This is a genomic window from Microbacterium sp. Beta (assembly GCF_005502545.1).
GTDB lineage: Bacteria > Actinomycetota > Actinomycetes > Actinomycetales > Microbacteriaceae > Microbacterium > Microbacterium oxydans.
In genome coordinates this window covers 1-55916 of sequence record NZ_SCOG01000012.1, presented here as the reverse complement: position 1 = coordinate 55916, position 55916 = coordinate 1, and the positions used below count along the sequence as shown (strand labels likewise).

At 68.0% G+C, this 55916-nt stretch carries 57 protein-coding genes and 1 tRNA gene (1 of these 58 running past the window's edge); 23 read left to right on the top strand and 35 right to left on the bottom strand.

The window, feature by feature from the left end; genetic code table 11:
* From FFS56_RS12800 to FFS56_RS12775, 6 genes are all read right to left on the bottom strand, one after another.
* Positions 1-20: the beginning of a PQQ-dependent sugar dehydrogenase gene (locus FFS56_RS12800; RefSeq protein ID WP_249352982.1), read on the bottom strand. The gene continues 4099 nt to the left of window position 1, outside the view; the window shows 20 of its 4119 coding nt (coding positions 1-20); the start codon lies at positions 18-20; the stop codon falls past the left edge of the window.
* Positions 21-281: 261 nt separating this feature from the next.
* Positions 282-1034, bottom strand: coding sequence for an ABC transporter ATP-binding protein (locus FFS56_RS12795; protein WP_046747639.1), 753 nt, complete (start codon positions 1032-1034; stop codon positions 282-284).
* The gene (locus FFS56_RS12790) at positions 1024-1803 is read right to left on the bottom strand and encodes an ABC transporter ATP-binding protein (RefSeq protein WP_046747638.1); all 780 of its coding nucleotides are present in this window, start codon (positions 1801-1803) and stop codon (positions 1024-1026) included. Before FFS56_RS12790 ends, FFS56_RS12795 begins: the two co-directional genes overlap by 11 nt.
* The gene (locus FFS56_RS12785; RefSeq protein WP_231589676.1) at positions 1800-2915 is read right to left on the bottom strand and encodes a branched-chain amino acid ABC transporter permease; all 1116 of its coding nucleotides are present in this window, start codon (positions 2913-2915) and stop codon (positions 1800-1802) included. Before FFS56_RS12785 ends, FFS56_RS12790 begins: the two co-directional genes overlap by 4 nt.
* Positions 2899-3783: a branched-chain amino acid ABC transporter permease gene (locus tag FFS56_RS12780; protein WP_046747637.1), complete on the bottom strand. Its 885-nt coding sequence runs from the start codon at positions 3781-3783 to the stop codon at positions 2899-2901. Before FFS56_RS12780 ends, FFS56_RS12785 begins: the two co-directional genes overlap by 17 nt.
* A gap of 7 nt (positions 3784-3790) precedes the next feature.
* The gene (locus tag FFS56_RS12775; RefSeq protein ID WP_058630709.1) at positions 3791-5026 is read right to left on the bottom strand and encodes an amino acid ABC transporter substrate-binding protein; all 1236 of its coding nucleotides are present in this window, start codon (positions 5024-5026) and stop codon (positions 3791-3793) included.
* 127 nt (positions 5027-5153) lie between these two features.
* On the opposite strand from FFS56_RS12775, the gene FFS56_RS12770 reads away from it, so the two are divergent.
* Positions 5154-6221, top strand: coding sequence for a LacI family DNA-binding transcriptional regulator (locus FFS56_RS12770; protein WP_127012671.1), 1068 nt, complete (start codon positions 5154-5156; stop codon positions 6219-6221).
* Here the strand turns inward: FFS56_RS12770 and FFS56_RS12765 are convergent.
* Both FFS56_RS12765 and FFS56_RS12760 read right to left on the bottom strand, forming a co-directional pair.
* A complete protein-coding gene (locus tag FFS56_RS12765) occupies positions 6172-7674 on the bottom strand; it encodes an arylsulfatase (RefSeq protein WP_137772121.1) in 1503 nt (500 codons plus the stop codon). The genes FFS56_RS12770 and FFS56_RS12765 overlap by 50 nt on opposite strands.
* A gap of 87 nt (positions 7675-7761) precedes the next feature.
* Positions 7762-8655: a formylglycine-generating enzyme family protein gene (locus FFS56_RS12760; protein ID WP_127013010.1), complete on the bottom strand. Its 894-nt coding sequence runs from the start codon at positions 8653-8655 to the stop codon at positions 7762-7764.
* Between the two features lie 77 nt (positions 8656-8732).
* Here FFS56_RS12760 and FFS56_RS12755 point away from each other — a divergent pair, with 77 nt between their 5' ends.
* On the top strand, positions 8733-9044 hold the full coding sequence (locus FFS56_RS12755; RefSeq protein WP_046747632.1) for an NIPSNAP family protein: 312 nt from the start codon (positions 8733-8735) through the stop codon (positions 9042-9044).
* A gap of 2 nt (positions 9045-9046) precedes the next feature.
* Positions 9047-9619 carry a GNAT family protein gene (locus FFS56_RS12750; protein ID WP_046747631.1) on the top strand — a complete coding sequence of 191 codons (573 nt, stop codon included), beginning with the start codon at positions 9047-9049 and terminating at the stop codon, positions 9617-9619.
* A gap of 49 nt (positions 9620-9668) precedes the next feature.
* Here the strand turns inward: FFS56_RS12750 and FFS56_RS12745 are convergent, their stop codons facing one another.
* Positions 9669-10169 (bottom strand): MarR family transcriptional regulator, encoded by a 501-nt coding sequence (locus tag FFS56_RS12745; protein WP_046747630.1) that lies wholly within the window; start codon positions 10167-10169, stop codon positions 9669-9671.
* A gap of 96 nt (positions 10170-10265) precedes the next feature.
* Between FFS56_RS12745 and FFS56_RS12740 the strand changes: the two genes are divergently transcribed.
* Both FFS56_RS12740 and FFS56_RS12735 read left to right on the top strand, forming a co-directional pair.
* A complete protein-coding gene (locus tag FFS56_RS12740; protein ID WP_082108608.1) occupies positions 10266-11366 on the top strand; it encodes an LLM class flavin-dependent oxidoreductase in 1101 nt (366 codons plus the stop codon).
* A gap of 11 nt (positions 11367-11377) precedes the next feature.
* Positions 11378-12031 carry an NAD(P)-binding domain-containing protein gene (locus FFS56_RS12735; RefSeq protein WP_046747629.1) on the top strand — a complete coding sequence of 218 codons (654 nt, stop codon included), beginning with the start codon at positions 11378-11380 and terminating at the stop codon, positions 12029-12031.
* Here FFS56_RS12735 and FFS56_RS12730 read toward each other — a convergent pair whose 3' ends face one another.
* Positions 12032-12859, bottom strand: coding sequence for an SDR family NAD(P)-dependent oxidoreductase (locus tag FFS56_RS12730; protein WP_137772120.1), 828 nt, complete (start codon positions 12857-12859; stop codon positions 12032-12034). It abuts the gene before it with no gap.
* Between the two features lie 122 nt (positions 12860-12981).
* Between FFS56_RS12730 and FFS56_RS12725 the strand changes: the two genes are divergently transcribed.
* The 4 genes from FFS56_RS12725 to FFS56_RS12710 all read left to right on the top strand — a co-directional run bounded on the left by FFS56_RS12725 (position 12982) and on the right by FFS56_RS12710 (position 19393).
* Positions 12982-13536 (top strand): hypothetical protein, encoded by a 555-nt coding sequence (locus tag FFS56_RS12725; RefSeq protein WP_046747627.1) that lies wholly within the window; start codon positions 12982-12984, stop codon positions 13534-13536.
* A 66-nt stretch (positions 13537-13602) separates the two neighbouring features.
* Complete coding sequence (locus FFS56_RS12720) at positions 13603-16569, top strand: YhgE/Pip domain-containing protein (protein WP_233437333.1); 2967 nt, start codon at positions 13603-13605, stop codon at positions 16567-16569.
* Entirely contained in the window at positions 16566-18746 is a 2181-nt protein-coding gene (locus FFS56_RS12715; protein ID WP_127012673.1) for a YhgE/Pip domain-containing protein, read from the top strand. Before FFS56_RS12720 ends, FFS56_RS12715 begins: the two co-directional genes overlap by 4 nt.
* On the top strand, positions 18743-19393 hold the full coding sequence (locus FFS56_RS12710; RefSeq protein WP_046747624.1) for a TetR/AcrR family transcriptional regulator: 651 nt from the start codon (positions 18743-18745) through the stop codon (positions 19391-19393). Before FFS56_RS12715 ends, FFS56_RS12710 begins: the two co-directional genes overlap by 4 nt.
* Positions 19394-19411: 18 nt before the next feature.
* Here the strand turns inward: FFS56_RS12710 and FFS56_RS12705 are convergent, their stop codons facing one another.
* The 3 genes from FFS56_RS12705 to FFS56_RS12695 form a co-directional block, all read right to left on the bottom strand.
* Positions 19412-19855: a BLUF domain-containing protein gene (locus FFS56_RS12705; RefSeq protein WP_231589675.1), complete on the bottom strand. Its 444-nt coding sequence runs from the start codon at positions 19853-19855 to the stop codon at positions 19412-19414.
* The gene (locus FFS56_RS12700; protein WP_046747623.1) at positions 19852-20106 is read right to left on the bottom strand and encodes a hypothetical protein; all 255 of its coding nucleotides are present in this window, start codon (positions 20104-20106) and stop codon (positions 19852-19854) included. Before FFS56_RS12700 ends, FFS56_RS12705 begins: the two co-directional genes overlap by 4 nt.
* A 63-nt stretch (positions 20107-20169) precedes the next feature.
* The gene (locus FFS56_RS12695; RefSeq protein WP_046747622.1) at positions 20170-20520 is read right to left on the bottom strand and encodes a hypothetical protein; all 351 of its coding nucleotides are present in this window, start codon (positions 20518-20520) and stop codon (positions 20170-20172) included.
* Between the two features lie 361 nt (positions 20521-20881).
* Here FFS56_RS12695 and FFS56_RS12690 point away from each other — a divergent pair, with 361 nt between their 5' ends.
* From FFS56_RS12690 to FFS56_RS20555, 3 genes are all read left to right on the top strand, one after another.
* On the top strand, positions 20882-22282 hold the full coding sequence (locus tag FFS56_RS12690) for a threonine/serine exporter family protein (protein ID WP_046747621.1): 1401 nt from the start codon (positions 20882-20884) through the stop codon (positions 22280-22282).
* Positions 22283-22417: 135 nt separating this feature from the next.
* Positions 22418-22561, top strand: coding sequence for a hypothetical protein (locus FFS56_RS20560; RefSeq protein WP_156172625.1), 144 nt, complete (start codon positions 22418-22420; stop codon positions 22559-22561).
* 46 nt (positions 22562-22607) lie between these two features.
* Positions 22608-22778: a hypothetical protein gene (locus FFS56_RS20555; protein WP_156172624.1), complete on the top strand. Its 171-nt coding sequence runs from the start codon at positions 22608-22610 to the stop codon at positions 22776-22778.
* A 50-nt stretch (positions 22779-22828) separates the two neighbouring features.
* Here FFS56_RS20555 and FFS56_RS12685 read toward each other — a convergent pair whose 3' ends face one another.
* The 3 genes from FFS56_RS12685 to FFS56_RS12675 form a co-directional block, all read right to left on the bottom strand.
* Positions 22829-23401, bottom strand: a complete 573-nt coding sequence (locus FFS56_RS12685) for a hypothetical protein (protein ID WP_046747620.1) — start codon at positions 23399-23401, stop codon at positions 22829-22831.
* 36 nt (positions 23402-23437) lie between these two features.
* Entirely contained in the window at positions 23438-23734 is a 297-nt protein-coding gene (locus FFS56_RS12680; protein ID WP_046747619.1) for a hypothetical protein, read from the bottom strand.
* A gap of 65 nt (positions 23735-23799) precedes the next feature.
* A complete protein-coding gene (locus FFS56_RS12675) occupies positions 23800-24330 on the bottom strand; it encodes a hypothetical protein (protein WP_046747618.1) in 531 nt (176 codons plus the stop codon).
* A gap of 103 nt (positions 24331-24433) precedes the next feature.
* On the opposite strand from FFS56_RS12675, the gene FFS56_RS20550 reads away from it, so the two are divergent.
* Entirely contained in the window at positions 24434-24583 is a 150-nt protein-coding gene (locus FFS56_RS20550) for a hypothetical protein (protein WP_164734118.1), read from the top strand.
* 68 nt (positions 24584-24651) lie between these two features.
* Here the strand turns inward: FFS56_RS20550 and FFS56_RS12670 are convergent, their stop codons facing one another.
* Entirely contained in the window at positions 24652-24990 is a 339-nt protein-coding gene (locus FFS56_RS12670) for a hypothetical protein (RefSeq protein WP_046747616.1), read from the bottom strand.
* A 216-nt stretch (positions 24991-25206) separates the two neighbouring features.
* Between FFS56_RS12670 and FFS56_RS12665 the strand changes: the two genes are divergently transcribed.
* The gene (locus FFS56_RS12665; RefSeq protein ID WP_127012674.1) at positions 25207-25641 is read left to right on the top strand and encodes a hypothetical protein; all 435 of its coding nucleotides are present in this window, start codon (positions 25207-25209) and stop codon (positions 25639-25641) included.
* 14 nt (positions 25642-25655) lie between these two features.
* On the opposite strand, the gene FFS56_RS20935 is transcribed toward FFS56_RS12665, so the two are convergent.
* The 5 genes from FFS56_RS20935 to FFS56_RS12640 all read right to left on the bottom strand — a co-directional run bounded on the left by FFS56_RS20935 (position 25656) and on the right by FFS56_RS12640 (position 33689).
* Entirely contained in the window at positions 25656-27086 is a 1431-nt protein-coding gene (locus FFS56_RS20935; RefSeq protein WP_127012675.1) for a serine/threonine-protein kinase, read from the bottom strand.
* A 122-nt stretch (positions 27087-27208) separates the two neighbouring features.
* Entirely contained in the window at positions 27209-30349 is a 3141-nt protein-coding gene (locus FFS56_RS12655) for a DUF11 domain-containing protein (protein ID WP_171011016.1), read from the bottom strand.
* Positions 30350-30738: 389 nt separating this feature from the next.
* Positions 30739-31488: an alpha/beta hydrolase gene (locus FFS56_RS12650; RefSeq protein WP_127012677.1), complete on the bottom strand. Its 750-nt coding sequence runs from the start codon at positions 31486-31488 to the stop codon at positions 30739-30741.
* A gap of 141 nt (positions 31489-31629) precedes the next feature.
* Complete coding sequence (locus FFS56_RS12645; protein ID WP_127012678.1) at positions 31630-32664, bottom strand: methionine synthase; 1035 nt, start codon at positions 32662-32664, stop codon at positions 31630-31632.
* 20 nt (positions 32665-32684) lie between these two features.
* Positions 32685-33689: a DUF1852 domain-containing protein gene (locus FFS56_RS12640; RefSeq protein WP_127013011.1), complete on the bottom strand. Its 1005-nt coding sequence runs from the start codon at positions 33687-33689 to the stop codon at positions 32685-32687.
* A gap of 121 nt (positions 33690-33810) precedes the next feature.
* Here FFS56_RS12640 and FFS56_RS12635 point away from each other — a divergent pair, with 121 nt between their 5' ends.
* Complete coding sequence (locus FFS56_RS12635) at positions 33811-34752, top strand: LysR family transcriptional regulator (RefSeq protein ID WP_127012679.1); 942 nt, start codon at positions 33811-33813, stop codon at positions 34750-34752.
* Positions 34753-34883: 131 nt separating this feature from the next.
* Here the strand turns inward: FFS56_RS12635 and FFS56_RS12630 are convergent, their stop codons facing one another.
* Positions 34884-35528 carry a hypothetical protein gene (locus FFS56_RS12630; protein WP_127012680.1) on the bottom strand — a complete coding sequence of 215 codons (645 nt, stop codon included), beginning with the start codon at positions 35526-35528 and terminating at the stop codon, positions 34884-34886.
* 87 nt (positions 35529-35615) lie between these two features.
* On the opposite strand from FFS56_RS12630, the gene FFS56_RS12625 reads away from it, so the two are divergent.
* Positions 35616-36227, top strand: a complete 612-nt coding sequence (locus FFS56_RS12625) for a TetR family transcriptional regulator (RefSeq protein WP_046747610.1) — start codon at positions 35616-35618, stop codon at positions 36225-36227.
* 292 nt (positions 36228-36519) lie between these two features.
* The gene (locus FFS56_RS12620) at positions 36520-36813 is read left to right on the top strand and encodes a hypothetical protein (protein WP_127012681.1); all 294 of its coding nucleotides are present in this window, start codon (positions 36520-36522) and stop codon (positions 36811-36813) included.
* Positions 36814-37188: 375 nt separating this feature from the next.
* On the opposite strand, the gene FFS56_RS12615 is transcribed toward FFS56_RS12620, so the two are convergent.
* The 3 genes from FFS56_RS12615 to FFS56_RS12605 all read right to left on the bottom strand — a co-directional run bounded on the left by FFS56_RS12615 (position 37189) and on the right by FFS56_RS12605 (position 38820).
* Complete coding sequence (locus tag FFS56_RS12615; RefSeq protein WP_127012682.1) at positions 37189-37527, bottom strand: HNH endonuclease; 339 nt, start codon at positions 37525-37527, stop codon at positions 37189-37191.
* 104 nt (positions 37528-37631) lie between these two features.
* Positions 37632-37722: transfer RNA gene (locus FFS56_RS12610), tRNA-Ser, on the bottom strand.
* Positions 37723-37773: 51 nt separating this feature from the next.
* Positions 37774-38820, bottom strand: a complete 1047-nt coding sequence (locus FFS56_RS12605) for a hypothetical protein (protein WP_127012683.1) — start codon at positions 38818-38820, stop codon at positions 37774-37776.
* A gap of 128 nt (positions 38821-38948) precedes the next feature.
* On the opposite strand from FFS56_RS12605, the gene FFS56_RS12600 reads away from it, so the two are divergent.
* Positions 38949-39725: a hypothetical protein gene (locus FFS56_RS12600; RefSeq protein ID WP_046747607.1), complete on the top strand. Its 777-nt coding sequence runs from the start codon at positions 38949-38951 to the stop codon at positions 39723-39725.
* A 40-nt stretch (positions 39726-39765) separates the two neighbouring features.
* Here the strand turns inward: FFS56_RS12600 and cydC are convergent, their stop codons facing one another.
* From cydC to FFS56_RS12575, 5 genes are read right to left on the bottom strand one after another with little or no spacing between them, the layout of a single operon-like run.
* The gene (gene cydC, locus FFS56_RS12595) at positions 39766-41454 is read right to left on the bottom strand and encodes a thiol reductant ABC exporter subunit CydC (protein ID WP_127012684.1); all 1689 of its coding nucleotides are present in this window, start codon (positions 41452-41454) and stop codon (positions 39766-39768) included.
* Complete coding sequence (gene cydD, locus FFS56_RS12590; protein WP_127012685.1) at positions 41451-43121, bottom strand: thiol reductant ABC exporter subunit CydD; 1671 nt, start codon at positions 43119-43121, stop codon at positions 41451-41453. Before cydD ends, cydC begins: the two co-directional genes overlap by 4 nt.
* A complete protein-coding gene (cydB, locus tag FFS56_RS12585) occupies positions 43118-44146 on the bottom strand; it encodes a cytochrome d ubiquinol oxidase subunit II (protein ID WP_029259883.1) in 1029 nt (342 codons plus the stop codon). Before cydB ends, cydD begins: the two co-directional genes overlap by 4 nt.
* A gap of 14 nt (positions 44147-44160) precedes the next feature.
* Complete coding sequence (locus FFS56_RS12580; protein ID WP_029259882.1) at positions 44161-45576, bottom strand: cytochrome ubiquinol oxidase subunit I; 1416 nt, start codon at positions 45574-45576, stop codon at positions 44161-44163.
* Positions 45563-46273: an ArsR family transcriptional regulator gene (locus tag FFS56_RS12575; RefSeq protein WP_127012686.1), complete on the bottom strand. Its 711-nt coding sequence runs from the start codon at positions 46271-46273 to the stop codon at positions 45563-45565. Before FFS56_RS12575 ends, FFS56_RS12580 begins: the two co-directional genes overlap by 14 nt.
* 100 nt (positions 46274-46373) lie before the next feature.
* Here FFS56_RS12575 and radA point away from each other — a divergent pair, with 100 nt between their 5' ends.
* Entirely contained in the window at positions 46374-47741 is a 1368-nt protein-coding gene (gene radA, locus FFS56_RS12570; protein WP_058630739.1) for a DNA repair protein RadA, read from the top strand.
* 80 nt (positions 47742-47821) lie between these two features.
* On the opposite strand, the gene FFS56_RS12565 is transcribed toward radA, so the two are convergent.
* The 4 genes from FFS56_RS12565 to FFS56_RS12550 all read right to left on the bottom strand — a co-directional run bounded on the left by FFS56_RS12565 (position 47822) and on the right by FFS56_RS12550 (position 52595).
* On the bottom strand, positions 47822-48232 hold the full coding sequence (locus FFS56_RS12565; protein ID WP_046747602.1) for a hypothetical protein: 411 nt from the start codon (positions 48230-48232) through the stop codon (positions 47822-47824).
* Positions 48233-48606: 374 nt separating this feature from the next.
* Complete coding sequence (locus FFS56_RS12560) at positions 48607-49257, bottom strand: hypothetical protein (RefSeq protein ID WP_046747601.1); 651 nt, start codon at positions 49255-49257, stop codon at positions 48607-48609.
* Positions 49258-49328: 71 nt separating this feature from the next.
* Positions 49329-49829, bottom strand: a complete 501-nt coding sequence (locus tag FFS56_RS12555; RefSeq protein ID WP_046747600.1) for an amino-acid N-acetyltransferase — start codon at positions 49827-49829, stop codon at positions 49329-49331.
* A 231-nt stretch (positions 49830-50060) separates the two neighbouring features.
* Complete coding sequence (locus FFS56_RS12550) at positions 50061-52595, bottom strand: ATP-dependent Clp protease ATP-binding subunit (RefSeq protein WP_046747599.1); 2535 nt, start codon at positions 52593-52595, stop codon at positions 50061-50063.
* Positions 52596-52799: 204 nt separating this feature from the next.
* On the opposite strand from FFS56_RS12550, the gene FFS56_RS12545 reads away from it, so the two are divergent.
* From FFS56_RS12545 to FFS56_RS12530, 4 genes are all read left to right on the top strand, one after another.
* Complete coding sequence (locus FFS56_RS12545) at positions 52800-53429, top strand: hypothetical protein (RefSeq protein ID WP_127012687.1); 630 nt, start codon at positions 52800-52802, stop codon at positions 53427-53429.
* Positions 53429-54076 carry a hypothetical protein gene (locus FFS56_RS12540; protein ID WP_127012688.1) on the top strand — a complete coding sequence of 216 codons (648 nt, stop codon included), beginning with the start codon at positions 53429-53431 and terminating at the stop codon, positions 54074-54076. The genes FFS56_RS12545 and FFS56_RS12540 overlap by 1 nt, the downstream gene beginning before the upstream one ends.
* Positions 54073-54309 (top strand): helix-turn-helix transcriptional regulator, encoded by a 237-nt coding sequence (locus FFS56_RS12535; RefSeq protein ID WP_046747597.1) that lies wholly within the window; start codon positions 54073-54075, stop codon positions 54307-54309. The genes FFS56_RS12540 and FFS56_RS12535 overlap by 4 nt, the downstream gene beginning before the upstream one ends.
* A 161-nt stretch (positions 54310-54470) precedes the next feature.
* Complete coding sequence (locus tag FFS56_RS12530) at positions 54471-55895, top strand: dicarboxylate/amino acid:cation symporter (RefSeq protein ID WP_171011061.1); 1425 nt, start codon at positions 54471-54473, stop codon at positions 55893-55895.
* Positions 55896-55916: the final 21 nt, after the last annotated feature.

The following is a 55916-nucleotide window of genomic DNA, read 5'->3' as shown; positions in this document are numbered from 1 at the left end:
AGCGCACCTGTTCGTCGCACCCCGAAGGATCGAGGGGGTGGTGCCGCCGACCGGGTGCTCGAGCTTGCGGGTCGCATGATTCGTTCGTGCATCAGAAACCTCTCAACGTCGTCGTCGTGCGGTGTCGTGCCGATGGTTCGTGCCCCTTCCCCGGGGCGGCACTGCAGCGGGGAAGACGTGAAGCGGTACTGCAGCTCAGGGCGGAAGCGCTCTCGCAAGCGCTTCCGCCGAATGGACGAGAGAGGCGGAAGGAGGCAGCGACTGCCTCCTTCCGCCGAGGATCAGCCCGCGTCGGCGACCGAAGGTTTGCCGCCGAGATACAGTGCGGCCAGGGTCGGGTCGGCGAGCAGCTCGGACGCGGGGCCCGAGATGTGCACCCGGCCGAGGTCGAGGACGCACCCGATGTCAGCGGTCTCGAGGGCCCGCCGCGCATTCTGCTCCACGAGCAGCACGGCGGTCCCTGCATCGCGCATCCGCACGATCTGCTCGAACACCTTCTCGGTCGTCTTCGGGTCGAGCCCCATCGACGGCTCATCGAGCAGAACCACCTTGGGGCTGACCATGAGCGACCGCGCGAACTCCACCTGCTTCTGCTGACCGCCGGACAGGAGGCCCGCGAGCTGCTTCCACCGCTCCCCCACGATGGGGAAGAGGTTCTGCACGAACTCGACGCGCTCCTGGATGACCTTCTGGTCCTTCAGGGTGAAGGCACCCAGCATCACGTTCTCGCCGACCGTCATCTCGCGGAAGACGCTGTGCCCCTGCAAGACGTGCGCGAGTCCGTGACGCAGCATCGACTGCGGCCCCTCGCCCGTGATGTCCCGGCCGTCGACGGTGATGTGTCCGGATCGGGGCTTGAGCATGCCGCTGGCCACCTTGAGCACGGTCGATTTGCCGGCGCCGTTCGGGCCGACCAGGCACACCACCGATCCCGGTGGCACTTCGACCGTGAGACCCCTGAGCACGAGAGCGGCACGTCCGTAGCCCGCCTCGATGTCACGCAGCTCGAGCAGGTTCTTCGTTTCAGACTCCAAGGTAGGCCTCCAGGACTCGCGGGTCTTGCTGGATGATCTCCGGCGTTCCCTCGGCGATCTGGCGACCGCGGTCGAACACCACGACGTGATCGCACAGGCTCATGACCATCTCCATGTTGTGCTCGACGATGATGAACGTCTTGCCCTCGTCGTTGAGCTCGCGCACCAGGGTGGCGATGCGTCCGATGAGGGCGGGGTTCACACCTCCTGCCGGCTCGTCGAGCATGATCGTGTCGGGTTCGCCCATGAGCACGCCGGCCAGTTCGAGCAGCTTCTGCTGGCCGTAGCTGAGGTTGCGCGCCTCGGCGTGCTCGAGGTGGTCGATGCCGACGCGCCGCAGCCAACCGCGCGCCCGCTCCAGCTCATCGGGGTCGTGGGCCGAGCGCAGCTGCTGACGGATGCTCGTGCTGCGCACGGCAACGAGCAGGTTCTCCATCACCGTCATGCGGGGGAACACCCGGCACAGCTGGAAGCTGCGTCCGATGCCCGCGCGTGCGATGCGGTCGGGTGACTTGCGCGTGATCGCCTGTCCTCGATAGCGCACTTCTCCGGAGTCCGGCTTGATCATGCCGGTCACGCAGTTGAAGAAGGTGGTCTTCCCGGAGCCGTTCGGCCCGATCAGTCCGTTGACCTTGCCCTCCTGGAACGTGACCGTGGCGCCGTCGACCGCTGTGACGCCGCCGAACGACTTCGTCATCGCGACGGTGCTGAGGCTCTCGAGCGTGGCTGTGGGCTGAGCGGCTGTGTGCTGAGCCGTGGGGGCATTCATGACGACGTCTCCTTCGTCGAGGCATCCGCTGTTCGCGTCCTGTTCTGCTCCAGCAGCTCGCCGGCGGTCACCTCACGGATCGACGCGGCGCTCGACGACCGGGTGAAGAGGCCCTTCACCGCCGGGATGATGCCGTCCGGCATGAAGAGCACGACGATGCCGAGCAGGATGCCCGTCGCGATCAGGTGGAACTGCGTGTCGCCGAACTCGAGCTTGAAGTACTCCAGCGCGATGCCGACGACGACCGCTCCGAGCAGGGGACCGAAGAGGTTCCGCACCCCGCCGAGCAGCGCCATCAGCACCATGTACGAGCCGATCAGGATCGAGAACTGGAAGATCGGATCCAGGTCGCCGAACCAGAGGGCGTAGAGTCCGCCGCCGAGCGAGACGAACAGGGCCGACAGCACGTAGGCGATCAGCTTGTACCTCGTCGTCGGCACGCCCAGCGCCTGGGCTTTGTCCTCGTCTTCGCGGATGGACTTCAGCGCCGTGCCGAACTTCGACCGGTCGATGATCCACCACGCCACGAGGGCCACCGCGAGGAGGCCGGCGAACAGATAGTAGAAGATGCGGTGGTGCTCCGGCCGCAGCACGTCGAACGGACGCGGGACGTTCAGTCCCTCCGATCCGCCGGTCACATCCCGCCAGCTCTGGAACACCAGGAGCATGATCAGCACGAAGGCGATCGAGACGATCACGAACGAGGCTCCGCGCACGCGGAGGGCCGCGATGCCGATCGGGATCGCGATGACCGCCACGAGGACCGCGGCCAGGATCCAGGCCAGGAATCCCGGGAGGTCGAGGTACTTGATCAGCAGCCCGGTGCCATAGGCTCCGAGCCCGAAGTAGGCGGCGTGGCCGAGGGAGATGTACCCCGTGAAGCCGCCCATGAAGTTCCACCCGGTCGACAGCACGGCGTAGTTGAGGATCACCACGCCCGCCGACAGGATGTAGGGGTTCGGGGCGATGGTGGGGAACGAGAGGACGAGCGCCGCCCCCACGATCAGGAGGACGATGTTCACCCACTTCGTGGAGGTCCTGCGGACCGGGGCGGGTGGAGCGATCACGACCGTCTCGGTGGCGATCGGCTCTCGGCTAGAAACGCTGGGCAAGACGACCTCCGAAGAAACCTTGCGGACGGAACATGAGCGTGGCGAACAGGGCGACGTAGAAGATCGTCTGCGCCCACGTCGGCCCCAGCGGGAGCTGGAGCAGGCTCTGCGCGACCCCGAGCACGAGGGCGGCGATGGCGGCACCGGGGATGCTGCCGAGGCCGCCGACGACGATGATCGCCATGAGCGGGCCGATCCAGTGCCAGTGCAGCGAGGGGTAGATCGTGGCGTCGAGCGAGAGCGCGGTGCCCCCGATCGCCGCCGTCGCGAGTCCGAGCCCGAATCCGTAGCCGGCGACGCGGTCGGTGTTGATGCCGACCAGCCGTGCAGCCTCGGGGTGCTGGATCGTCGCCCGCAGCGCCTGGCCGAACTTGGTGTACTTGAGCAGCACGAACAGGAGGGCGAGGGCCACGGCCGCGAGACCGAAGGCGATGAGCTTGACCACCGGAACCTGCGCGCCGAAGACCTCGAGGCTCGCGCTCGCGTACGGCAGCGGGATGCGGCGTTGGGTGCCGGAGAAGAAGAACCCGAGCGCTCCCTCGATGATGAGCGCCACCGCGAAGGTGAGCAGCACCGACATCATGGTCAGGGTCAGGGGCTTGAGCCTCGACACCAGCAGACGCTGCATCACGACGCCGGTCACGAAGAACAGCGGCACGGTGACCACGAGCGACACCAGCGGATCGATGCCCGTCTCCCGGTTGAACCACCAGGCGAGGTAGGCGGCCAGGATGAGGAAGGCCGAGTGCGCGATCATGACGACGCGCATGATCCCGAAGTACAGCGTGAGCCCGGCCGCCAGGAGGGCGTAGAGCCCTCCCAGCAGGATGCCGAGGATCAGGCTTTGCAGCAGCAGTGCTCCACTCACGCGCAGATCACCACGTCGGCTTCGGGTACAGGAAGTCGGCTTCCTTGACGTCCTCGGGGAGGACGATCAGGATCTCGCCGTCGATCCACTGCTGGATGAGGTGGGCGCCGGTGGGCTTGCCCGTCTCGTCCCAGCTGAGGGGACCGACGACCGTCTCGACCTCGTTGTCGCGCAACCAGTCGATGAGCTTCTGCTGGCAGTCGCCCTGCTCGGCGCAGCCCACGGCCTCCACCGCCGCCGCGACGACCTGACCGGTCGTATAGGCGTTCGCCTCATCCTCGGATGGCGGGTTGCCGTGCATCTCGGTGTACTTCTCGACGAACTCGACGTTGCTCGGGAACTGCGACTTCGGCGAGTAGCCGGTCGGCGCCAGGATCCCCTCGGTCGCGCCGCCGATCGCCGACGCGAACTCCGGGTTGGTGGGAGCGGTGGAGAACGCGGCGAGCTCGGGCTGATAGTTCAGCTGCTGCAGCGCGATGATCAGGTTGACCGCGTCCTGGTACTGCGTCCCGCCGATCACGATGTCGGCGTTCGACTGCGCGATCTTCGCGGCGATCGTGGAGAAGTCGGTGGTGTTGGGCGGGTAGACCTCGTTCACGAGGATCTCGACGCCCGCATCCTCGAGCTTGTCGCGCAGGCCATAGGCAGTGCCCTGCGCGAAGGGGTCGTCCATCGCCGCGACGGCCGCGGTCTCGGGACGCTGGTCCTCGGGAAGGGCCAGCAGGTACTCGGCGAGGTTGTTGTAGTGGTCGTTCGCGATCGCGGGGGCGGCGTAGAAGAGGTTGTCGAAGCCCTGCTCGAAGACCTCCTCCGCGGCACCGGCCGGCTCGACGAACAACATGCCGTACTCCTGCGCGACGCGGGCGGAGGGGACGACGAGACGAGTGGAGAACGGGCCGAACACGAGGTCGACGCCGTCCTGCGCGATCAGCGACTCGTAGTCGGAGACGACCCGGTCGGCGTTGGACTGGTCGTCGAGGATCTTCAGCTCGACCTGCCGCCCGAGCAGTCCGCCGTTCTCGTTGACGATGTCGCGCCAGGCTTCGTACCCGCGCTCGACGCCCTTCCCCGGCTCCGAGAAGTCTCCGGTGAGGGGAAGCGAAATGCCGATGACGATGGGATCATCGGCGCCACCTCCCCCACCCTGGTCGCCGGTTCCGGAACAGGCCGTAACCGTGAGCGCGGCGATCGAGAGCGTTCCGATCGCCGCAGCGATCCGTCGACCGTGTCTGGGTGCAGTCATCCGAGTCTCCTACGTCATCGTAGCGAAAGCGCTTTCGTAAGCGCTTCCGCCACTATAGTGGGACGGAAGAACGAAGAGCAACCTACAGCGCAATCAGCGTCGATCTTGCTCCTCAGGGGGAGGCTTCGTGAAGCGTGAGGGCGCGCCACGACTCATCGACGTGGCCGAGGCTGCCGGGGTCTCCCTGGCGAGTGCCTCCCGGGCGATGACCGGCGGCTCGGGCATCTCCCCCGAGGTGGCGGCACACGTGCGCGTGATCGCGAAGCAGCTCGGCTATGAGCCGAACATGCACGCACGGGGCCTGGCCGGCGGGCTCGTGCCGACCATCGGGCTCGTGGTGCACGAGATCGGCGACCCGTACTTCTCCGACATCGCCAGCGGCGTCATCCGCAGTGCGACCCTCGAGAACCGCTCGGTGCAGATCGCGCAGGCCGACCGCACACCCGACAGCGAGCTCGCCCAGGTGAAGTCGCTGCTGCGTCAGCGCGTCGGCTCGATCATCATCGCGGGTTCCGGGTACGCCGACTCCGATCGCGAGCAGGGCATGTCCGAAGCGCTCCTCGACTTCACCCTCGCCGGCGGACGCGCCGCGGTCATCGGTCGACACCACCTCCCCGTCGACGCCGTGCTGCCGGACAACCACGGCGCCGGCGTCTCCGTCGGGCGTCACCTGGCCGGGCTGGGGCACCGCAGGATCGGTGTCGTCGCCGGCCCCCTCGACCTCAACACGGTCGCCGACCGCATCGCCGGGCTGCGCGAGGGCACCGACGGCACCGGCGTGGAGCTCACCGTCATCTCGCGCGCGTTCACCCGCGAAGGCGGCATCGAGGGCGCAAGGGAGCTGCTCGATCGCGACGTCACGGCCATCGTCGGGCTCAACGACGCCATGGCCATCGGCATCCTCAGCGAGCTGCGACAGCACGGCATCCGCGTGCCAGAGGAGATGTCCGTCGTCGGGTTCGACGACATCGCCGTGGCCGCCGATGTGGCCCCGGCTCTCACGACCGCACGGATCCCCATGTTCGACATGGGCCGGCACGCGGTGTCCCTCATCCTCCGACCCGCGAGCGATGAGGCGCGCACGATCGAGACCACGCACGAGCTGATCGTGCGGGGTTCCTCCGGCCCACCGCGCACTGCTCCCGTCAGGAGGCGCCCGCGGTCGCTGACTCCAGCTTCGACATCACCTGATTGATCGTGAAGGACGCCGACTTCTGACGGGCGGGGAACTCGGCGAGGGACTGCAGCATCCGGCCCACGTAGGCCTGCGCCGGCACGAACAGGAAGACGTGGTCGAGCACCCAGTCCCAGTAGGTGTTCGAGGTGATGTCCGCGCGCTCATACGGGTCGGTGCGCAGGTTGAACAACTTCGGGAATCTCAGCTCGATGTACGGCTCCTGCCAGACCTGCAGCGTTCCCACGGCGCGCTGCTCGAGGAACACGAGCTTCCAGTTCTCGAAGCGCAGGGCCGTGAGATCGCCGTCGTCGGAGACGTAGAAGAAGTGCCGACGCGGACTGTGCTCGACGGCGCCGGTGATGTAGTCGAGCTGGTCATGACCATCGAGGTGCACTGTGAACTGCTCGCCGTGCAGCTCGGTCCCCGCTGCCAGCCTCTCGGCGATGTCACCGTCGCCCACGGCCGCCAGCAGCGTCACGAACCAGTCGTTGTGGCTGACGATGCCGTTGAGAGTCGTCCCCGCCGGGATGCGTCCGGGCCAGCGGACCATCGCCGGCACTCGATACGCGCCCTCCCAGTTGGAGTTCTTCTCGTTGCGGAACGGCGTCATGCCCGCGTCCGGCCAGCTGTTCATGTGGGGTCCGTTGTCGGTGGAGTACATCACGATGGTGTTCTCGGCGAGGCCGAGCTCGTCGAGAAGGTCGAGCAGACTGCCGACGACGTCGTCGTGATCGAGCATCGTGTCGTGGTAGTTCGACTGCCAGCGGCCGGCACGCCCCTTGCTCTCCTCCTTGGCGTGGGTGCGGAAGTGCATATGCGTGGAGTTGAACCAGACGAAGAAGGGAGTGTCGTCCTCTGCCTGGGTACGGATGAAGTCGGCCGCCGCGTCGCGGAACTCCTCGTCGACCGTCTCCATCCGCTTCTTCGTCAGGGGGCCGGTGTCCTCGATGCGCTGGGTGCCGTCGCCGTTCGCCCGGGAATGGATGACGCCGCGCGGACGGAACCGCTCACTGAAGCCGGGGAACTCCTCATCCGTCGGGTAGTCGGGGTGCTCCGGCTCTTCCTCGGCGTTGAGGTGATACAGGTTGCCGAAGAACTCGTCGAAGCCGTGCGCCGTCGGCAGGTGCTCGTCGCGGTCACCGAGGTGGTTCTTGCCGAACTGTCCCGTCGCGTAGCCGTGGTGCTTGAGCGCGTCGGCGATCGTGGGGTCTTCGGGCTGCAGTCCCAGCTTCGCCCCCGGCATCCCGACCTTGGTGAGTCCGGTGCGGTACGGGTTCTGCCCCGTGATGAAGGCCGCGCGCCCGGCGGTGCAGCTCTGCTCGCCGTAGTAGTCGGTGAACTTCACGCCCTCGTCGGCGATCCGGTCGATGTTGGGGGTCCGATAGCCCATCAGACCATCGGAGTAGGTGCTCAGGTTGCTGATGCCGATGTCATCGCCCCAGATGATGAGGATGTTGGGCTTCTCAGCCATGGGAGACTCCTTGCTTCAACCGGTGAGGCGAGGGCGATCACCCTCGGTCGAAGCCAAACAGTTCCCCTCACGGAAACCCAGCGGGTCTCACTCGGAGCGGGTGAGCCGGAACCCGATGTGCGACATGCCCGTGTCCTCGGCCTGCGGGGAGCGCGCCGCCGGCCGGAAGCGCAGGCAGTAGTCGGGCGAGCAGAGGTGCGATCCGCCTTTGAGAACGCGGCGCGGAATGTCGGGGAATCCCTCCTGCGCGCTCGCGGCAGCCAGGAGGTTCGTGCGCTTGCCGGCATCGACGGGGGTGCCCGAAAGGCGGAGGTGGCGCGGGGTGTAGAAGTCGGTCGTCCACTCCCAGACGTTCGCGATCATGTCGTAGAGGCCGTAGCCGTTCGGAGGGTACGAGCCGACCGGGGCCGTGCCGCCCACCCCCTGGTTGTCGTAGGGGAAGCGTCCGAGCCACGAGTTCGCCTGCGCGACGCCGCCCGGGTAGGCCTCGTCACCCCATGCGAAACGAGCACCCTCGAGACCGCCGCGGGCCGCGTACTCGTGCTCGGCCTCGGTGGGCAGTCGCATCCCCGCCCAGTCGGCGTACGCGACCGCATCCTCGAAGGCGACGTGCACGACCGGATGCTGCAGCCGGTCGTCGATCGACGAGTCGGGGCCGAACGGCCGACGCCAGTACGCTCCCGGCTGCCAGCGCCACCAGTTGCGCCAGTCCCCGAGGTTCGTCGGGCCCGACGTCGGCGTGAACACCATCGCCCCGGGCACGAGGTCGGCCGGATCCGCACCGGCGAAGGCCGCGGGATCGAGTGGACGCTCCGCGACCGTGACGTACCCGGTCGCATCGACGAACTCGGCGTACTGGGCGTTGGTCACCTGGTAGCGATCGATGAAGAACGAGGCGACCTCGCGCTCGTGCACCGGGCGCTCATCGGGGTAGAAGTCCTCGGATCCCATCAGGAACGTACCGCCGGGGATGTGGACCATGTCGCGGGAGTTCGTCACGAGACCGAGCGTAGTGTCCGGTTCGCCCGCGGTCCGGGTGATCTGGGAAGATCATCCGCATGATCACCGTTCATCTGCGCTACGAGATCGATCCGGACAAGCTGGACGAGTTCACCGACTACGGCCGCACCTGGATCCGTCTCGTCGAGAAGCACGGCGGCACCCACCACGGCTACTTCCTGCCGAGCGAGGGCGACAGCGACGAGGCCTTCGCCCTGTTCACCTTCCCCTCCCTCGCGGAGTACGAGGTGTATCGGACGGCATCCAAGACCGATCCGGAGTGCATCGAGGCCTTCGACTTCGCGCGCAGGACGCAGTGCATCCGTCGATACGAGCGCCGCTTCCTCAGCCCGGTCTTCGACGGAGCGTAGGCGTGGACGCACCGGCCGTCGACGTCTCCGCGCTCACGGAAGTCGCCACCCTGACGACCCCGCGGCTGCGACTGGAACCGCTCGGCGTCGCGCACATCGACGGCGTGTGGGAGGGGCTGTTCGACGAGGAGAGCATGCGGCTCACCGGCACGCGCCAGACGTTCACCCGCGAGGCGGTCGTGCGGCATCTCGAATCGATCGGCGGCAGAGACGACCGCGCGGACTGGGCGATCATCGACCTCGAGACCGGCGGGTACGTCGGCGAGGTCGTGCTCAACGAACTGGAGGCGGACGATGCCGCGATGAACTTCCGCATCGCCCTGAACCCCGGTCGCCTCGGACGCGGCTTCGGCACCGAGGCCACGCACGCCGTTCTCGACCACGCGTTCGACCGCATCCGGCTGCACCGCGTGAGTCTCGATGTCTTCTCGTTCAATCCCCGCGCCCAGCGCTCCTACGAGAAGGCCGGGTTCCGGTACGAAGGACGGCAACGCCACACGCTGTTCTGGGACGGCGAGTGGGTCGACTCCATCCTCATGTCGGCGCTGAGCACGGACGAGCGCCCCGCACGCTGATCGGGAGGAGACGGAAGGTCGTCCGCCCAGGCGGGACCTCTGATCGGCGCTACCGCCGACCCGGCCCGTCGTTCCCGTCCTCCCTCTCGAGGTCGAGGTGCCGACGCAGGGCGGAGGTGATGTCGTCGAGGTTCGCGAGCTGCTCCGGGGACAGCGCGTCGACGAAGACGTCTCGGATGGCGCGGAGGTGCGGCACGTTCGCGGACCGGAACGCGGCGGCGCCCTCGTCGGTGAGGTGCACCTCGACCCCGTGCACCCCATCGGCACGTGGGGCCCGTCGCACGAGGCCCCGCTTCTCCATCCGCCCGAGGTGGTGCGAGAGGCGGCTGCGCTCCCAGTCGATGAGGGCAGCGAGCTCCGACGACCGCGCCGTGTGTCCTGGCGCTTCGCTCAGGGCGAGGAGCACCTGGTAATCGCCGGTGGAGAGCGCCGATGACGTCTGCAGTCGGGCGGCGAGTCGTTCCCGCAGCGTCGCTGACGTCTCGACGAAGCCTCGCCAGACGCGCAGCTGCTCGGGTGTCGGCGTACGGCGATGACGTTCGTCGGTCATGCGACCTCCCGGGAATTGATGTGTCAATCCTACGGTTGCAGCCTATTGACACGTCAATCCGGAGTGGCCGGTGACGCGAGAAAGGTCGTGGCGGACATGAAGGAACTCGAGTTCGGACTGAACTCCTTCGGCGAGGTGGCGACGGACGCAGGCCGGGTCATGTCCGACGGCGAGACGGTACGGCTGCTCATCGACGAGGCGCAGCTGGCGGAGTCCGTCGGCCTCGACGTGTTCAGCATCGGCGAGCACTACCGCGAGGGGCAGGTGGATTCCGCGACCCCCGTACTGCTGGCTGCCGCGGCGCAGGCGACGTCGACGATCGGGCTCGGCACGTCGGTGACCGTGCTGTCGACGCAGGATCCGGTGCGGCTGTACCAGGAGTTCGCCACGGTGGACGGCATCTCGAACGGCCGAGCGCAGCTCATCCTGGGGCGCGCATCGGCGATCGAGTCGTTCCCCCTCTTCGGCTACGACATCGCGGAGTACGAGCAGATCTTCGAGGAGAAGCTCGACCTGTTCCTGCGCCTGATGCGGGAGGACAGCGTCACCTGGAACGGCGCCTACCGCAGTCCCCTGGAGAACGTGCGACTGCACCCTCGGATGCCGGAGGGCGGCATCCCCGCGTGGATCGGCATCGGCGGCAGCCCCGACTCCGTCATCCGTGCCGCCGAGCACGGACTGCCCCTCATGATGGCGATCATCGGCGGTCGTCCTGAGCGGTTCGCCGGGCACGCACGCCTGTACCTGCGCGCGCTGGAGCAGTTCGGTCGGCCCGAGCTCCCGATCGGGCAGCACTCGATCGGCCTGATCGCCGACACCGACGACGAGGCCAAGAACGTGCACTGGAAGTTCTGGGAGCCGGTCGTGACGCAGATGAGCAAGGAACGCGGCTTCTATGCACCCACCCTCGAGCGCTACCGGGAGGAGGTCGACACCGGCGCCCTCTACGTCGGCTCCCCCGAGTCGGTCGCGCACAAGGTCGCGGCGGCCGTTCGCAGCAACCACCTGTCGCGGTTCGACCTGAAGTACGACATCATGCACCTGCCGAAGGATGTGCGGGAGCGCAGCATCCGCCTCTTCGGGGAGGTGGTCGCGCCGCGCGTGCGCGAACTGCTCGCGGAGGACCCGGGAGAGGGCGCGTTCGCCGACCCCGGTCTCGCCCGCATCACGAAGGACGGCAAGGCCGTCCACGCCTGAAGGAGAGCGTCATGAACGACACGATCGAGACCATCGGGATCCTCGGCGCCGGCAAGGTCGGCACCACGATCGCACGCCTGGCGCTGGCTGCGGGCTACCGCGTGCTCATCGCCGGCTCCGGCGCTCCGGAGCGCATCGCCCTGACCGTCGACGTGTTCGCCCCCGGTGCGGTCGCGACGACAGCCGAGGAGGCGGCAGCCGGAGCGGACGCCGTGATCCTCGCTCTCCCGCTCGGCAGGTACCGCACCCTTCCGGTCGAGCAGCTGCGCGGCACGCTCGTGCTCGATGCCATGAACTATTGGTGGGAGACCGACGGCATCCGCGACGATCTGAGCGATCCGCGCACCTCGACCAGCGAGCTGGTGCAGGAGCACCTCTCGGGCGCACGCGTCGTGAAGGCACTGAACCACATGGGTTACCACGACCTGGAAGACGAGGCCCGACCGGCAGGAGCGCCGGGACGGAAGGCGATCGCCATCGCCGGGGACGACGCCTCGGACACCGCCGTCGTCGCGGCGCTCATCGACAGGCTCGGCTTCGATCCGGTGGTGATGGACACCCTGGCATCGGGAGCCGCATTGCAGCCGGGCACACGCGCCTTCGGCGCCGACGTCACGGCGGCGGAGCTGCGCGGGCTGATCCTGCAGCAGGTGGCGGCGCGGTGATCAGCCCGCGGCGATCCATGGGCGGGTGAAGTCGAGCACCGCGCCGCCGTCGGTGTCGGCGAGCGAGACGCCGACGAATCGCGTCGCCCCCTCCGAGCTCTGCCAACGGAACCGGTACTCGTCCGCCAGCGCTGCGGCGGCGATGGCGGCCCCTGCCGATTCCGCGGTCTGCGCGTTCGCGAAGGCGCCGGCGGTCCGTGCGATGTACGCATCCAACAGCGCGCCGTAAGGTCCACCGCCTTCCGGACGCAAGGCGTTCTCGACGAAGGCACTCGCGACTGCGGCCGGCTCGATCACGCTGACCCCCACGCCGAAGCGCTCGGCGACCACCGCCAGCGATTGCATGAATCCCTCCACGGCGAACTTCGCCCCGCAGTACGCATCGGCGAACGGCTGCCCGACGGCCCCGCCCACGCTCGTCACGGTGAGGATGCGACCGGTGCCGCGCTCGCGCATGCCGGGCAGCACGAGCTTGGCGAGGTTGACCGGCGCCAGGTAGTTCACGTCCAGCTGTGCCTGGATCTGCGCCATCGTCAGCTGCTCCGCGGTGGCGACGCTCCCCTGCCCCGCGTTGTTCACCAGCACGCGGATACCGCCGAGCTCGGCCTCGACCTCGGCCACCAGACGTGCCGCCGCCCCGTGGTCGACCACGTCGAGGGCGCGCACGTCGAGCTCCACGCCGGCCACGGCCGCCGCCTCCCGCAGCGCTGCGGCCTTCCCCGTGTCGCGCATCGTGGCGACGACGTGCAGCCCGTGCCGTGCCAGCTCGACGGCGGCGTGCAGCCCCATGCCCGATGAAGTGCCGGTGATCAATGCGATGTCGTTCATGGGGTGACTCTAGACCTGTCGCCGCTGACCGGGCGAGAGCCCACGGCTAGGATCCCAGGAGCGCGACGACGCGGCCCGTCAGCGGCCGATCACGACGCGCACCACAGACCATGGAGGCACCGATGCCCAGCTCCCCCCGCCTGCGCGCGAGCGCGCTCCTCCTCGCCGGAGTCCTGGCGTGCGCCGGGTGTTCCGCCGCGATCCCGAGCGCGCCGACGGCCGTCGGCGACGGCTTCCCCGGCACCTTCCTGCCGGCGGAGGTCTCGTGGCCCTCCGACTTCCTCGAATCCCTCCCCGGGGAGTCCGAGGCGATCGGCGGGCGCATCGTCGGCCTTCGCCTCGAGTGGGTCGACGGGGATTTCGTCTGGCGCCTGCGCAGCGCCGACACCCGGCACGACATGTTCGGCGAGCCGGTCGACGATCCGAGCTTCGGCAAGGAGTCCCTGGTCGATGTCCGCACGCTGGAGGTCATCGCCACGGGCGAGACCGAGCTCACCGCAGCGGAGCAGCAGATGGACGGCAGCAGCGCCTACAGCGCGGCCCAGCTCTCGGGTGAGACCTATCCGAGTCCGCTCATCGTCGAGATGGCGCGCGTCATGAAGGACGGCGCACCGTCGTGGCAGCTGACGATGTGCGATACCGCGACCAACGAGATGACCGTCACCACTCTCGACTGATGTGCGCGACGCCGTTTCTTCAGCTAACTTGCACGTTGGTGTGCACGTAATGTGTAAACTCGTCCTGTGAAACAGAGCTGGCGGGTCTACAAGCGCGACGTCAAGAGACTCTCCCGCGTGCCCAAGGCGTGGATCATCATCATCGGCGTGCTCATCACGCCGGCCCTGTACGCGTGGTTCAACATCAACGCGTTCTGGGACCCCTACGCCAATACGGCGAACATCCGCGTGGCGGTGGTCGATCTCGACGAGGGAGCCACCTCCGATCTCACCGGCCACATCGACATCGGCGAGCAGGTGACGACACAGCTCGAGGACAACGACCAGCTCGGGTGGACGTTCATGGGCGAGGACGAAGCCCAGGAGGCCGTGAAGAGCGGCGACGTCTACGCCGCCATCGTCATCCCGGCGTCGTTCAGCGAAGACCTGATCAGCATCACCAGCGACGACTTCACGCAGCCGGCGCTGAAGTACTACGTCAACGAGAAGGCCGGGGCGATCGCCCCGAAGATCACGGATGTCGGTGCCTCCGAGCTCGACAAGCAGGTCACGAGCGCCTTCAAGGAGCAGGTCGCCCTGGCGGCGACGAACGCCCTCAAAGAGGTCGGCGACTCCACCGAGCTCCGCCTGCTGAACGCGAGGGACAACACCCTCGACGCCTTCGACCAGGCAGCGCAGACACTCGCCTCGGCTCGAGAGAACCTCGCCGAGACGCAGGACGGTCTCGCCTCCTCCCGCAACACGCTCTCGTCCGCACGGAGCACCCTCGGCGACGTCGACACGACCCTCGGTGACGTACAGAGATCGCTCGCCCAGACGCAGTCGATCATCGCCGAGACGCAGAAGGAGGTGATCACCTTTACCGACAGCGCCACCACCGCGTTCCTGCAGGGGACGACCCTGCTCGCCGACGCCTCCTCGAAGGCGAACGTCTCCATCACGCGCCTCACCCAGAGCCTCGAGCAGGCAGGCGTGCGCATCGATGCCGGTATCGACGACGTCTCCACCGTGCTGAAGGCGAACGAGGCGGCAGCCGCCCGGTTGCAGGCGCTCCTCGACGACACCGACCTCAGCGAGGACACGAAGCAGCGCCTGACCGAGGTGATCGCTTCCCTGCAGGAGCGCAACGCCACCGACCAGCAGCTGCTCGCCGACCTGAAGACCCTCAAGGCCGGCGCCGCCGACACCGTCGGCTCGATCCAGGCGACGGCCGATGCCGTGGACCGCGCGATGCAGGACACCAGGGACGCGTCGTCCTCGATGCGCGACATCCTCACCGGCACCGTCCCCGCGCTGAACAGCGCCATGGCGCAGCTGTCGGCGAGCGTCGGCTCGTTCTCCGCCGCTCTGGATGCGCAGAAGGGTGTGCTCGCCCAGGCGGACCAGCTGCTCGGCGGACTGGACTCACAGCTCGTCGCGACCTCCGCGGCACTCACGAGCTTCGACGGCGACCTCGCCGGCATCGAACAGGGCCTGCAGACCTCGCGCACCGACGTGGTCGCGCTGAACGCCGCATCCGAATGGGGTCTGCTCGGCACCCTCACCGACCTGGAGCCCGAGCAGATCGCCCAGTTCATCTCCTCCCCGGTCGAGGTGGACGAGCACCTGGTGTTCCCCGTCGACACCTACGGCTCGGCGATGGCCGCGCTGTTCACGAACCTGTCGCTGTGGATCGGCGCTTTCGTGCTCATGGTCATCTTCCGCGTCGAGGTCGACACCGAGGGCGTTGAGGGCGTCACGGTGCGAGAGGCCTACTTCGGCCGCTTCTTCCTCTTCGCGACGCTCGCCGTCGGCCAAGCGCTGATCGTGTGCACCGGGAACCTCATCATCGGGGTGCAGACGGTCAGCGCACTCGCCTTCGTCGGGACGGGTGTGCTCATCGCCCTCGCCTACGTGAGTATCGTCTACGCCCTGTGCGTGGCGTTCGGGCACGTCGGCCGCGGACTGTGCATCCTCCTCGTGATCATGCAGATCCCCGGCGCCTCCGGCCTGTACCCGATCGAGCTGATGCCAGGCTTCTTCCGCGCGATCTATCCGCTCCTGCCGTTCTCCTACGGCATCGACGCGATGCGCGAGACCATCGGCGGTTTCTACGACGGTCACTACTGGCGCTTCCTCGGCGCCCTCGCCGTGTTCGTGGTGCTCGCCTTCCTCATCGGACTCGTCCTGCGCCGCCGTCTCGCGAACTTCACCCTGCTCTTCAACCGACAGGTGCTCGCCACCGACCTGCTCATCGGCGAGAAGGTGCAGGTCGTCGGGAACGGATACCGGCTCACCGACGTGATCCGCGCCCTCTCGAACCGCAGCGACTACCGCGACGATCTGGCACGGCGCGCCGAACCGTTCACGCGCCGGTACCCGATGCTGTTGAAGGGCACGGTGCTCACCGGGGTGGCGGGCCTCGTCGTGCTCGGTGTCCTCACCTGGGCTCTCCCCGGATCCAAAGCCCTGCTGCTGGGCCTGTGGACCCTGTGGATCCTCCTCGTCATCGGATTCCTCGTCGCCATCGAATACATCAAGCACAGCTTCGAGAACGGTGCCGAGGTCGCGGCGCTCGACGATACCGAGCTGCGCCGCCTCGCGCTCGCCGGACCCGCAGTCCGGGACGCGGCCCTGCCCGTGGGGACCGCTGCCCACGACGTGTCCACGACCGCTCCGCTCACCAGGACCGCGCCCGCTGCCGATACCGAGACGGCTGCCGACACCGCGCCCGCTGCCGACACCGAGACGGCTTCGGGTGCCGAGGCACACGCGCTGCTCACCGAGTGGTTCGAGCCGGACGGAGAAGCGGAGTCGGTGGAGGAGCCCGAGGGCCCGGCCCCCGAGCCCGGCAGCTCCGAATCCGCCACCGCTGAGGGCCGACCCGCAGAGCGCCGACCCGTCGAACCCGACACCGCGCCCGAACTCACAACTGAAGACGACACGGCCGAAGAACACACCGCCGAAGGAGACACCGCCGAACAAGACACCGCAGAACAAGACACCGCCGAACAAGACACCGCCGAGCGAGCCGAAGGGGAGGACCGCGCGTGAAGAACATCCTGGATCTGACGCGCCGCGACGTGCGTCACGCCACCCAGAACGTGATGGCCTGCATCGTGCTGTTCGGCCTCGTCGTCATCCCCTCGCTGTTCACGTGGTTCAACGTCATCGCCAGCTGGGACCCGTTCGCCAACACCAAGGATCTGAAGATCGCTGTCGCGAGCACGGATGCCGGGTACGAGAGCGATCTCGTGCCGATCCGCGTGAACGTCGGCGAACAGGTGCTCTCCCAGCTGCGCGGGAACGATCAGCTCGACTGGGTCATCACCGACGAGCACGATGCGATCGACGGGACGAAGTCGGGCGAGTACTACGCCGCGATCGTGCTGCCGGAGACCTTCAGTGCCGACATGCTGACGTTCTACGCCGACGGCGGCGACCGCACGCACATCGCGCTCTACACGAACGAGAAGAAGAACGCCCTGGCCCCCAAGATCACGGGGCAGGGTGCGGAAGGGGTGTCGTCCGCGATCAGCGACACGTTCGCCCAGGCCCTCGGCGATGTGGCGCTCGGCCTCGTCTCATCGATGTCGGACTATCTCACGGATGACGACACGCAGGCGGCGCTGAACCGCATCGAGGCGCGACTCGGCAGCGTCGGGGACCAACTGCGGTCCGGGGCGACGACCGCCGACACGTTCACCGCTCTGCTCGAGGCGAGTCGTCCTCTGTTGGAAAGCGCCTCTGGCCTGGTTGGTTCGGCCGGCGATGCGTTCAAGGACACCTCTGGCGCCCTCGGCAGCGGTGTGGATGCGGCGGGCGCTCTCAAGTCGACCCTGCAGACGGCCGCGCAGTCGCTGGCGGACGCCCTCGCGGCGACGTCGAGCAGCTACGACGCCGTCGGTCAGCGCATCGACGAGCTGTACGCCGGCGCGGACTCGCTCAGCGGAAGCCAGGTGCAGGCGATCACCACGCTCGCCGAGCGCGTGCAGCAGCAGATCGACCAGTACCAGGCCGTGAAGAACACCTTGGAGACCCAGGTCGGACCTAACCTGCCGGATTCCGCGCAGTCCGACTTCGACGCGGTGATCAGCCGACTCGACGAGGCGATCGCGCGCCAGCAGGCCCTGCAGCAGCGGCTCCAGGACACGGCGACGCAGATCGCGGCCGGCAACGACGCGGCGCAGGGCTCCCACCAGGAGATCAGCGCCGCGATCGCCGACGCCAAGAAGGCGATCGCCGACGCGCGAACCGCGTACGACGACGGGCTCAAGACGAAGCTGAACGCCCTCTCGTCGACGCTCGCGCAGATCGGCTCCGACGTCTCGGCGATCCGCTCCGACCTGTCCGGCATCACGTCGGGCCTGTCCGGGGCGTCCGACTCCGTACTGTCCACCCTGTCCCGTGCCCAGGAGGCCACGACCGGGCTGTCGGCGGCGCTGAACTCCCTGGCCGACAGGTTCGACGGCGTGCAGCAGTCCATCGGAAAAGCCGCCGACACCGGTGACCTCAGTGCCCTGATCGGCGCGGACCCCGGTGTGCTGGCGACCTCGCTCGCCGAGCCCGTGCGTCTCGACCGCACCGCGGTGTTCCCCGTGGCAGGCTTCGGCGCGGCCATGGCTCCGCTGTACATGATCCTCGCCCTGTGGGTGGGCGCTCTTCTGATGACCGTGACGATCCGCACGGACGTGAACGGCGAGACGCTGCCCGACCGGCCGGAGCTCACCCCCACGCAGAAGTACCTCGGCCGCTACGGCGTCTTCGGTCTGGTGGGCCTCGCGCAGAGCACGCTCCTGACGCTCGGACTGATCCTGTTCGTACAGATCGAACCGGCGCATCCGCTGCTGCTGATCCTGGCGGGGTGGGCGATCTCGACCGTGTTCACGCTGATCGTCTACACCGCGGTCGTGGCGTTCGGCAACGCGGGCAAGGCATTGTCGGTGCTGCTCCTGGTGATCCAGATCTCGGGCTCGGGCGGCGCCTACCCGCTGCAGTTGCTGCCGGACTGGTTCCAGAGCATCAGCCCCTTCCTTCCCGCGACCTACGCGGTGAACATGGTTCGCTCGGCGATCGCCGGCGTCTATCTGGGCGACTTCTGGTGGTCGCTCGGTGCTCTCGCGCTGTTCATCGTCCCCGCTCTCCTCCTCGGTCTCGTGCTGCGGCGGCCGCTCGTGAACTACAACCGCAAACTGGTCGATGCCCTCGCCTCGACCAAGGTGATGTCGTGAGCACCGCGACTCCGCGAGACGGGCAGGAGACCGCCGCTCCGGCTCCGCGCCGGCGTCGCGATGCCCTGGCCAACCGAGAGTCCCTGCTGCGGGCGGCGCAATCGGTGCTCGCGACCAATCCCACAGCCTCCCTCGATGCGATCGCGCAGGCCGCGGGTCTCACACGCCGAGCCGTCTACGGCCACTTCGCCGACCGCGACAGCCTGCTGCGCGAGGTGATCGCGGTGGGGGCGCAGCGCTTCAACGCGATCGCCGAGACCACGGACGAGTCCGATCCGCGCGTGACCCTGGCGCGGATGGCGACTCGGCTCTGGCGGGAGGCTTCGGCCGTGCGCGCTTCGGCGAACATCGCACTCGACGACGCGCATCTGGCGGACACCGTCCGCGCCCTGGCTCCGCTGCGACGACGCATCCGCGACCTGACCGCAGTGGGGGTGGGGTCGGGAGCTTTCCGCGGCGACATGCCCCCTGAACTGCTCGCCTTCCTGATCGAGGAGACGGCCAGGGCCACGCTGCGCGAGCTGCGGCTGACCACGACCGACGCCGACGCGACCGTCGTGCGCGTGGTGCTCAGCATCGTGGGGCTCTCCTGGACCGAGCAGGCCGAGCTCATCGACGCGCATCCCGAGATCTTCGCCCGGGGCTGAGCGCCTGCTGACGCGTGCTCAGTCGCGCGCCCGTACCCGGAACCACAGGGTGAGCTCGGTCAGCGCCCTGAGCGTGGTGTCGACGTCTGCACCGGCGTCCAGGTCGGCGAACGAGTCCCGGAAGCCCGAAGGGCGGCTCTCGCCGACGTGCAGGGCGCGATACCCCATGGTCCAGTCCGGAAAGCGGCGCTCGGTGATCGACTGCGTCAGGAGCACGCGCAGGTCGCGGTGCCGGGAGTCACGGCGGATGGTGTCGACGAGGCCGGCGATCGTGTCCGCCTGCCCCTCCAGCACCTGGATGAAGCGACCGTCTCGGTGAAGGAGCATGCCGGTGATGCCGCGCCCGTCGTTGAGGCGACGACACACGGCGAGCAGCTGCTCGAGCTCGGTCTCCCTGAACGGCTGGGATGCCGTGCTCGTATAGACGAGCGACACCAGACCGGTGGCCGAAGCCGAGCTCACAGCGCGGCCCCCTGCTCGCCGTCGTGGATCTCGGACGATGCCGCGTCTGTCAGCTGCTCGACCGCGGCGGTCGCTGCCCGCAGGGTCGGGAAGTCGCCGAGCGACCGTGATCGGGCATCGAACGCGCGGTACTCGCCGTCCGGCTGCCTGTCGATGTATCCGAGGAAGTCGCCGCGGCGGCTCCCGACATGGAAGCCCTCCTCGACGCACGCCCAGAGGACGTCGGGATCGGGCAGGGCGGAGTTCGGCACCTCAGCAGACTAGGCGCACGGTATCCGTTGCGCGCTCCCCTTTACAGCGGTCGCGTCGGTGCGCTACGCACGTGCCCCGTGGTCGATGTCGAAGTCGATCGACGCGATACCTATCTCGTCATCCTCATCCTCATCTCCGGCGGCGCGCTGGGGGAAGAGGGGGTGGCGTCGGATCTCCGCTGCCTCGTCGGAGAAGTCCGGATCGTCGCCGTCGGAGGTCTGCGGCCCGACCAGGAGGTCGTTGCCGACGCCGACGATCAGATCGGCGGAATCCTTCTTCCCATCGATGACGATCGGGAGCCGGAGCGCCGCCGACTCGCCTTCGCTCGCGATGGCGGCGGCGAGCGCGACGAGCGCGTCGGCGACGTCGTCGGTCGTGACCACCTGTTGGCCTGCATAGGACACGAGTTTCATATCCACGACGGTGCCACGATCGGCGCAGCACACCCAAGGGGGTTGCATCGCGGCCCTCTCGAACGCTAACCATGCCCACCGCGTCGCTACCAGCGCGTCGAGGTTTCCGTCAAGGGAGGGTGCCCGATAACAGTGTTGCCGCGGTTCCCGCGTATCGTGGCCGACACGAAGAGCCGCTTCAGCGCTCTACGTCGGTCGAACCGGCGGCGTGTCCGGATTCTCTCTCGGGTCCGGGCGGCGGCTCGGGGGTGGGTGCGCATACGCACCCGCTCACTCGATCTCGCCGGTCCTCCGCGTTCGGGTCGCGGAGGACCGGACAGTCTTCCCCGCGATCGGCGGCACCGGCGAGAGAATGGACCATATGTCCGCGAACTCCCGCCGGCCGCTGCTCTCCTCCGTACGTCGCCTGTTGCACACCGATCCTTCGACGGTCGCGCACACCGAGGCCATGCCCGTCATCGACGAGCGCACGGTCCCCCGCGTGCTCGACCTCGCGACGCGCATCGGGGAGTCGATGTTCGCCGTCGGCGCCTCCGCGCACGAGGTCACGCTCGCGATCACGCGGGTGTGCGATGCCTACGGGATGCGCGGCGTGCAGGTGGACGTCACGTACAACTCCATCACGGTGTCGTTCCACCTGAGCGGCGAGGTCTGGCCCGAGACCCTGGTGCGGGTGGTGCGGGTGACGGCGCCCGACCACGCGAAGCTGCAGCGTGTGCAGGCCCTGGTCGCCGACATCGACGGCGGCCTCGACCTCGAATCCGCCCGCACCACGTTCCGCGCCATCCGGCGCGTGCCGTTCCGCTACCAGCAGCCGGTCGTGATCGTCGCGCGCGCTCTGCTCGCGGTCGGCGTCAGCATCATGCTCGGTGCCGCACCGATCATCGTCGGACTCACATTCGTCGCCGCGCTGTGCGCAGCCCTGACCCAGGCCGGGCTCGCGCGGCTCCGCGTCCCCCTGTTCTTCAGCCAGATCGCGGGAGGCCTGGTGACGACGATCGTGGCCGTGGTGGTCTCGGCGCTCGGCACCGCGGGGATCGAGCCGTTCGTCGGCATCCGCCCATCGATCATCGTGGCCTCGGGCATCGTGTTGATGCTCGCCGGTCTCACGGTGGTCGGCGCGGCACAGGATGCGATCGACGGCTTCGCCCTCACCGCAGGCGGGCGCATCCTGGATCTGACCATGCAGACCCTCGGCGTGGTGATCGGCATCCTCGTCGGCCTCGAACTCGGCGGCGTCCTGGGCTTCACGATGGACCTCCCGGACGACCCCGCACCGTTCGGGCCGCCCGTGAACCAGTTCGCCGGTGCGATCATCATCGCGGTCGCCGTCGCGGTGTTCAACGGCGCCGGCATCCGGATCATCCTGGTCAGCGCGCTCCTGAGTGCCGTGACCCTCGCGGGCTACACGGGATCGGTGGCGCTGAACCTGCACCCCGCGGCGGCGAGCGCGGTGGGCGCGCTGCTGGCGAGCTTCCTCGGGATGCTGATCGCGCGAAACCTGCATGTCCCCTCGGTCGCGGTGACCACGGCGGCGATCGTGCCGCTCGTTCCCGGAGTGGCCGTGTTCCAGGGCCTGCTCGAGATGGTCCACGCGGCGGGCACGTCGACGGGGATGCTGCTCGCCGGCGGTTCCCTCATCGATGCGGCCGTGATCGGGATCGGTCTGGCCTCCGGTGCCTCGCTCGGCCTCTACCTCGGAACCCCCGTCCGCGCCACCCTCGCCAGCGTCGCGAAGACCCGAGCCCGCACCCGCCGCTGACCCCTCCCTCTCCGCCGTCCGCTGAGCCGCAACCGGGATTGTCCGCTCGCGGGCGCCCACCTGTCAACGGGCAGACGGACCGGGCGGAAGTCGGGCGACACTGGTCGACCAGCCACTGATCGATCGGAGACCCGCATGTCAGATCCCCAGCACCACTCAGACGACACTCCCGAAATCGAGGCTCAGGGCATCGACCCGGACATGCCATCGACCGACGACGATATCGATGACGACGGCGACGAGGACGGCGACGGCATCGGCGTCGAAGACCTGCCCTGAGAACGTCGACGCGCGTCGAGAACCCCCAGCGACCAAGGAGGATCCCATGAGCACGAACGACCGGAACGACATCAGCACCGAGCCCTCTCCCGGGCCGGAGGACAACGACAACCTCGGGGCCGAGGACGGCAAGGGAACCCCGCCGTCCGTGCCGCCGACGGACAAGGACGCCGGCACGGACGACAGCACCGACGCCGAGAACCCCGGCAAAGACTGACGGCCTTCAGCAGGTGAGAGGAGCGCCTTCGCGGACTTCCGCGGGGGCGCTCAGCCTTGTCCCGGCTTGCCCAGCATCTCTCCGGGCGCGAGGGAAGGACACGTCGCCGAAGCGCTGAGGGCCGCGACCTCCGCCCGGATCGCGACGCCCGAGTCCATCTTCGCGACGGTGTAGACGACGCCCTGCTGCGATTCGTCGGCGGGGATGTAGCCGATGAGCACGCCGTCGAGGTTCGGATCCTCGGGCCACGCCATGCCCGATGCCGTGCTGACGAGATCCGCTGTCGGGTTCTCTCGCAACCAGTTCGCAGCCCCTGCAACCGTCGAGTCGGCCACGGTCCAGTAGCCCTCGAGCTGGGCGACCGGCTGGCACGGCCACCCCTGGTAGGAGCCGAACGAGACCGGCTTCTCGGTCACGCGCACGGCCCCCGGCGGCACGACGGCCGCATCCAGCCAGCCCTGTGCCTGCTCCTCGGCTGCCGCGTCGACTCCCGCGGGCGGTGCGCTCTGCGTGGCGGTGGGTTCGGACGTGGGCGCGGCGGAGCCGTCGCCCACCGCGGAGGCGCACCCCGTCAGCAGAAGGACGGCGGACAGACCGAGGGCCAGGGCGGAGCGACGTCGCATGACCCCACTATAGGGAAGCGGGACGAGCGGACGAGTTCAGCCGAGCTGGTCGAGGACGAGCTCACCACGCGCGTTGAGGTGCTCCATCATGCGCTCGATCCGCTTGGTGTCGATCTCGGGCATCGTCGCGCCGTCGAACGCGAGGATCAGAGGGATGGCGGGGTGCATCCAGATGGTGAGACGGCCGGCGGGGTTCTTCTCCTCGGGCAGCCACGTCATCATGAAACTCTCGTGTCGACGCAGCTTCGTGCCGATCACGATCTTCAGGTGCGCCAACGTCGCGTCGTCGACCTTGATCGGAGGACGAGAGCTGTTGTACTCGAGAGTTCCCATCCTCTGAGATTACTCCGGAGCAGGACATTTCTCGGGTTCCGGCGCTCGACGCGAGAGCAGAGCCCTCAGTGCCCGTGGGCGAGCTGCTGGATGAGGATGGCCAGCCCGCCGAGGGCGATCAGGATCCCCAGCGCGATCACCTGCTTCCACCAGGGCGCCCGGGTGCGACGGACGGCGACGTACCCGATCAATCCGAGGATGGCGACGTAGACGACCGAGGCGATCGTGAGAGCGGTGCCCAACTCGACCCAGTCGAACACCGCGAGGAGGAGGACAAGGAGCGGGATGGCCGCCGAGGCGATCGCCGTGCTCGTGAGGCGGAGCATCCGCCCGAACTCCCGCCGATCAGGGAAGGTCGCGTGCACGGCCAGGTGGGCAAGGAGCTCTGCCACGAACCCGGCCACCGCGATCGCGACGATGCCGACGAGAAGGGTGATGCTCGCCCGCGCGGCGCTGGTGTGCTCGACGTTCGAGGCCTGAACGAGCACGATGGCGAGGCCGGTGAAGGTGGCGTAGATCCGCTCCTTGATCGAGGCGGTGACGAGGTCGGCCGACTCTCCGCCCGGCGATGTGCGCTCGTCCTCGGCTGGCTGCATGGCCCGCAGATTATCAGCACCCCTGCACCCGTGGCCGGTCAACCCCCTGATGTCGATCGACTCCGAGGACTACCGTCGCCAGTCCCGACGAGAGGAGAGAAGCATGAGCGATCCGAAGAACACCCAGGGTACGCCCGGCCCCGATGAGGAGGCGGACACCGCATCGGGAGGCGCTCCGGACACCGAAGAGGTGCTCGAGGACGAGACCACCGACGAGAACGGGAAACCGCTCGAGAACCCGTCCGGCGGCTGAACCCCCGGCAGATGACGAACGCATCCGTTCGCGGCCGAATCGACTGTGGGCGGATGCGTCGTTCTGGGTCAGGCCCGCTCGAGCACCCGGTTCGGCTCGCGGGGCGCGGCGTCCGCCGGCTCGGGCACGAGATACAGACCGCTCGGCGAGTTCGCGGTGAAAGCAAGCGCTTCGATCCACTCGCGATTGATCGAGGGCTGACGACTCCCGCTGTACTTGAAGACGAGCGCGCTGCCGCCATGCACCCAGACGGTCGTGCGTCCGCCGCCGATGCTGACGTCTTCCTTCCAGCTGAAACCGAACGGCTCGCCTCGACGGAGTTTCGCGGTCATGACGAGCTGGATGTGCGTCAGCGCACGATCCTCGATCTCGGTCTTGACGTCGCCTTCATAGATGAACCTGCCCATGAGGCGCTCCTCTGTTTCGCCACGGGAACCCGTGCCAGAGGCGCGACCGAGATGATCGCTGAGTGGTCTTCTCCAGCATCGCACACATGGGGGACATCCGGACCGTCGACCGTCGCGGAACGACTCACGACACGACCCACGAGTCATCCGTACGAGGTACGCCGATACCTCGCGCGAGGGATGCCGCGAGGCCGGCACAGCCGCGAGGCTGGGGGCATGAACGTACGACCGCTTCTCGCCGCCTCCGCCCTGATCGTCGCGGGCGCACTCTCCCTCAGCGGATGCTCTGCCTTCGACAGCATCGTCAACAAGCAGTCCACCTCCACCTTCGACGATGCGGCCGCTTTCGCGAAGGGGGCGGAGGTCGACGCGGACTGGATTCCCGCAGACTCCTCGCAGATCACCGTGCGCACCTCGACGCTCGAGAAGGCCGAGGACGCGGTCATCCTCCTCACCAGCGCTTCCGACCTCGCCGATGCCTGCACCGAGGTCGAGCGGCAGTCGGCGCCGTCCTGGACGCTCGACGGCGCCCCCGATCCGTACAAGGCGAAGACCGTCTTCGTCTGCGGCGACTGGAGCGTGATGGCCACGGACGGCGGCTGGTACGGCTGGACGCCGAACTCCGACGGCGAGCGCGCCGCCGCGGGCTGATCGGGTCGGGGGCGCTACTTCTTCGCGTCCCGCTTCTCCTGCTCCTTGTCCGCCCTCTCCTGCTCCTGGTCGGCCTTCTTCTGGGCTTCCTCCTGCGCCTTGCGCTCGTCCTTGGCCGCCTGCTCCGCCGCCTTGCGCTCGTCCTTCGTCTGATCGACGACCTGATCGACGTGTGTCGGCTGCGTGTTCTCAGCCGGGACGACGGGGACGACAGTCCCCGAGGTGTCCTGCTGCGCGTCAGCCTGATCCGGTGTCGGATCCGGCGAGGGCGAGCTTCCCGGCGTCTGCTCGGTGACGACGGAATCGACATCGCCGGTCTCCAGGTCGCCGGTGTCTCCGAACCCTTGACCTGCCGCCCACACCCCCACGAGCACGGAGGCGGCGACGACCGCGGCAGCGGCGGTGCCGATCACTCCCCACCGTCGAGTCGGGCGACGCGTGGGCACCACACGGTCCGAGGGCTTCGAGGAGAGGAGCAGTGTCGGTGCGGTGCTGGCAGCGGAAGCGGCGCTCATCGCCGGGACCGGAGGGGCGATCACGGGCACGGGAGGGCGAGGCGGGATGGCCGGCGCAGACGCGAGCATGGACGCCGCGGCGAACACGGCAGCGGCACTGGGCCGGTCCTCGGGCGCGATCGCCACCATCCGGGCCAGCAGCTCCGCCCACTGCGGGCCTACGGATCTCGGCACCTCAGGGACCTCGATCAGACGTGCCATCGCCGCGCCGATCCCCTCCGCCTGGCCGAACGCCCGCTTCCCGGTGAGCGCCTCCAGCAGCACGAGTCCCAGGGAGTAGATGTCGGCCGCCGGAGCAGGAGGCGCGCCCCGGAGTTGCTCGGGGGCGAGGTACGCAGCAGTGCCGATCACGACACCGGGCGACGTCAGCCGGGCATCATCGACGAGCACGGAGATACCGAAGTCGGCGAGCTTCGCGCCCGAACGGCTCCCCGGAAGCGAGGTGGGCGAGAGCAGCACGTTCGACGGCTTCACATCGCGGTGCACCACGCCGGCACCGTGCACCACATGCAGCGCTTCGGCGAGATCCGCGGCGATCATGGCCACGTCGGTCGGCGGCACGGGGCCCTGGGCGATGCGGGCGGAGAGCGTCGGGCCGTCGACGAACTCCATCACCAGGTACTCGGCTTTGCCCGGCACCAGTTGGGCGTCATAGAGCGTGACCATCGCGGGGTGGTTGAGCGAGGCCAGCAGCGTCATCTCACTGCGCGCACGGTCTGACGGAACGCCCTCGCTCCCCCCGTTCAGCAGCTTGATCGCCACCGTTCGGCCGAGCAGGACGTCTTCGGCACGGTACACACGGGCCATTCCGCCCTGTCCGACGCACTCCCGCAGCTGATAGCGCCCGCCCAGCAGCTCTTGCGTGGGCGCAGAGTCAGTGGGCGCAGAGTCAGTGGGCGCAGAGTCAGTGGGCGCAGAGTCTTCGATCATCGGCGAGTCCTCCTGCCACCCGTCGGGTCAAGGGCGGCATTCGATGACTTTAGGATGATCCGTCCTCGACGTATCGGGCCTTGACAGGAGCGGGAACCGTCCGGACGGATCCGGACTGGTCGCTAGCCGCGCATCCTCCTCTTGCGGGCAGCCGAGGCGAGGAGAGTTCCCGTGACGACCAGCCCTGCGGCGACGGCGAGGGCGATGACAGGCACTGGGCCACCGGTGTTCGACAACCCTCCGGCGTCAGGGCGCGGCGCAGGTGTCGGGGTGGGCACAGGCATCACCCTGAGCTCCGTGGTCGTCGTCGCCGGATCAGACACGATCGGTTGCCCGGTCGGCGGCTGACCCGACGCGATGGCGTTGTTCGTCACGACCCCCCGGTCGATGTCGGCAGCGGTGATGCCGTAGGTGCTCGTCGCCGTGGCCGCTTCACCGGGAAGCAGCACACCTTCGAGGGCGGGCCAGGTGTAGACCAGCGGAGGCAGCCCGGTGAGCGCGTCGGTGATGGTGACGTCCGTCAGTGCGACACCTCCCGTGTTCGTGACGGTGAAGGAGTAGATGATCGACTGCCCGGGTACTGCAGGGTCGGTGATCCCGCCCGCGTCCGCGGTCTTCACGAGGGCGATCGACGGAGCCTCCATCAGCGGCGTCGTCGTCGTCTGTGGTTCCGACGAAACGGGATCTCCGGTGGGCGGTTGCCCCGAGGCCGTGGCGTTGTTGGTGACCTCACCGTTGTCGATGTCCGCCGCAGTCACGAGGTACGTGCTCGTCGCTGTCGCTTCTTGCCCAGGCCGCAACACTCCGTCCGCGGAGGGCCAGGTATAGGTCAGAGCCGGCAGGCCGGCGAGTTGGTCTGTGATCGCGACGCTCGTGAGAGTGGTGTTGCCCGCGTTCGTGACCGTGAACGAGTACGCGATCGGCTGGCCGATCTCGGCCGGCTCGGTTATCCCCGCAGGATCCGCGGTCTTCACCAGCGTCAGGGCGGGCGCCTGGGTGATCGGTGTCTCCGTGTCGGGTTCATTCGATGGCACGTTCGCGCCGTTCTCGGTCGTCCCATCGGCGATGGCCGAATTCAGCACCACACCGGCATCGATGTCAGCCTGGGTGATCGCATAGGTCGCCGTGGCTGTCGCCGACGCACCCGGTGGGAGTGTGCCTGGATCGGAGGGCCATGTGTAGGCGATTGCAGAGAGGCCGGCGAGTCGATCGGTGATCGCAACGTCTCGGAGCTGCAGATTGCCGTCGTTGGTGATCGTGAAAGAGAACGCGATCAGTTCGCCGGGGGCCGGCGGCGTTCCGAAGGACGGTGTCGCTTCTTTCTCGAGGGCGAGGGCAGGAAGCTGGTTCAGGGGCGTCGTCGTCGACTGCGGCCCTGCAGGCACCTCGGTACCATTGGGGTCTCGGGAGGTCGCGCTGGCGGTGTTCGTCACCGCACCGATCTCGATGTCCGGCTGAGTCACACCGTGGGTTCCGGTGGCGGTGACGCTCTGCCCGGGAGCGAGGGTTCCCGGTACGCCTGGCCACGCGTAAGCGATGGCGCCTCCGAGCAACGTGTCGGTCACCGCGACATCGGTGAGTGTGACGTTGCCCGTGTTCGTCACGAGGACCGTGTAGTCGATGGGATCGCCCACGCGTGTCGGCGACTGCACACCGCTCGCGTCAGCCGTCTTCACGAGAGAGAGCTGCGGTGCTTCGCTCCCCGAGATCACGGCATCGTCGGTCGCACTGACCGGATCACCCTCCGGTGGAGTGCCGGTCACCTGCGCGGTGTTGGTCACCTCGCCCGCGTCGATGTCTGCTTGTGTCAGCGTGTACCCGGCGGTGCATGTCATCGATTCGCCGGAACCAAGCGTGGTCTGCGGACAAGAAGTGACCGGGGGGCTACCCGTGCCGCTGAATGCCGTCTCGGTGACTGCTATCGCGGTGAGATCGACGTTCCCCGTGTTGGTGACGAGGAACGAGTACGTCACGGGGGCGTTCAGCACGTACTGCGCCGGGTCGGTCAAGCTCGAGGACTTCACGAGACTGATCGCGGGCGCGTCAGCAGTGGTGAAGACGACCGTGCTGTTACCGGGCTGAAGCAGCCCGCTGATCGGACCGATGTTCGAGGGGCCGTTGGTGTACGAGCCTTCGGTATCGGAGGTGATCGGAACCGTGAACGTGCACGAGACGGTCCCAGCGTCCATGTTGCCGGTCCCGCTCACGGTCGTTCCGTTGACCGTCGCCACTCCCGCCGGGCAGTCGGTGGCGGGGTCGCCCGCGAACCGGAGCCCTGCCGGGAGGGTATCGGTGAAGGACCACCCGTTCTTCGCTTCGAGGTCGTCTGTATTGGTGATGGTGAATGTCAGCGTGGAGGTCTGACCGACTTTCACCGTCGACGGGCTGAACGCTTTGTCGAGCTGCGGCGTCGCGTCGACGATGCGAGGATCGTCGAAACCGCTGTCGTTCCCGCGGAAGCCCCCGGCGGCATTGAACAGCTGCACGCCGAGCGAGGTCGTCGTCGCGTCCGCACGGAACCCCGCAGACTGCAGCTCCGCGACGTGGAAGAGCCTCCCGCCCACAGTGATCTCTCGCGCTGCCGGGTCCGTGCACGGGTTGAGACCGCTGGCGAGGGTGGTGACCGTGCCCCCTCCCGTGCCCGGCGCAGGCCCGCTGCCCGTCTGATTCACGATCAGGTTGAAACTCAGCCGCGGATCGACACGGTTCAGTGTCGGGCCCTCGGACACGCAGTTCGCGGCGCCGTAGATAGCGCTGATCAGGTAGAAGTGTCCGTGAACGATCCCTGCCGTGATGGGTTTCGCAGTCTGGAACTCGACGCCGGGACCGGGCGCGGAGCCGCCGTTGGTGTACTCGGACAGAATCTGGTTCTGCTGAGCCGCCGCCAACGCTTGGCCCTTGTACAGGCCGATCGCGGTCGCCATGCCCTGGAGATATGCCCATGCCGTGGCATCACAGCCGGAATCGACGCCGGTCACGGCCGCGTTCCGCGGTGTCGTCGAGCGCAGGACCCAGCCGTTGCACTGGTCGGCGACCGGAGCCCAGTTCGGACTCGTCACGTACGTCTCCGTGTTCGCCGCTGCACCGCCCGTGTACTGACCGATGCGGATGCCGTTGGTCGCGGTCTGATTCTCGAAGGTCTCCAGATACACCGCGGTGGCCGGCGCCTGTGGAACTCCTGGACTCCCCGGCGCGGCCACCGCAGCCGAAGCCGCGAGGACTCCTCCGCCTCCCAGCAGCAGCACCCCTATCGCCGCGAGCATCGAACGCGCGTACCCGCGACGCTCAGAACCTCGCCGAACCTTGTTCCTCCACTGCGCACCACTGGACATCGCGACTCATTCCGGTCGGACATCTCCCCCAGCCGGAGCGTAGACCTGGGCGTTCGCTATGTGCAAGAGGAAGCCACCCATTCGCGAGGATAGGCGACCCCAAAGCGATGATGACTTTTGTCCAGACTGCGCAGGAAAACACGAAGGTGCATTGCATTCCGGCTCCATCAGGCGCATCCTGATCGTGCTCCGGTCGTAGCGCGAGATCGTGGGGGGCCGCGCTCGCAGGCATCGGGTGCAGACGGGGCGTTCGCCGGATCCCTCCCCCTCGGCGAGCGCCTCGCCTCCGCGCCCCGGTCAGATCACTCGGCCTCCTGCCCTCACGCACCCCCGAGGTGACGGGCGAAGAACCGGACGGCGTCCTCCCCGGCGAACGCCGGAACTCCGGTGTGGCCGCCCATGTTGGCGTACAACGTCTTCTCCGTCGAGCCGAATGCATCGAACAGGTCGAGTGCCATCTGGCGGTCGTTGCCCTCGTCGTCCCACTGGAGCAGCACGTGCAGCGGGATCGTCACCCGTCGGGCCTCTGCCATCGTCGAGCGTGGGACGAAGCTGCCGGCGAAGAGTCCGGCGGCCACGATGCGTGCATCCATCGCGGCGAGGCGGGTGCCGATCGCGATCACCCCTCCGGAGAACGCGACCCGGTCGCCGATCTCCGGAAGCTCGAGGGCCTCGTCGAGCGTCGCCTGCCATTCGGGAACAGCCCGGTCGACCAGAGGGAGGATCAGCCGGTCCACGACATCCGCGGAAGGCTCCTCTCCCGCGGTGATCGCTCGAACGAGGTCGGCCCTGGCGAGCTCGGCGCCGGGCAGTGGAGCGCGTTCGCCTGCCCCCGGCAACTCGATGGTCGCGGCGGCGAAGCCCTGCGCGCTGGCGCTGCGGGCACGCGCGACCAGTCTCGGATACATGCGCCGCATGCCGATGCCGCCGGGCTGGCCCATGAGGATGAGCGGGACGGGAGCGGTCGGCGTTGCGGCGGGCGGCGTCCACAGGATGCCGGAGACGTCGCCGAGTGTGAACGTGCGCTCGGTGATGCGGTCGTCGAGGATTCGTCGTGAAGTGAAATGCATGGTCGTACCTCTCGGGAGTGCGGCGAAGAAGCGGCGCTCCCGGACGACCTATCGCCCGACCGTGTCTCCCTGGAGGAGCACCGACGTGAGTTCGTTCACGGGTACCACCTCCTCAGGTTGCTGCACGGAAGCTCGAGGCTATCAGAGCGCGGAGCCGAGCTCCTCGCGAAGGAGAGCAGTACCTGCGCTGAGCGCCCGCAGCTTGCCGCGGGCGACGTCACGCGACAACGGCGCCAACCCGCAGTTCGTGCTCGGCACGAGCTTGTCCGCGTCGACGAAGCGGAGGGCGTTCCGCAGGGTGTCGGCGACCTCCTCCGGAGTCTCGATGGTGGGGCTCGCCACATCGATGGCTCCGAGCATGACCTTCTTGCCCCGGATGAGCTCGATGAGGTCCAGGGGCACGTGCGAGTGATGACTCTCCAGCGAGACGGTGTCGATGCTCGACTGCTGTAGAAGCGGGAACGACTTCTCGTACTGCCGCCACTCCGAGCCGAGGGTCGCCTTCCAGTCGGTGTTCGCCTTGATGCCGTACCCGTAACAGATGTGCACCACGGTCTCCGCGCGCAGCCCCTCGGCTGCGCGTTCGAGCACGGCCACGCCCCAGTCCTGCACGTCGTCGAAGAACACGTTGAAGGCCGGCTCGTCGAACTGGATGATGTCGACCCCGGCCGCCTCGAGCTCCTTCGCCTCCTGATTGAGGATCGTCGCGAACTCCCAGGCGAGCTTCTCGCGACTCTTGTAGTGACGGTCGTAGAGCGTGTCGATCATCGTCATCGGACCGGGCAGAGCCCACTTGATGGGCTGGTCGGTCTGCTGGCGGAGGAACTTCGCGTCCTCGACGAACACGGGCTTCTCGCGGCTCACGGCACCGACCACGGTGGGCACGCTGGCGTCGTACCGGTCGCGGATCCGCACGGTCTCCCGCTGGTCGAAGTCGACACCGGAGAGGTGCTCGATGAACGTCGTGACGAAGTGCTGGCGCGACTGCTCCCCGTCGCTGATGATGTCGATGCCGGCCTGCCGCTGTTCGTGCACAGTGAGGCGAAGCGCGTCCTGCACGCCCTCCACCAGGGCATCGCCCTCCAGCTTCCACGGGGACCAGAGCGTCTCGGGCTCGGCCAGCCAGGAAGGCTTCGGCAGGCTGCCGACGGTGGAGGTGGGAAGGATCTCGGTCATGATCGGGGCTCGTCCGTTCGTCATCCGACGGACACCAGCGAGTCTGCGGAACGGCCGGCGGCCCACCTCTCGAGGAGCTCGCCGTGCGGGGTCATCAGATGCGCGTCGGCGTACCTCCCCTGCTCGGCCGCGAGCCGGCTGCGCTCCTCGCGGTCGTAGGCGATCTTGGTCACCGAGTAGTCCTGCTGCTCCAGGGTCGGCCGGTAGATGCTCGCGGCCTCGGAGTTCGCGTTGTAGATCTCCGGTCGATAGATCTTCTGGAAGGTCTCCATCGTGCTGATCGTGCCGATGAGCTGGAGGTTCGTGTAGTCGCTGAGCAGATCCCCGCGGAAGTAGAACGCCAGCGGGGCGACGCTGCCTCGCGGCATGAAGTAGCGGACCGAGAGGCCCATCTTGCCGAAGTACTCGTCGGTCAGCGAGCCGTCCTTCTGCTCGTACTCGACACCGAGGATCGGGTGGTGGTTCTCGGTGCGACGGTACGTCTTGCTCGTCGAGACGCTGATGCAGATGACGGGCGACAGCGTGAACCGCTCCCGGTACGCCTCGGAGTCGAGGAAGTGCTGGAAGAGCTTGCCGTGCAGGTCGCCGAAGTCGTCGGGAACGGTGAAGCCGCCCGCGGCCGCGGTGGCCGCCGGCAACCGCACACTGAAGTCGAAGTCGCGGATGTACGACGAGAAGTTGTTGCCCACGATGCCCTGAGTGCGCGTGCCCGTCGACCGATCGACGATGGTCACCTCCAGCACCTCGAGAAGAGGGAACTCCCGATCCTCCCCCTCCGTGGCGAATTGGATCGCGACCGAGACGATCTCGAGTTCGAGCGTGTAGCGATCGCGGCTCGGGTTGTCCCAGTGCGCCAGATCGTTGAACCGCCGGTCGATCATCGTCAGGGCGTTGCGGAGGTTCTGCTGACGGTGCTCGCCGCGCGCCAGATTGGCGAAGTTCGTGGTGATGCGCGAGTCGTCGGACGGCGAGTAGTCCTCGTCGAAACGGGTCGTCGTGATGCGGAACGTGAATTCGGATGCCATGAGCGGCCAATCGGTGGAAGATCGGCCGGGCTCGGCCTCGATCGGGGGTTTCTCCATGATGACGACTGCAAGGGCCCATCGGGTAATGCGCGTCGACTATGCCGTGGCATAGGTTGAATCTATGGCCAAGCGCTCGAACGGCATCACCCTCCAGCAGCTCACCTATTACATCGAAGTCGCCGCGGAGGGATCGATCAGTGCCGCCGCCGACCTGCTCTATGTCGCCCAGCCCACCCTGTCCGCGGCGATGAAGGATCTCGAAGGCAGAGTGGGGCGCGAACTCCTGATCCGCTCCGCCCGGGGCGTGACGCTCACCACCGATGGTGTCGAGTTCCTCGGGTACGCCCGGCAGGTCGTCGAGCAGGTGGCGCTCCTGGAGCAGCGCTACCTCGGTCATCCGCCGTCCCGGCGACTCCTCGGCGTCTCCACCCAGCACTACTCGTTCGCTGTCGACGCCCTCGTGCGGATGGTGAAGGCGACCGCGGCGACCGAGTACGAGTTCTCCCTGCGCGAGACGCGCACCTGGGACATCATCGAAGACGTCCGCACCCTCCGCAGCGAGCTGGGGATCCTCTATCGCAACGACTTCAACCGCAACGTGATCGACAAGCTGCTCCGCGACTCCGGGCTCGCCTTCCACCCGCTCTTCGTCGCAGACCCGCACATCTTCATCTCCCGCAAGAACCCCCTCGCCGCGCGGAAGCGCGTGACGCTCGCCGATCTCGCCGACGTGCCGAGGCTCACGTTCGACCAGGGCGCGAACAACTCCTTCTACTTCGCCGAGGAGATCCTCTCCACCCTCTCGAGTCCCCAGGACATCCGCGTCTCGGACCGCGCGACCATCTTCAACCTGATGATCGGCCTCGACGGCTACACCATCTCGACCGGCATCATCAGCGACGACCTCGACCCCGAGATCGTCGCCATCCCGCTCGACGTCGACGAGAACATCGAGATCGGATGGATCGGCCACTCGGCGATCCCGCTCACCGAGCAGGCGCAGCGCTACCTCGCCGAACTGCGCGCCGTCGTCTCCGAGTTCGGGGTGGAACTGCTCGGGTGAGGGCCATCACCCCTCATCGCCCACCCGCCCCGGAGTGGCGGCTCAGGTAAGCCCGAAGGCGGCGTCGGGGACATGCGGCACCGGTGTTGTGACAGGGCCGCTCTGGTGCATGGTCGTTCCTTTCGTGGGGGTCAGCTCGCGAGCTCGTCGATCCAGCTCGAACGCATTCGCAGGGCTCGTTCCGTGCTGCCGAGGACAGCGGCGAGACTGACGAGCAGATTGAGCTCGAGCGGGAGTCGGATGGGCGAGGTGAAGGTACCGATCGAGTCGGCGATCAGGGGGATCTTCGAGAGGGCCTCGATGATCTGAGGGACCTCGACGCTGAGGCCGACCACGACGAACGCGATGGAGACGAGGCCGATCACACGGCTCACTCCGGGATGCCGCTCGTGCAAGCGAGCGCGACGCCCTTCGGCGGATCGAGGATCGGGCGACAGCTGCTGTTCCACACCGTCTGCCCGCACATAGTGGCACCGTTTGAGCCCGAACCCGGTGATCGCCACCTCGATGTGTCCGCCTGGCACTGCGAAGCGTGTGGGCATCTTCGCGTAGGACTGCAGCGCTCCGTCGACGTAGAGACGCGCACGGATCTCACCGTCGGTCATATCGCCGGCATGACGGACGTCGACCGTGTACGTCGACGTCGTGCCGTCGGCAGAGCGCAGCGTGATCGATCGGAGTGACCGACCGAACATCTGCCACCAGCGATAGCGGCGCAGCGGTTCGCCGGAACCGGTACGAACGCGACGGTTGCGCCAGTTCTTTCCCGCCATCATCTCGCCCTCCAGAATCTAATACAGCGTGATAGCCGACGACGGGCTAAACTAGCACACTGTTATAGACGGATGGCTCATGAGGGAGAAATGGACGAAGCGTCGAAGGAACCGGGAACACGGGAGAAGATCCTCATCGCCGCGGCAACCATGCTGGGCGAGAACCCGACCGCACGTCTGAGCGTGAGAGCAGTGGCCGCCCGCGCTCAGGTGAGCACGGGGTCGCTACGCCACTTCTTCCCGACGCAGCGGGAACTCATCGAGACGGTGGTGGCCGCGATGTACGACCTGGAGATCCCCGATGATCCGATCAATGATCGTTCTCTGACGGCGGAGGAGAGGCTCATCGCGTGCTTGCAGCTCATCCTCCGCCAAATCGGCGTGGGCGAGAGCGCGCGGAAGCAGTGGGGAGCGCTCTACGAGGCGTACGTGGCCACGCCTCCGTCCGAAGACGAAGCGGCCACCTACATCGCCCTGGACCGCATGGGACGACATCGGATCGCGCAGTGGCTGACCACGTTGATCGACGAGGGCGTGGTCCCCGCCGGTCGGGTCGAGGAGCGAGCACGGTTCCTCTCGACCGTGCTGGCGGGGCTCATGACCGAACGCGCGCTGCCTTTCGACGCCGTGGGCATCGAGGCCGAGACGACGACTCTGCGGCTCGCAGCCCACGCGGTCATGAGCGAATGGCCCGCCGCATGATGATCGCCACCGCCCTGGCGCCCGAACCGTCAGCTGCCGGTAAGCCCGCAGCCTCGATGGAAGAGGTTCTCGCTGCTGAGAGAAGCGCCTGCGGGCACGTCGACTACACCGCGAAGTTCGCGATGGGGTGTGCAGATCTCGTTGCCGGCTAGGGAATCTCCGCGTCCTCTCGGTCGACGATCAAGTGCATCCGCTCCCCCGGACACAACCCCTTTCGATGCCGTCCGGCGCTGACCTAGCATGAAGTATGAACGTTAGATGGCGACGTGCGGTAGTTATCACTCTGATCGTCGTGGCTTTCGCGCTGCTGTGGGCCGCGGTTGCCTTCGAATGGCTCACCGAAGCTGGCATTATCTGGGGCCTCGCCCTTGTGGTCATTGCATTCGCGGTGCTTGCCGTAGTGGCTGCATTCCGCAAGCGGCCCCGCCCGGAGCCCTCTGACCAGCTCAGCGCCTCGGACGAGTACTCAGACCTGTACCTCGGGCGACAGAAGCGGGTTCAGCCTCGTCGTGACGTGCGGGAGACGTCTCAGATCGGTGACGGTCTGCCACCGGATCCTCTGGCTATCCGGAATCAGAACGACTGACTCGGGTATGACGAAGGGCCCCGCGGCTTTTTTTGCGCGTCACGCTCTCCGGTGGCGGCCCGTCCGGTGCATCCGGCGCACACACCTTGCAGCGCCTGTACCGTCCCGCAGCCTGGAGCTCGTCGACGGTCACGTACAAGGCTTCGTAGTAGTTTCGGTCCACGCCCTCGACGGGTCCAACAAGCGAACGACCGTCTTCGTAGGACTCGAGGACCTGGTATCCAGCACGAGGCAGCTCTTCACGAATGTCGCCGCGTGCCTGGTGCTGGATCGTCGGGCAGTCCTCACGGTGCAGCACGCGCGGCGTCTCGCTGGTGCGATTCAGGATCAGACGCGGAGTCTCGGGCACGTCACCATCATCCCGCGGCAGGACCGTCATGCCCACACCAGCCTGTGGTGGCGAGCGAAGTCCGCGGCCGTGTTCGTGTTGTGGGCGGTACACAACCGCTCAACCAGCTCCTCGACGACCACCTGCAGCGCGACGGTCTCTATATCGCGCCCCGCTCGCACGGCACCCTCAGAGTCGACGACGAGATACCCCTGCTCGAACAGCTCGTTGCACCCCAGGTTGCAGGCGAGCATCGCGATCGCTGCGAAGTCCTTCCGGTGGTCCTCGTCGGAAACAGACCGCGGCACGATGTGGGCTGCCACTAGCAGCGACGCAGGCAGCCGGCGGCCGCACAAATCGCAGTTTGCCGCGTCACGTCCTGCCAACAGATATCCGCGGAGACGCCCTTGCTGCGTTACCGCAGACCGATCACCGAACATGACGAAGGCCCCGCATCCCAGTGTTTACAAGGGATGCGGGGCCTTCGTGGTGGCGGTGACGGTGGGATTTGAACCCACGGTAGGGGGTTACCCTACACAACTTTTCGAGAGTTGCACCTTCGGCCGCTCGGACACGTCACCGCGGAACAGCTTACGCGACGCGGGGCGTCCACGCGAATCGAGAGCAGCAGCTCACCAGGCGCTGGCGACCTCGGCGTGCGTGCGCAGGATTCCCTCGGTCGATCCGGCGGGTGCGCGGCCGATGCCGCATTCCGTCGCGACCCCGAACGCGGAGACGAACGGAGCAGCGGCGGCGATGCGACGTGCGGCGCCCTCGACCCCGTCCTCCCGGTGCACGAGCCCCAGGTACAGCTCGTCGACCGGTGCGAGGTCGGTGAGCGGGGCGAAGTAGGCCTCGTCGTCGTGGTCGATCGGCACGGGGAGGTGCAGCCAGGTGAGCGGACGCGCGGATGCGGCCACGACGGCGTTCGCATACCGGACCAGGTTCGCCGCGTCGCGCGGCTCGAAGAAGTGCTTCTCCCCCGCGTCGCCGTAGCAGAGGTGCACGCCCACCTCGACGTCGGCGGGCACCGCGTCGACCAGGGCGGCCAGCCGTGCGGCCAGTCCGGCGAACGGGTCGCCGGGCCACCAGGCCTCCATCACGGATCCGTACCCGGCCGCGCGCTCGATGATGCCCATCTCGCTGGCGACGTCCCACTGCACGGCGAGGTCATCGTGCGGGATGGCAGCCAGGATCTCCTCGAGCTCGCGCAGGATCGCGGCGGTGTAGACGGGCTCGATGGCGCCGCGATCATCGCCGTGGAAGAACGAGGCGATCACCGCGAGCGGCGTGGGCAACGACACCTGGAACCGCACCTCCGCCGGAACCGCACCCTCGGCGCGCAGTCGCTCGAACACCGCATACGACTCGATCGCGGCGGCTGCGTAGCCGAGCGGCGGCAGCTCGATGGCCGAGGCATCCACGCCCTCGCCGATGCGCAGACCCCGGGCATCGATGCCGGCGGGGAACGGGATGGGTTCATCGCCGATGCGCTCGATGCCCTCGGCCAGTCCGATCACGTCGGGCTGGAACATGATCCAGTGGAACCGCTTGCCGACCTCGCCGTCCGGGATGCGGCGGAGTCGAGTGCCGAGCGTCTCCGCGGCGGTGCGGATCGTGGTCTCGGCGTCGTCGTAGTTCACGCTGCCCACGAGGAGGGCACCCTGCGGCTGAGTCATGCCCCCAGAATATCGGCGGGTCGGCGGTGTTTTCCCCGGCAGCGGATCCGCCAGGACGGGGGCGATCGAGTTAGGATGGCCTTACAACCCGCCGCCTGTGGGGGCAGCGATGACGGGAAGGTTCCATCATGGGCTTCATCACGTCCGAGGCACTGGCCGACACCGGCTACGTCGTGCTCGACGACCACACCTCCGCCACCGATCCCGCTGAATGGCTGGGCCTCGAGTACGTCGGTTGGCGCTCCTCCGGCATCACGCGCTTCGCCCCGCTCACCAGCTATGCCGGCGACGTCGACTGCAACGGCTTCTGGAACCACACCCCGCCGCGCACCGACAAGGACGGTGTCTGGGTCGACTCGCAGGTCGCGATCGCCCCGACGCTCCAGCGCCGGGCCCAGGAACCGGGCGCGGGCATCGGCCGATGCCGCGTGATCGAGCTGCAGCCCAACGAGTACGCCGACGCGATCTACAACCTGCACCAGGACGACAACAACCGCCTCAACGAAGAGGGCACCGGCTGGGTCGTGCGCGGGTTCTTCAACCTCTCCGACGACACCGAGTCGATGCTGATCCTGCGCTCCGACCGCTTCGACCCCGCGACCGAGATCCGCCTGCCGCTGCGCGCCGGCTCCCGCATCATCGTCGACACGCAGCGCTTCTGGCACGCGGTCTGGCACCGCGGCACGGCACCCCGATACGCCCTCATCACCTCGTGGACCAGCGGCCCCGAGCTCGACGCGTACATCGCCGCCAACCACGGCGACCCGCACCCCAAGACCGTCGACCTCGACCCCCGGTTCGTCGACGCCGCCCAGATCGAGCTGCATCGCCGCATCGAAGAGCGCCGTCGCGCGTTCGAAGCACAGGGCATCGTGATGGAACCGCCCGTGGACATGAACGTCTGAGACGTCGGCCCGCAGGTCTCCCCGTAGCGAGCGGGCGGTGTCAGACCGTGCGGCCGTCGTGGATCCGCACCACGCGGTCGACCGTCCCCGCCGGCGGCGCCACGTGCGAGATCAGCAGCACCGACTGCTCCCCCGCGGCCAGCAGCAGATCGCGCAGCAGGGCATCCGATGCCTCAGGATCGACGCCCGCCGTCGGCTCGTCGAGCACCAGCACGGGGAAGCCGCGCAGCAGCGCCCTGGCGAGCGAGATCCGCTGCGCCTGACCGCCGGACACCAGCGCGCCGCGGTCACCCACCCTCGCATCGAGGCCCCCGCGCTCCCGCACCCAGTCACCGAGTCCGACCCGGTCGAGCATCGCCAGCAGTTCCTCGTCCGAGGCGGAGTCGCGCGCGAAGAGCAGATTCTGGCGGATGTCCTCGTCGAACAGCTGAGGGCTCTGCTCGCACAGTCCGATCACGCGTCGCAGCGCCGGGCCCGAGAGCTCTGCGGCGTCGCGACCACCCACCAGATACTCGCCCTCCACGCGCAGGAAGCCGACCAGGGTCGCCGCGAGCGAGCTCTTGCCCGCCCCACTCGGTCCCGCGACCAGCACGCGCTCACCTGCTCGGAGGTCGAGGTCGACTCCCTTCAGCGCGGGCGTGCCGCCGGGCCAGGTCGCCCTGACGCCGCGCAGATGCAGCTCGGGAGTGCGCGCGAACTCCACGTCATCCCCCTCGTCGGAACGCAACTCCTCCGGCATCCGCTCCGGGAGCACGTCGACGATGCGCCCGGCGCTCGCGCGCACGCTCCGCCAGGATGCCGCAGCGATCGGCACCGCTCCGAACACCTCGAAGACCACCATCGGCACGAGCACCGCCACGGCCAGCCACGGACCGTCGATCGAGCCGTCCGCAAGCCCCGGAGCCGCCACGGCGAGCGCCCAGACCGATGCCGCCCCGGCCACGGCGGACACGACACCCGCCGCGACGGCCTGAGCGAGGGAGGCACGGTCGACCACGCGTCGCAGATCCGCATCGGCGGCGGCGATCCGCGCCCGCGCCTGTTGCTCCGCCCCGTAGGCGATGAGCACGTCGAGGCTCCCGAGGTAGTCGACGAGAGCTGCGGAGAGCTCTGCCCGACGCTCCGAGACCCGTGCTTCGGCGTGCGAGCCGAACGCCCAACCGAGTCCGATCGCTGCAGCCGCGGCGGCCAGGAGGCAGACCGCGAGAGCGAGGGCGGCCGGGGGCGAGACGAACGCGAGGAAGCCCACCGCTCCGACCGCGACGAGCGCCGCCACACCGAGCGGCTGCACCACTCGCAGCGGCAGGTTCTGCAGGTTCTCGACGTCGTCCACGAGAGCTGCGAGCACCTGCCCGCGGTCCGTCGAGCCGAGTCCCGCCGGCGACAGAGGGATCAGCCGGCGCACCATGTCGGCACGAGTCGAGGCGAGCTGACGCAGCGCGGCATCGTGTCCGCTCAGGCGCTCCAGATAGCGGGTGACCGCGCGCGAGACGGCGAAGAAGCGCACACCGACGACGGCGATCGACAGCGGCACCAGCGAATCGACGATCGAGGCGCTCACGATCAGCCACCCGCTGACCGCGAGCAGACTCACGGCGGCGGCGGCCGAGAGCAGACCCCAGATCAGTCCCGGTACGAAGCGGCCGAGTGGCGGCTGCGCGAGTCGCAGGATGGCGCCGACCCGGTGACCGCGGGAATGCGCGGCATCGGTTGTGCGGGGTGCAGTCATGCGTTCACCCCCAGCGCCACGATCTGATCCGCGATCGCCCGTGCGGTCCGACGGTGGGAGACGAGGAGGATCGTCGCCCCGGCATCCGCCTTCTCGCGCAACGATCGCCACAGCCGGTCCTCGGTCTCGGGGTCGAGCGCACTCGACGGCTCATCGAGTGCGAGCACGCGGCCGGGCGCCGATCCCTGGCGATACAGGGCGCGGGCGACAGCCACCCGCTGCGCCTGCCCGCCCGACAGCCCCGCCCCCTGCACGCCGAGTTCCAGCGCGGGGTCGATCCCCTCGGCGCAGGCGTCGTCGAGCGCAGCGCGCACCCGACCTGCGTCCGGCACAGGATCACCGAGGGTGACGTTCGCCGCCACGGTCCCGCGCGTCAGTCCAGGTGCCTGTCCGGCCCAGGCGAGCCACACCGACGGCGCGATCCCCCGCACGTCCGCGCCGCCGTAGAACGCCGTCCCCTCGAACTCGACCGCGCCCCGGAGTGCCGCCAGCAGCGACGACTTCCCCGACCCGCTCGGCCCCTCGATGACCGTGATGGTCCCCGGCCCGGCTGCGAACGACACGGACGGCAGGTCGCGCACCCGCAGACCCTCGACCACGAGGTTTCCGCCGTTCGCCGGTTCCACGGTGGTGTCCACATGCATGACCGATTCACGAATGCCGGGGGTTTCGGCGGCGATTCCTCCGACATCCGTCGAAAGCTCCTGCATCCGCGCGCGCTCCCCCGCCGCATCGAGCACCTCGAAGACGTCCTCCGTCGCCGCGACCCCCTCGGCCGCCGCGTGGAACTGCACCCCCACCTGCCGGATGGGCAGGAACGCCTCGGGAGCGAGCAGTAGCACGAACAGCCCCACCTCGAGGGTCAGATCGCCCGACAGCAGCCGGAAGCCGACCGACACCGCGATCAGGGCCACCGCGATCGAGGCCAGCAGCTCCATCGCGAAGCCGGACAGGAACGAGAACCGCAGCACCTTCATGGTCTCGCGGCGGTACTCGTCGGCGGTGACCTCGATGCGGTCGGCCGCACGCCGGTCGCGTCCGAACAGTCGCAGCGTCGACAGCCCCTGCACCGTGTCGGCGAAGCGTGCCGCGAGGCGCTGCAGCGTCTGCCACTGCCGGGTCTGCACGGTGCGGGTCGCCATGCCGATCAGGATGAGGAACAACGGGATCAGCGGCAGCGTGATCACTGCGGTGAGTCCGCTCGGCCAGTCCTGCCACCACATGACCGCGACGAGCACCGGCGTCGCGATCACGGTCAGCACGAGCTGCGGGATGTACCGGGCGAAGTAGGTGTCGAGAGCTTCGAGCCCGTGACCGGCCGTGACCGCGAGCGCCGTCTGATTGCGCTGCGCGAGCCACCCTGGCCCGAGCCTCCCGACCGCAGCCACGAGCGCCGTGCGCAGCTGCATCCCCGTCTTGGCGGCCGCCCGTGTGCCCGCGGCATCCGAGGCTGCGATGAGCAGGCCGCGCAGCAGAGCCGTGAGCAGCAGCCAGAGCAGCGACGAGGTGACGTCACGCCCCGCGAGCGCCCCCGTGATCGCGTCGGTCAGCAGCCACGCGAAGACGATCGTGACCGCCGTCTGGACGACGCCGATCAACGCGGATGCCGCGAGGAAACCCCTCGCGGCACCCGCGTATCGCAGCAGTCTCGGATCGACGGGTTTCACGCGTGCGCCGGAGCCCCCTCGATGGATTTCCGGGTGACGCGCTTGCGGAACACCCAGTAGGTCCACGCCTGGTACGCGAGCACGAGCGGCATCGCGATCAGGGCCGTCCAGCTCATGATCTGCAGCGTGTACGGGGTGCTCGAGGCGTTGGCGATCGTGAGGCTGTAGGCCGGGTCGATCGTCGACGGCATCACGTACGGGAACAGGGCGGAGAACAGCATGACCACGGCGAACATGACCGTGAGCATGCCGGCGAAGAACGCCCACCCGTCGCGACGGACGAGCGAGAAGCCGACCGCCGCGATCAGGCTGACCGCCGCGAGCGCACCGGCTGCGATGACCAGCCAGAGCAGCGGAGCCTCGCGGCCCATCGCGATCGCGACCGTCCAGATCACCGTCGCGGCTGCGACGAGGATCGTCGGGATGGCGGCCTTCTTCGCGAGCTTCTGCGCATCCTCATGCACCTGACCATCGGTCTTGAGTGCCACGAACAGCACCCCGTGCAGGAAGAAGAGCAGCAGCGTGGTGACGCCCACCAGCAGTGCGTAGGGGTTCAGCAGGGAGAAGAAGCCGCCGACGAAGATGTGGTTCTCGTCGATCGCGACGCCCTGCACGATGTTGCCGAACGCCACACCCCACAGCAGCGCGGGAACGACCGAGCCGATCACGATCATCCGGTCGAAGCCGGCCTTCCACTTCGCGCTGTCGCGCTGGTGCCGGTACTCGAACGAGACACCGCGCAGGATCAGCGCGAGCAGGATCAGCAGCAGCGGCAGGTAGAAACCGCTGAACAGCGTGGCGTACCACTCAGGGAACGACGCGAACAGCACGGCGCCGGCCACGATGACCCAGGTCTCGTTGAGATCCCAGACCGGGCCGATCGTGTTGATGACCTGTCGGCGCGAGACGTCGTTCTTGCCGAGGAACGGCAGGGACATGCCGACTCCGAAATCGAAGCCGTCCAGGACGAAGTAGCCGACGAAGAAGAAGGCGACGATGAAGAACCAGAGTGTTGCGAGATCCATGATGCTCCTCCCTCTCAGTAGACGACCGACGGCAGCTGGGCCGTCTCGTCATGCGGCTTCTCTTCGGTGTCGGGCCCCTTCTGGGCGGCCCGGATGATGAGGCGGATCTCCACGACGGCGAGCGCCGCATAGATCGCGGTGAACGCGATGAGCGATATCAGCACCTCGAGCCCGCTGACGCCCGGCGAGACACCGTCCTGCGTCGTCATCAGCCCGAACACGATCCAGGGCTGTCTGCCCATCTCGGTGAAGACCCAGCCCATGATGTTGGCGGCCAGCGCGAGCGGGAACGACCAGATGGCGACCTTCCACATCCACGGTGCGACCGGCTTCTTGGCGCCCTTGCGGGTGACCCAGAGGCCCGCGACGGCGACGAGCGCCGCGGCGATGCCCAGGCCGATCATCCAGCGGAAGGCCCAGTACGTGATCCACAGCACCGGGGCGAAGTCGGTCAGACCGGTGGCGGCGTAGGTCTGCGCGTACTCGGCGTTCAGATCGTTGATGCCGTGCACACACGCGTCGAGGGTGTGTGTCGACAGCAGCGAGAGCAGATAGGGCACGCGGATGGAGAACAGTTCGGAGCTGCCGTCCGGGGTGCCGAGCGTGAAGATGCTGAACGAGGCATCGGGACCGCAGACCGTGTTGAACGTGGCCTCGGCCGCCGCCATCTTCATGGGCTGCGCGGCGTACATCGCGAGGCCCAGCTGGTCGCCCGTGAGCACGACGCCCGCGGTCGAGACGATCATGGCCCACAGCCCGAACTTGAGCGAGATGCGCATGGTGTCGAAGTGCTGGCCGCGCGAGAGGTGCCAGGCCGAGACCGAGATCACGACACCGGCGGCGAACATGAACGCACCGAAGATCGTGTGCGGGAACGCGGCGAGCGCGACGGGGTTGGTCAGCAGCGCCCAGAAGTCGGTCAGCTCGGCGCGGTTGGTCGCCTCGTTGAACGTGTACCCGACGGGGTTCTGCATGAAGGCGTTGGCAGCGATGATGAAGTACGCCGACAGGATGCTGCCGATCGAGACGCACCAGATCGTGGCGAGGTGCAGCTTCTGCGGGAGCTTGTCCCAGCCGAAGATCCAGAGGCCGATGAAGGTCGCCTCGAAGAAGAAGGCCAGCAGGCCCTCGAAGGCGAGCGGGGCGCCGAACACGTCACCGACGAAGCGGGAGTAGTCGGACCAGTTCATGCCGAACTGGAACTCCTGCACGATGCCGGTGACGACGCCCATGGCGAAGTTGATCAGGAAGATCTTCCCGAAGAAGCGGGTCAGGTGCAGGTACTGCACTTTGCCGGTGCGCACCCACGCGGTCTGGAAGATCGCCGCGACCAGCGCCATGCCGATCGTGAGCGGCACGAAGAGGTAGTGGTAGACGGTCGTCAGGCCGAATTGCCATCGGGCCAGAGCGAGTGGATCAAGCCATTCCATGCACGACTCCTGTTCTGTGGTGCCGCTGCTTCGTGCTGTGACGCAGCGTTCCCTCGACCAGCGGCGCGGTGGTGTCGCGCAGCTGCACGGTGCAGTCCGACGGGAGGACAGCGTCGCGCACGCACTCGGCTTCGAGTGGTCCGCCTGCCTCGTTCAGGACGCCTTGCATGAGTTCCAGGTGCACGCGGCACAGCATCGGGCGGTCTTCCGACCGTCCGGCGGCGTGCGGGCACGGGCTGAGGTCGACCGTGAGACTGCGGTCGTCGAGCACGGGCTCGAAGCCGCTCTCCTCCAGGTGCTCGACGAGCGCATCGAGCTGATAGGTGGCTTCGCGACCGAGTCCGGATGCCGCGTCGGGGAGCATGCTCCGCATCAGGTCGCCGCGACGGGCTGCCGCCTTCGCCTTGTCTCGGGCCACGGGACTGGAGGCCCCTGGCGCTCCGGTCGCCGCGCTGTACAGCGTGCGCGGTCGGCCCCGCGTCGTGCGGTGCTCGATCGTGGGGATCACGTAGCCGCCCTCGATCAGGCGCTGCAGGTGCTCGCGGATCGTGTTGGGGTGCAGCCCGGTGGCTTCGCACAGCTCGGTGATCGAGAGCTCGCCCCGGGTCTGCGAACTTCCCGCTTCGAAGAGCAAGTGCAGGATCTGCACCCGGGAGTAGCTCGAGATCGGCCCGCAGACGGGCCCGCCGTTGGCCATGAACCCAGTATCCCGCGACACTGCGAGTTTGCCGAGAGGATCGGCCGTGAATAAACACCTGGCCGATAGGGATGTCTGATGCCGGCGATAGCCTGGGGGCATGGCCACCCGGAAACCCGCTCCTCCCGCGTACGTGTGCACGGAATGCGGGTGGACCACCGCCAAGTGGGTCGGACGCTGCGGCGAGTGCCAGCAGTGGGGAACGGTGCAGGAGCAGGCAGCGCAGACGGGCATCCTCCGTCGGGTGGGGCCGGTCGCGCCGACGGCCGACCGTGCCGCCCGGCCCATCACGCAGATCACGACGCAGGATGCACCGCGTCGCTCGAGCGGCGTCGGCGAGTTCGACCGTGTCCTCGGCGGCGGCATCGTGCCGGGGGCGGCGATCCTGCTCAGCGGTGAACCCGGCGTCGGCAAGTCCACGCTTCTGCTCGAGGTGGCAGCGCAAGCGGCTCGCGGCGGACGCCGTGTGCTCTACGCGAGCGCCGAGGAATCCCCCGGTCAGGTGCGCCTGCGCGCCGAGCGCACTGGCGCGCTGCACGACGAGCTGTATCTCGCGAGCGAGACCGATCTGGCGACCATCCTCGGCCACATCGACGAGGTCAAGCCGCAGCTCGTGATCGTCGACTCGGTGCAGACCGTCTCGTCGTCCCTGATCGACGGCGCCGCCGGGCAGCCCAGCCAGGTGCGAGAGGTGGCTGCCACGCTGATCCGCATCGCCAAGGATCGCGACCTGCCGATCATCATCGTCGGCCACGTGACAAAAGACGGTCAGGTCGCCGGGCCCCGTGTGCTCGAGCACCTCGTCGACGTGGTGTGTCACTTCGAGGGCGACCGGCAGACCTCGCTGCGCTTCGTCCGCGCGCTCAAGAACCGCTTCGGTCCGACCGACGAGGTGGGCTGCTTCGAGATGACCGGCGACGGCATCGCCGAGGTGCCAGACCCCTCAGGGCTCTTCCTCTCGCAGGGGGCGACCGAGCCAGGCACGTGCGTGGCGATCTCGCTCGAGGGTCGACGCGCCCTCCCCGTCGAGGTGCAGGCGCTCACGGTGCCGAGCAACGCCCCGAACCCGCGCCGCATCGTGCACGGCGTCGACTCTTCGCGAGTCGCCATGGTGCTGGCCATCCTCGAGAAGAGAGCCGGCATCGCGACCGGCAGCCTCGACGTCTACGTGTCCACGGTCGGCGGTGTGCGCTTCACCGAACCCGCGGCCGACCTCGCGATCGCCATCGCCGTGGCGGGTTCCATCCAGCAGATCTCGGTTCCGCGCACGGTCGCGGCGGTGGGCGAGCTGAGCCTCGCCGGGGAGATCAGGCCGGTCACGCAGGCGGCCCAGCGACGCTCCGAGGCCGCGCGCCTCGGCTATGAGCAGGTGGTCGACGATCGTTCGAAGACGCTCCGAGCCGCGCTGAGCGATGTGCGCGCGCGCAACACCTCACGCCGATCCGACCGCGACATCCCCCCGTTCTGACCGCCCGCGCTTCCGCGTCGCGGTTTTGACGTCGACGGTCAGGCATGGAGGGTCTGACGCCGTGTGTCAGGCGTCGCGTGTCAGGCGTCGAGCGCCTTGAGCAGCTCAGCGGGATCGGCCTGCATCGGGTGCGGCCCGGCGATATCGAGGAACACCGTCGTGATCGGATGCGCCGCGAGGAACTTCCGCAGCCAGTCCGCGCTGTAGATGCCCACTCCTGGAGGCAGGTTGGCAGGCTTGTTCTTCGCGTCGCTGAAGAGCAGCAGGGCGAGGTCACCGGTGTTCGGGTCGCGATACGTCCACACCTCGCCGCTGTCGAGAGGGTTGTCCCGCGCGCCGGGCTTGATGAGCGGGACGATCGTGGTGCCGTGCCGGAGGGCGAGCGCGACCGCAGCGACATCCTGCTTCTCCAGAGCCTGCGCCAGAGCGTCCGAACGGAAATCCTCGGGTGCCGGCTTGTTCTTTCCGGACTTCGCCTTCTTCGCTGCCATGCATCCAGCTTATGCAGAGCGCCGGGCTCAGAGTGCCGATCCGACAGCGGAGACGATTGGGGCCCTCTCGAGTCCCACATTGGGGACTGGGGTACTCGAGAGGGCCCTCGGACTCTCGTGCGGCGATGTCGAAGCGCTGGGGACGCTGTAGTTCGACGCCACTGGGGATGGCTTGTTGCCGCAGATGCGGAGAGTCGCTTCTATGGTATCCCAAAGAGTGGGGGATGTCAGCATCGTGCGGCGAAGGCAGGCGACATCGCTCCATTTCGTGCGATACCCGTCGAGCGACGACGGATTTCGAACGCGCCGTCTGAGATCGCTTCGAACTCAGCGGGACGGAGCTGCGCAGCGATCGGTCGTCGGTGCGACGTCGTTCAGTAGAGCAGGATCTGCGCGCTCGAGGGGCTCGTGAAACCGCCGATGGATACCTCGACGTGGTACGAGGCTCCGCCCCCAGGCGCTCGCTGCCGATTCTCCTGGGCACAGGTCTCGACACTCGACCGGGTGCGATCCCAGGTGACGGGGTCTTTGCTCGTGACCGTGGTACCCGCCGTGAGCGTGGCGATCATGCTGCTCGGGTTCTCCTGGCAGTCGGTCGAACGCCACCATTCGTCCGAACCGCTGGAGATCGTGAACGCCTGGGTGGCGGAACCGACGTCGAGCGTGCAGTCCTTCGTGCCCTTGTTGGTCAGCGAGATCGAGAGCTTCGGCAGAACGCCGGGCGCATAGCTCTCGGCGTCGGTCACGGCGGCGACCTCGATGTCCGCCGCCTCGCAGGCGACGATCGCCGGCGTCTGCTCGGAGGAGGGATCGGGAGAGGGCGACTGCCCCTCGGTCGTCGCGCCCGCGGACGGTGACGGCGACGTGGAGGGGGTGGACGTCGGCGTCGATGACGTGTCGGCCGAGGCCCACGGGCGGGCGATCAGCAACCAGGCGCCGATGCCGATCGCGGCGACGGCCAGGATGAGACCGAGGATGACGACCAGTCGCCGACGACGGTAGACGGCGGCAGAGCGACGGGGCATGACTCCAGGCTAAGCGATCCGCCGCGCTCAGCCTGGGAGGCCCCACGGCACACGCGGACGAACGTGCGTGGTCAGAGCACCTTGAGCATGCGCGTGTTGCCGAGCGTGTTCGGCTTGACGTGGGCGAGGTCGAGGAACTCCTCCACACCCGCGTCACCGCTGCGCAACAGCTGCGAGTACACGTCCGAGTCGACCACCTGCTCGCCGATCGGGGTGTAACCGCGCCGCCCGAAGAAGTCGACCTCGAACGTGAGGCAGAACAGGCGGGTCAGGCCGAGCGTCTTGGCGTTCTCCTCCAGGCGGTCGACGATCGCGCGCCCGACACCGTGGTGCAGCCAGTCGTCGCGCACGAGCAGAGTGCGCACCTCGCCGAGGTCTTCCCAGAACACGTGCAGCGCCCCGCATCCGATCAGCACGCCATCGGCCTCTGCGACCACGAACTCCTGCACCGCGCCGTACAGCACCGCCAGGTCTTTGCCGAGCAGGATGCGCTGTTCGACGAGCGGCTGCAGCAGGTCACGGATGCCGACGATGTCGGCGCTGCGCGCCGGACGGACGATGTACTCGCTCACACCTCAAGCCTAGAACCCACCCCTGGGCATGTCCCTCAGCCGTGGTCGGTATGCCAAAACCCAGACCATCCGATGCCCTCGAGGCGTGTCGGGCCTGGACGCGCCGAGGCGCCGCGGCATGGTCTGGGTTTTCGCACGAGGCGGGGACGCAAGAGGCGGGGACGCAAGAGGCGGGGGACGCAAGAAGGGGCGGACGCCGCAGCATCCGCCCCTTCTCGTGGTTCCGGGAGGTCACTCCCCGCTGGCGACCGCCAGGTCGGGGGTGCCGGAGATCGCGCCGCCGCCGGTGTTCACACCGACCGCGACGGGACCGCCATCGCGCGGGCCGTGCTCGAACAGGAACTGCCCGTCCTTCGCGTCGACCTTCACGTGGTCTCCGGAGTTGAGCTCACCGTGCAGGATCTTCTCCGACAGACGGTCCTCGACCTCGTGCTGCATCGCGCGACGCAGCGGTCGGGCGCCCAGGGCCGGGTCGAAGCCGATCTCGATCAGACGCTCCTTGGCGGCCTGCGACAGCTCGATCGTCATGTCGCGGTCCAGCAGACGCTCGCCGAGGCGCTTGGTGAACAGATCGACGATCTGCACCAGCTCTTCCTTCGACAGCTGCGGGAACACGATGATGTCGTCGACACGGTTGAGGAACTCGGGCTTGAAGTGCCGCTTGAGCTCTTCGTTCACCTTGCCCTTCATCCGGTCGTAGCTGGTCGAGTCGTTGCCCTCGATCTGGAAGCCGACGGGTCCGCCAGCGATGTCGCGCGCACCGAGGTTGGTGGTCATGATGATGACCGTGTTCTTGAAGTCCACGATCCGACCCTGACCGTCGGTGAGACGACCCTCTTCCAGGATCTGAAGCAGCGAGTTGAAGATGTCCGGGTGCGCCTTCTCGATCTCGTCGAAGAGGACCACGCTGAACGGCTTGCGCCGCACCTTCTCGGTGAGCTGGCCACCCTCTTCGAATCCGACGAATCCGGGAGGGGCACCGAACAGACGCGAGACGGTGTGCTTCTCACCGAACTCGCTCATGTCGAGGGAGATCAGCGCAGCTTCGTCGTCGAACAGGAACTCGGCGAGAGCCTTGGCCAGCTCGGTCTTTCCGACACCCGTGGGGCCGGCGAAGATGAACGAGCCGGAGGGACGCTTCGGGTCCTTGAGGCCGGCACGCTGACGACGGATGGTCTTGGAGAGGGCGGCGATGGCCTCCTCCTGACCGATGACGCGCTGGTGCAGCGCCTTCTCCATGAAGACGAGTCGGCTGGACTCCTCCTCGGTCAGCTTGAACACGGGGATGCCGGTCGCCTGGGCGAGCACCTCGGCGATCAGACCCTCATCGACGACCGCCTGGGTCGCGACGTCGCCCGCACGCCACTGCTTCTCGAGGCGCAGACGCTCCGCGAGGAGGCTCTTCTCCTCGTCGCGCAGGGAGGCGGCCTTCTCGAAGTCCTGCTCCTCGGAGGCGACTTCCTTCTGCTCGCGCACGGCGGCGATCTTCTCGTCGAACTCACGCAGCTCGGGCGGGCTGGACAGGATCGACAGACGCAGACGTGCGCCGGCCTCGTCGATCAGGTCGATGGCCTTGTCCGGGAGGAAGCGGTCCGAGACGTAGCGGTCGGCGAGGTTCGCCGCGGCCACGATCGCGCCGTCGGTGATCTGCACCTTGTGGTGCGCCTCGTAGCGGTCGCGCAGACCCTTGAGGATGTTGATCGCGTGCGGCAGCGTCGGCTCGTTCACCTGCACCGGCTGGAAGCGGCGCTCGAGCGCGGCGTCCTTCTCGAAGTGCTTGCGGTACTCGTCGAGCGTGGTGGCACCGATCGTCTGCAGCTCGCCGCGGGCGAGGAGAGGCTTCAGGATGCTGGCCGCGTCGATCGCGCCCTCGGCGGCGCCCGCACCCACGAGGGTGTGGATCTCGTCGATGAAGACGATGATGTCGCCGCGCGTGCGGATCTCCTTGGTGACCTTCTTCAGACGCTCCTCGAAGTCACCGCGGTAGCGGGAACCGGCGATGAGCGAGCCGAGGTCGAGCGAGTAGAGCTGCTTGTCCTTCAGCGTCTCGGGCACATCGCCCTTGACGATCGCCTGGGCCAGCCCCTCGACGACGGCGGTCTTGCCGACGCCCGGCTCGCCGATCAGGACGGGGTTGTTCTTGGAACGGCGGGAGAGGATCTGCATGACCCGCTCCGCCTCCTTCTCGCGCCCGATCACCGGGTCGAGCTTGTTGTCGCGTGCGGCCTGGGTGAGGTTGCGACCGAACTGGTCGAGCACGGCCGAGCCGCCCTGAGCGCCCGCCTGCGAGTCGTTGGTCTGCGCACCGACGGACGCCGGCTCGCGACCGGGAGCGCCGGAGAGCAGCTGGATGACCTGCTGGCGCACCTTGTTGAGGTCGGCGCCGAGCTTGACGAGCACCTGGGCGGCGACGCCCTCGCCCTCGCGGATGAGGCCGAGCAGGATGTGCTCGGTGCCGATGTAGTTGTGGCCGAGCTGGAGGGCCTCGCGGAGGCTGAGCTCGAGAACCTTCTTGGCGCGCGGGGTGAACGGGATGTGGCCGGTCGGCTGCTGCTGACCCTGGCCGATGATGTCCTGCACCTGCTCGCGCACGGCGTCGAGGGAGATGCCGAGCGACTCGAGCGCCTTGGCAGCGACACCTTCACCCTCGTGGATGAGACCGAGCAGGATGTGCTCGGTTCCGATGTAGTTGTGGTTGAGCATCTTCGCCTCTTCTTGGGCGAGGACGACCACTCGACGGGCTCGGTCCGTGAATCTCTCGAACATGCTGTGACTCCTTATTCGCACGGGGCGAAGCGCTGACACCTATGGCGTTCTCTGCGCCTGTACATCGAGAGTAACCACCGCGAACGGCACGTATGCCCGTGTTCGCCGTGGGCATACCGGAGGTTGACGGGGTTATCGACTGTCGTTATGTTAACGACAGTCGATAACAACGGGTCCGAATCAGACCACCGAGAAGGAGGCGCCATGACCGATGTACCGACCGCGACCAGAGCGGCGAGCCTGGTGGAGAAGACCGTGCTGGGTGTCATAGCCGGAGCCGCGGGAGCCATCGCGGTCGTCGATCTGATCGGCGCAGGCGTCCGCACCGCCGTCCTGATGACGGGCGAGTCCGTCACCGTCCCGTCGATGCCGCTGAGCACGGCCGAGGCGCCCGCAGTGCTCGCGGCGTCCTCGAACATCTCCGATGCACAGTACGACACCGTCACGCTCACCGCCACCGGCCTCAGCCTCTCTCCCCGCCTCCTGCTCGCCATCGCCGATGCTCTCGCAGTCCTGGGCCCGATCGTGCTGTGTGTCGCGGTGGCCTGGCTCTGCATCCGCCTCTTCATCGGTCGCCCCTTCGGCAGTGCGGCGACCTGGGGCATCGCCGTCGCCGCGCTCGCCGTCATGGCGGGCGGTCTGATGAGCCAGGCGGTGCGCGCGAACGCGTTCAGCGAGATCACCTCCGAGCTGAACCTCGTCTCCGCTGGCGTCCCGGCGTTCGAGATGTCGATCGACCTCGCCCCGTTCGGGTGGGGCTTCGCGCTCGTGGTCGTCGCCGGCGCGTTCGAGATCGGCCAGCGGCTGCAGCGCGACACGGAAGGACTCGTCTGATGAAGACCACCGCAGGCACCACCGCACCCACCCGCTCCGAGACGGCAGACGCGATCGCCGTGATCCTCTACGCCGCCGCGGCTCTGGTGACGGTGGCGTTCGCCACGATCCTTCGCGTCGCCGGCACCTTCCGCGACTCCGGGATCGCGTGGTCGATCCCGATCGACGAGCAGCCGATCTCGGCGACCACCGACTCCGGCGCGATCTCCGTCGAAGGGATAGCCCAGGATGTGATGGTCTTCGCCACCGGTGTGAACGCGGTGTCGGTCGGGGCGATCATCGCCGCCATCACCCTGTGGGCGCTCGCGGCCCTGCTGGTGATCGGGTCGGTCACGCTGGTCGCCTGGAACTTCCTGCGCGGACGTTTCTTCGTGCGCGGCAACGCCCGCGCGTTCGATGTGATCGGCTGGACCCTGGTCGTCGCGCCGATCCTGATCGTCATGTTCGAGACCATGGGCCGCAACGGCGTCACCTCAGCACTCGGCCTCGGTGAGGGAGAACCTGCGCATCCGATCGAGTTCTGGAGCGTCGCCCCGATCTTCGCGACCGGCGTGACCGTGGGCCTGATCGCCGTCGCGTTCCGCCGCGGCATCCGCCTGCAGAACGAGAAGCTCGCGCTCGAGAAGGACACGGAGGGGCTGGTGTGACCCCGGCGGAGAGCGACGACGAGTTCACCGGCATCCACTGCCGACTCGATGAGCTGCTCGCCGATCGCGGGATGACCCTCACCGAGCTGAGCGCCGCGGTCGGGGTGAGCATCGTGAACCTGTCGGTCCTGAAGAACGACCGCGCCCGCGCCATCCGCTACTCCACCCTTCGCGCGATCTGCGAAGCGCTCGACTGCGAAGTGGGCGAGCTGCTGGTGCTCGCTCCCCGCTGAGCCCACTCCCCCGCTGAACTCACTCCCCCGCTGAACTCACTCCCCCGCTGAGCTCGGGAGCGTCATCCTTCGTCATATGCACCCAGGGAATTCTCAGGGAGTCATAGCGTTGGGCCTCATGGCGCGCACTCGGCGCGCCGCGATCCTGGAGTCCCCACCCCATGAGCACCACCGCACGCGCCCAGAAGGCGCCAGACACCCGCGGACCGGTCCGGAAGCTGCTGACGTCGTTCGGCTTCCAGATCCTCGCCGCCCTCGTCCTCGGCGTCGCCGCCGGTCTGATCGGCCGCCAGCTCGGCGCCACCGCCGAGAACCCGAACGGCCTGTCGGCGACCCTCGACACGATCGGCAGCTCGTACGTGACGCTGCTGCGCGCCGCCGTCGTCCCGCTGATCTTCACGGCCATCGTCGCCAGCATCTCGAACCTGCGCCGCGTGCAGAACGCCGCGCGCCTAGCCGGCCAGACGATCCTGTGGTTCGCGATCACCGCGTTCATCGCCGTGATCATCGGCATCGTCCTCGGCCTCGTGATCCAGCCGGGCAACCGCGCCGGCGAGGGCCTCGAGACCGGCGACCCGTACACGGTCGGCACCTGGTGGAACTTCCTGCTGGGTCTCATCCCGCAGAACTTCCTCGGGCTCACGGTCAGCACCAACCCCGGCGCCGTCGAAGGCACCTTCAGCTCCAGCGTCGGCTTCAACATCCTGCAGGTCATCGTGGTCGCGGCCGTCATCGGCATCGCCGCGCTCAAGGCCGGCAAGAAGGCAGAGCCGTTCCTCGTGTTCACCGAGTCGCTGCTCAAGGTCATCCAGCGCGTGCTGTGGTGGATCATCCGCATCGCCCCGCTCGGCACGTTCGGCCTCATCGGCTCTGCAGTGATCAAGTACGGCTGGGAGAAGCTGGCCTCACTCGGCTGGTTCGCCGCCGCGGTGTACATCGGCCTCGCGCTCGTGCTGTTCGTCGTCTACCCCGTCCTGGTCAAGACGCACGGCCTGTCGATCAAGCAGTACTTCTCCGGCGTGTGGCCCGCGGTGCAGCTGGCCTTCGTCAGCCGTTCCTCGATCGGCACGCTGCCCCTCACCGAGCGCGTGACCGAGCGCAACCTGGGAGTGCCCCGCTCCTACGCCTCGTTCGCCGTGCCGCTGGGCGCGACCACGAAGATGGACGGCTGCGCCGCGATCTACCCGGCCATCGCCGCGATCTTCGTGGCACAGTTCTTCGGCATCGAGCTGAACTTCGTGCAGTACCTGCTGATCGTGATCGTCTCGGTCGTCGGTTCCGCCGCCACCGCCGGAACCACCGGCGCGGTCGTGATGCTCACGCTGACGCTGTCGACGCTCGGCCTGCCGCTCGAGGGCGTCGGGCTGCTGCTCGCGATCGACCCGATCCTCGACATGGGCCGCACCGCGGTCAACGTCGCGGGTCAGGCGCTGATCCCGACGATCGTCGCCAAGCGCGAGGGCATCCTGAACGAGGAGCTCTACAACGCTCCGCGCGAGGGCCTCCCCTTCGCCGACGACTCCGGCGACGACGACGCTCCCGAGGCGGACGCGTCCGCCGACAAGGAGCCGGTCAGCGCACGCTGACCCCTCTCTCCCTCTCCCCTC

Excerpts from the sequence above, each read along its gene's own strand:
- FFS56_RS12690 (WP_046747621.1), top strand. The coding sequence starts at position 20,882 with ATGTCCGCGAACTCCCGCCGGCCGCTGCTCTCCTCCGTACGTCGCCTG.
- FFS56_RS12580 (WP_029259882.1), bottom strand. The coding sequence starts at position 45,576 with ATGGAATGGCTTGATCCACTCGCTCTGGCCCGATGGCAATTCGGCCTG.
- FFS56_RS20550 (WP_164734118.1), top strand. The coding sequence starts at position 24,434 with ATGAGCGATCCGAAGAACACCCAGGGTACGCCCGGCCCCGATGAGGAG.
- FFS56_RS12685 (WP_046747620.1), bottom strand. The coding sequence starts at position 23,401 with ATGCGACGTCGCTCCGCCCTGGCCCTCGGTCTGTCCGCCGTCCTTCTG.
- FFS56_RS12670 (WP_046747616.1), bottom strand. The coding sequence starts at position 24,990 with ATGGGCAGGTTCATCTATGAAGGCGACGTCAAGACCGAGATCGAGGAT.
- FFS56_RS12675 (WP_046747618.1), bottom strand. The coding sequence starts at position 24,330 with ATGCAGCCAGCCGAGGACGAGCGCACATCGCCGGGCGGAGAGTCGGCC.
- FFS56_RS12680 (WP_046747619.1), bottom strand. The coding sequence starts at position 23,734 with ATGGGAACTCTCGAGTACAACAGCTCTCGTCCTCCGATCAAGGTCGAC.
- FFS56_RS12635 (WP_127012679.1), top strand. The coding sequence starts at position 33,811 with ATGGCCAAGCGCTCGAACGGCATCACCCTCCAGCAGCTCACCTATTAC.
- FFS56_RS12725 (WP_046747627.1), top strand. The coding sequence starts at position 12,982 with ATGCCCAGCTCCCCCCGCCTGCGCGCGAGCGCGCTCCTCCTCGCCGGA.
- FFS56_RS12625 (WP_046747610.1), top strand. The coding sequence starts at position 35,616 with ATGGACGAAGCGTCGAAGGAACCGGGAACACGGGAGAAGATCCTCATC.
- FFS56_RS12755 (WP_046747632.1), top strand. The coding sequence starts at position 8,733 with ATGATCACCGTTCATCTGCGCTACGAGATCGATCCGGACAAGCTGGAC.
- FFS56_RS12665 (WP_127012674.1), top strand. The coding sequence starts at position 25,207 with ATGAACGTACGACCGCTTCTCGCCGCCTCCGCCCTGATCGTCGCGGGC.
- FFS56_RS20555 (WP_156172624.1), top strand. The coding sequence starts at position 22,608 with ATGAGCACGAACGACCGGAACGACATCAGCACCGAGCCCTCTCCCGGG.
- cydC (WP_127012684.1), bottom strand. The coding sequence starts at position 41,454 with ATGACTGCACCCCGCACAACCGATGCCGCGCATTCCCGCGGTCACCGG.
- FFS56_RS12760 (WP_127013010.1), bottom strand. The coding sequence starts at position 8,655 with ATGGTCCACATCCCCGGCGGTACGTTCCTGATGGGATCCGAGGACTTC.
- FFS56_RS12735 (WP_046747629.1), top strand. The coding sequence starts at position 11,378 with ATGAACGACACGATCGAGACCATCGGGATCCTCGGCGCCGGCAAGGTC.
- FFS56_RS12550 (WP_046747599.1), bottom strand. The coding sequence starts at position 52,595 with ATGTTCGAGAGATTCACGGACCGAGCCCGTCGAGTGGTCGTCCTCGCC.
- FFS56_RS12765 (WP_137772121.1), bottom strand. The coding sequence starts at position 7,674 with ATGGCTGAGAAGCCCAACATCCTCATCATCTGGGGCGATGACATCGGC.
- FFS56_RS12730 (WP_137772120.1), bottom strand. The coding sequence starts at position 12,859 with ATGAACGACATCGCATTGATCACCGGCACTTCATCGGGCATGGGGCTG.
- FFS56_RS12695 (WP_046747622.1), bottom strand. The coding sequence starts at position 20,520 with ATGAAACTCGTGTCCTATGCAGGCCAACAGGTGGTCACGACCGACGAC.
- FFS56_RS12605 (WP_127012683.1), bottom strand. The coding sequence starts at position 38,820 with ATGACTCAGCCGCAGGGTGCCCTCCTCGTGGGCAGCGTGAACTACGAC.
- FFS56_RS12630 (WP_127012680.1), bottom strand. The coding sequence starts at position 35,528 with ATGATGGCGGGAAAGAACTGGCGCAACCGTCGCGTTCGTACCGGTTCC.
- FFS56_RS12645 (WP_127012678.1), bottom strand. The coding sequence starts at position 32,664 with ATGACCGAGATCCTTCCCACCTCCACCGTCGGCAGCCTGCCGAAGCCT.
- FFS56_RS12575 (WP_127012686.1), bottom strand. The coding sequence starts at position 46,273 with ATGGCCAACGGCGGGCCCGTCTGCGGGCCGATCTCGAGCTACTCCCGG.
- FFS56_RS12560 (WP_046747601.1), bottom strand. The coding sequence starts at position 49,257 with ATGCCCCGTCGCTCTGCCGCCGTCTACCGTCGTCGGCGACTGGTCGTC.
- FFS56_RS12740 (WP_082108608.1), top strand. The coding sequence starts at position 10,266 with ATGAAGGAACTCGAGTTCGGACTGAACTCCTTCGGCGAGGTGGCGACG.
- cydB (WP_029259883.1), bottom strand. The coding sequence starts at position 44,146 with ATGGATCTCGCAACACTCTGGTTCTTCATCGTCGCCTTCTTCTTCGTC.
- FFS56_RS12650 (WP_127012677.1), bottom strand. The coding sequence starts at position 31,488 with ATGCATTTCACTTCACGACGAATCCTCGACGACCGCATCACCGAGCGC.
- FFS56_RS12640 (WP_127013011.1), bottom strand. The coding sequence starts at position 33,689 with ATGGCATCCGAATTCACGTTCCGCATCACGACGACCCGTTTCGACGAG.
- FFS56_RS12775 (WP_058630709.1), bottom strand. The coding sequence starts at position 5,026 with ATGACTGCACCCAGACACGGTCGACGGATCGCTGCGGCGATCGGAACG.
- radA (WP_058630739.1), top strand. The coding sequence starts at position 46,374 with ATGGCCACCCGGAAACCCGCTCCTCCCGCGTACGTGTGCACGGAATGC.
- FFS56_RS12540 (WP_127012688.1), top strand. The coding sequence starts at position 53,429 with ATGAAGACCACCGCAGGCACCACCGCACCCACCCGCTCCGAGACGGCA.
- FFS56_RS12655 (WP_171011016.1), bottom strand. The coding sequence starts at position 30,349 with ATGCTCGCGGCGATAGGGGTGCTGCTGCTGGGAGGCGGAGGAGTCCTC.
- FFS56_RS20560 (WP_156172625.1), top strand. The coding sequence starts at position 22,418 with ATGTCAGATCCCCAGCACCACTCAGACGACACTCCCGAAATCGAGGCT.
- FFS56_RS12600 (WP_046747607.1), top strand. The coding sequence starts at position 38,949 with ATGGGCTTCATCACGTCCGAGGCACTGGCCGACACCGGCTACGTCGTG.
- FFS56_RS12530 (WP_171011061.1), top strand. The coding sequence starts at position 54,471 with ATGAGCACCACCGCACGCGCCCAGAAGGCGCCAGACACCCGCGGACCG.
- FFS56_RS12545 (WP_127012687.1), top strand. The coding sequence starts at position 52,800 with ATGACCGATGTACCGACCGCGACCAGAGCGGCGAGCCTGGTGGAGAAG.
- FFS56_RS20935 (WP_127012675.1), bottom strand. The coding sequence starts at position 27,086 with ATGATCGAAGACTCTGCGCCCACTGACTCTGCGCCCACTGACTCTGCG.
- FFS56_RS12790 (WP_046747638.1), bottom strand. The coding sequence starts at position 1,803 with ATGAATGCCCCCACGGCTCAGCACACAGCCGCTCAGCCCACAGCCACG.
- FFS56_RS12745 (WP_046747630.1), bottom strand. The coding sequence starts at position 10,169 with ATGACCGACGAACGTCATCGCCGTACGCCGACACCCGAGCAGCTGCGC.
- FFS56_RS12565 (WP_046747602.1), bottom strand. The coding sequence starts at position 48,232 with ATGGCAGCGAAGAAGGCGAAGTCCGGAAAGAACAAGCCGGCACCCGAG.